General features: G+C 37.1%; 55 protein-coding genes, 6 tRNA genes and 1 rRNA gene (1 of these 62 only partly in view). 6 read left to right on the plus strand and 56 right to left on the minus strand.

The features are described 5' to 3' along the window. The 39 genes from FFM55_RS06385 to FFM55_RS06560 all read right to left on the minus strand — a co-directional run. Positions 1 to 2,757: the 5' portion of a phage tail protein gene (locus FFM55_RS06385; protein WP_240006010.1), read on the minus strand. The gene continues 1,797 nt to the left of window position 1, outside the view; only the first 2,757 of its 4,554 coding nucleotides appear in the window; its start codon is at positions 2,755 to 2,757; the stop codon falls past the left edge of the window. Then, the gene (locus tag FFM55_RS06390; protein ID WP_137600720.1) at positions 2,754 to 3,575 is read right to left on the minus strand and encodes a phage tail domain-containing protein; all 822 of its coding nucleotides are present in this window, start codon (positions 3,573 to 3,575) and stop codon (positions 2,754 to 2,756) included. The genes FFM55_RS06385 and FFM55_RS06390 overlap by 4 nt, the downstream gene beginning before the upstream one ends. Then, a complete protein-coding gene (locus FFM55_RS06395) occupies positions 3,575 to 6,199 on the minus strand; it encodes a phage tail protein (RefSeq protein WP_137600721.1) in 2,625 nt (874 codons plus the stop codon). Before FFM55_RS06395 ends, FFM55_RS06390 begins: the two co-directional genes overlap by 1 nt. Before the next feature lie 3 nt (positions 6,200 to 6,202). Beyond that, positions 6,203 to 6,448, minus strand: coding sequence for a hypothetical protein (locus FFM55_RS06400; protein WP_137600722.1), 246 nt, complete (start codon positions 6,446 to 6,448; stop codon positions 6,203 to 6,205). 74 nt (positions 6,449 to 6,522) lie between these two features. After that, a complete protein-coding gene (locus FFM55_RS06405; protein ID WP_137600723.1) occupies positions 6,523 to 6,975 on the minus strand; it encodes a tail assembly chaperone in 453 nt (150 codons plus the stop codon). Positions 6,976 to 7,069: 94 nt separating this feature from the next. After that, positions 7,070 to 7,648 (minus strand): phage major tail protein, TP901-1 family, encoded by a 579-nt coding sequence (locus FFM55_RS06410; RefSeq protein WP_137600724.1) that lies wholly within the window; start codon positions 7,646 to 7,648, stop codon positions 7,070 to 7,072. Between the two features lie 12 nt (positions 7,649 to 7,660). After that, on the minus strand, positions 7,661 to 8,011 hold the full coding sequence (locus FFM55_RS06415) for a hypothetical protein (protein WP_240006011.1): 351 nt from the start codon (positions 8,009 to 8,011) through the stop codon (positions 7,661 to 7,663). 5 nt (positions 8,012 to 8,016) lie between these two features. Beyond that, a complete protein-coding gene (locus FFM55_RS06420) occupies positions 8,017 to 8,376 on the minus strand; it encodes an HK97-gp10 family putative phage morphogenesis protein (RefSeq protein WP_137600726.1) in 360 nt (119 codons plus the stop codon). A gap of 2 nt (positions 8,377 to 8,378) precedes the next feature. Continuing rightward, complete coding sequence (locus FFM55_RS06425) at positions 8,379 to 8,660, minus strand: hypothetical protein (RefSeq protein ID WP_137600727.1); 282 nt, start codon at positions 8,658 to 8,660, stop codon at positions 8,379 to 8,381. After that, positions 8,660 to 8,995, minus strand: coding sequence for a phage head-tail connector protein (locus FFM55_RS06430; RefSeq protein ID WP_240006012.1), 336 nt, complete (start codon positions 8,993 to 8,995; stop codon positions 8,660 to 8,662). Before FFM55_RS06430 ends, FFM55_RS06425 begins: the two co-directional genes overlap by 1 nt. Positions 8,996 to 9,047: 52 nt before the next feature. Next, positions 9,048 to 9,473 (minus strand): Ig-like domain-containing protein, encoded by a 426-nt coding sequence (locus FFM55_RS06435; RefSeq protein WP_137600729.1) that lies wholly within the window; start codon positions 9,471 to 9,473, stop codon positions 9,048 to 9,050. Positions 9,474 to 9,547: 74 nt separating this feature from the next. Continuing rightward, positions 9,548 to 10,414, minus strand: coding sequence for a hypothetical protein (locus FFM55_RS06440; protein WP_137600730.1), 867 nt, complete (start codon positions 10,412 to 10,414; stop codon positions 9,548 to 9,550). An 18-nt stretch (positions 10,415 to 10,432) separates the two neighbouring features. Further along, the gene (locus tag FFM55_RS06445; RefSeq protein ID WP_137600731.1) at positions 10,433 to 10,948 is read right to left on the minus strand and encodes a DUF4355 domain-containing protein; all 516 of its coding nucleotides are present in this window, start codon (positions 10,946 to 10,948) and stop codon (positions 10,433 to 10,435) included. 164 nt (positions 10,949 to 11,112) lie between these two features. Further along, positions 11,113 to 12,057 (minus strand): minor capsid protein, encoded by a 945-nt coding sequence (locus FFM55_RS06450; RefSeq protein ID WP_170999665.1) that lies wholly within the window; start codon positions 12,055 to 12,057, stop codon positions 11,113 to 11,115. Then, on the minus strand, positions 12,044 to 13,618 hold the full coding sequence (locus tag FFM55_RS06455; protein WP_137600733.1) for a phage portal protein: 1,575 nt from the start codon (positions 13,616 to 13,618) through the stop codon (positions 12,044 to 12,046). Before FFM55_RS06455 ends, FFM55_RS06450 begins: the two co-directional genes overlap by 14 nt. 4 nt (positions 13,619 to 13,622) lie before the next feature. Next, entirely contained in the window at positions 13,623 to 14,906 is a 1,284-nt protein-coding gene (locus tag FFM55_RS06460) for a PBSX family phage terminase large subunit (RefSeq protein WP_137600734.1), read from the minus strand. After that, positions 14,906 to 15,754 carry a terminase small subunit gene (locus tag FFM55_RS06465; protein WP_137600735.1) on the minus strand — a complete coding sequence of 283 codons (849 nt, stop codon included), beginning with the start codon at positions 15,752 to 15,754 and terminating at the stop codon, positions 14,906 to 14,908. The genes FFM55_RS06460 and FFM55_RS06465 overlap by 1 nt, the downstream gene beginning before the upstream one ends. Before the next feature lie 110 nt (positions 15,755 to 15,864). Beyond that, the gene (locus FFM55_RS09815) at positions 15,865 to 16,041 is read right to left on the minus strand and encodes a hypothetical protein (protein ID WP_170999666.1); all 177 of its coding nucleotides are present in this window, start codon (positions 16,039 to 16,041) and stop codon (positions 15,865 to 15,867) included. Positions 16,042 to 16,047: 6 nt separating this feature from the next. Then, positions 16,048 to 16,311 (minus strand): hypothetical protein, encoded by a 264-nt coding sequence (locus FFM55_RS06470; RefSeq protein WP_137600736.1) that lies wholly within the window; start codon positions 16,309 to 16,311, stop codon positions 16,048 to 16,050. A gap of 133 nt (positions 16,312 to 16,444) precedes the next feature. Next, complete coding sequence (locus FFM55_RS06475) at positions 16,445 to 16,873, minus strand: hypothetical protein (protein WP_137600737.1); 429 nt, start codon at positions 16,871 to 16,873, stop codon at positions 16,445 to 16,447. Continuing rightward, a complete protein-coding gene (locus tag FFM55_RS06480) occupies positions 16,854 to 17,861 on the minus strand; it encodes a hypothetical protein (protein ID WP_137600738.1) in 1,008 nt (335 codons plus the stop codon). The genes FFM55_RS06475 and FFM55_RS06480 overlap by 20 nt, the downstream gene beginning before the upstream one ends. A 114-nt stretch (positions 17,862 to 17,975) precedes the next feature. Further along, positions 17,976 to 18,033, minus strand: a tRNA-OTHER gene (locus FFM55_RS09820). A gap of 350 nt (positions 18,034 to 18,383) precedes the next feature. Then, entirely contained in the window at positions 18,384 to 18,827 is a 444-nt protein-coding gene (locus FFM55_RS06485; RefSeq protein WP_137600739.1) for a DUF722 domain-containing protein, read from the minus strand. A gap of 155 nt (positions 18,828 to 18,982) precedes the next feature. After that, positions 18,983 to 20,287, minus strand: coding sequence for a type II restriction enzyme (locus FFM55_RS06490; protein ID WP_137600740.1), 1,305 nt, complete (start codon positions 20,285 to 20,287; stop codon positions 18,983 to 18,985). A gap of 24 nt (positions 20,288 to 20,311) precedes the next feature. After that, positions 20,312 to 21,163 carry a DNA adenine methylase gene (locus FFM55_RS06495; protein WP_137600741.1) on the minus strand — a complete coding sequence of 284 codons (852 nt, stop codon included), beginning with the start codon at positions 21,161 to 21,163 and terminating at the stop codon, positions 20,312 to 20,314. Between the two features lie 245 nt (positions 21,164 to 21,408). Beyond that, on the minus strand, positions 21,409 to 21,795 hold the full coding sequence (locus FFM55_RS06500) for a hypothetical protein (protein WP_137600742.1): 387 nt from the start codon (positions 21,793 to 21,795) through the stop codon (positions 21,409 to 21,411). Next, positions 21,776 to 22,228 carry a RusA family crossover junction endodeoxyribonuclease gene (locus FFM55_RS06505; protein WP_137600743.1) on the minus strand — a complete coding sequence of 151 codons (453 nt, stop codon included), beginning with the start codon at positions 22,226 to 22,228 and terminating at the stop codon, positions 21,776 to 21,778. Before FFM55_RS06505 ends, FFM55_RS06500 begins: the two co-directional genes overlap by 20 nt. Then, entirely contained in the window at positions 22,228 to 22,386 is a 159-nt protein-coding gene (locus FFM55_RS09825) for a hypothetical protein (protein WP_165206823.1), read from the minus strand. The genes FFM55_RS06505 and FFM55_RS09825 overlap by 1 nt, the downstream gene beginning before the upstream one ends. A gap of 2 nt (positions 22,387 to 22,388) precedes the next feature. Continuing rightward, positions 22,389 to 23,129, minus strand: coding sequence for a DnaA ATPase domain-containing protein (locus FFM55_RS06510; RefSeq protein ID WP_137600744.1), 741 nt, complete (start codon positions 23,127 to 23,129; stop codon positions 22,389 to 22,391). Positions 23,130 to 23,135: 6 nt separating this feature from the next. Further along, positions 23,136 to 23,981, minus strand: a complete 846-nt coding sequence (locus FFM55_RS06515; RefSeq protein ID WP_137600745.1) for a phage replisome organizer N-terminal domain-containing protein — start codon at positions 23,979 to 23,981, stop codon at positions 23,136 to 23,138. A gap of 9 nt (positions 23,982 to 23,990) precedes the next feature. Next, positions 23,991 to 24,545, minus strand: coding sequence for a single-stranded DNA-binding protein (ssb, locus tag FFM55_RS06520; RefSeq protein WP_137600746.1), 555 nt, complete (start codon positions 24,543 to 24,545; stop codon positions 23,991 to 23,993). Then, positions 24,508 to 25,218, minus strand: a complete 711-nt coding sequence (locus tag FFM55_RS06525) for a putative HNHc nuclease (protein WP_137600747.1) — start codon at positions 25,216 to 25,218, stop codon at positions 24,508 to 24,510. Before FFM55_RS06525 ends, ssb begins: the two co-directional genes overlap by 38 nt. Beyond that, entirely contained in the window at positions 25,218 to 25,853 is a 636-nt protein-coding gene (locus FFM55_RS06530; RefSeq protein ID WP_137600748.1) for an ERF family protein, read from the minus strand. Before FFM55_RS06530 ends, FFM55_RS06525 begins: the two co-directional genes overlap by 1 nt. A 15-nt stretch (positions 25,854 to 25,868) precedes the next feature. Continuing rightward, positions 25,869 to 26,288 carry a hypothetical protein gene (locus tag FFM55_RS06535; RefSeq protein ID WP_042492687.1) on the minus strand — a complete coding sequence of 140 codons (420 nt, stop codon included), beginning with the start codon at positions 26,286 to 26,288 and terminating at the stop codon, positions 25,869 to 25,871. Further along, positions 26,281 to 26,469: a hypothetical protein gene (locus FFM55_RS06540; protein WP_042492686.1), complete on the minus strand. Its 189-nt coding sequence runs from the start codon at positions 26,467 to 26,469 to the stop codon at positions 26,281 to 26,283. Before FFM55_RS06540 ends, FFM55_RS06535 begins: the two co-directional genes overlap by 8 nt. Positions 26,470 to 26,668: 199 nt before the next feature. After that, positions 26,669 to 26,902, minus strand: a complete 234-nt coding sequence (locus FFM55_RS06545; protein ID WP_137600749.1) for a hypothetical protein — start codon at positions 26,900 to 26,902, stop codon at positions 26,669 to 26,671. A gap of 13 nt (positions 26,903 to 26,915) precedes the next feature. Further along, a complete protein-coding gene (locus FFM55_RS06550) occupies positions 26,916 to 27,116 on the minus strand; it encodes a hypothetical protein (RefSeq protein ID WP_042492683.1) in 201 nt (66 codons plus the stop codon). A gap of 2 nt (positions 27,117 to 27,118) precedes the next feature. After that, positions 27,119 to 27,520, minus strand: a complete 402-nt coding sequence (locus FFM55_RS06555) for a hypothetical protein (protein WP_042492682.1) — start codon at positions 27,518 to 27,520, stop codon at positions 27,119 to 27,121. 2 nt (positions 27,521 to 27,522) lie between these two features. Then, positions 27,523 to 28,284 (minus strand): phage antirepressor, encoded by a 762-nt coding sequence (locus tag FFM55_RS06560; RefSeq protein WP_137600750.1) that lies wholly within the window; start codon positions 28,282 to 28,284, stop codon positions 27,523 to 27,525. Between the two features lie 77 nt (positions 28,285 to 28,361). Between FFM55_RS06560 and FFM55_RS06565 the strand changes: the two genes are divergently transcribed. Then, positions 28,362 to 28,574, plus strand: a complete 213-nt coding sequence (locus FFM55_RS06565) for a hypothetical protein (protein ID WP_042492679.1) — start codon at positions 28,362 to 28,364, stop codon at positions 28,572 to 28,574. A gap of 4 nt (positions 28,575 to 28,578) precedes the next feature. On the opposite strand, the gene FFM55_RS09830 is transcribed toward FFM55_RS06565, so the two are convergent. Both FFM55_RS09830 and FFM55_RS06570 read right to left on the minus strand, forming a co-directional pair. Next, positions 28,579 to 28,722: a hypothetical protein gene (locus FFM55_RS09830; protein ID WP_155982501.1), complete on the minus strand. Its 144-nt coding sequence runs from the start codon at positions 28,720 to 28,722 to the stop codon at positions 28,579 to 28,581. A 12-nt stretch (positions 28,723 to 28,734) separates the two neighbouring features. Next, positions 28,735 to 28,965 (minus strand): XRE family transcriptional regulator, encoded by a 231-nt coding sequence (locus tag FFM55_RS06570; protein WP_137600751.1) that lies wholly within the window; start codon positions 28,963 to 28,965, stop codon positions 28,735 to 28,737. Between the two features lie 258 nt (positions 28,966 to 29,223). On the opposite strand from FFM55_RS06570, the gene FFM55_RS06575 reads away from it, so the two are divergent. The 4 genes from FFM55_RS06575 (at position 29,224) to FFM55_RS06590 (ending at position 32,014) form a co-directional block, all read left to right on the plus strand. Then, on the plus strand, positions 29,224 to 29,571 hold the full coding sequence (locus tag FFM55_RS06575) for a helix-turn-helix domain-containing protein (RefSeq protein WP_137600752.1): 348 nt from the start codon (positions 29,224 to 29,226) through the stop codon (positions 29,569 to 29,571). Positions 29,572 to 29,580: 9 nt separating this feature from the next. Continuing rightward, on the plus strand, positions 29,581 to 30,060 hold the full coding sequence (locus FFM55_RS06580) for a hypothetical protein (RefSeq protein ID WP_137600753.1): 480 nt from the start codon (positions 29,581 to 29,583) through the stop codon (positions 30,058 to 30,060). 53 nt (positions 30,061 to 30,113) lie between these two features. Then, the gene (locus FFM55_RS06585; RefSeq protein WP_137600754.1) at positions 30,114 to 30,767 is read left to right on the plus strand and encodes an Ltp family lipoprotein; all 654 of its coding nucleotides are present in this window, start codon (positions 30,114 to 30,116) and stop codon (positions 30,765 to 30,767) included. A gap of 161 nt (positions 30,768 to 30,928) precedes the next feature. Continuing rightward, the gene (locus FFM55_RS06590) at positions 30,929 to 32,014 is read left to right on the plus strand and encodes a site-specific integrase (protein ID WP_137600755.1); all 1,086 of its coding nucleotides are present in this window, start codon (positions 30,929 to 30,931) and stop codon (positions 32,012 to 32,014) included. Between the two features lie 511 nt (positions 32,015 to 32,525). Here FFM55_RS06590 and FFM55_RS06595 read toward each other — a convergent pair. The 6 genes from FFM55_RS06595 to FFM55_RS06620 all read right to left on the minus strand — a co-directional run bounded on the left by FFM55_RS06595 (position 32,526) and on the right by FFM55_RS06620 (position 37,416). After that, complete coding sequence (locus FFM55_RS06595; RefSeq protein WP_052348390.1) at positions 32,526 to 33,419, minus strand: DNA/RNA non-specific endonuclease; 894 nt, start codon at positions 33,417 to 33,419, stop codon at positions 32,526 to 32,528. 77 nt (positions 33,420 to 33,496) lie between these two features. Beyond that, positions 33,497 to 34,168 (minus strand): histidine phosphatase family protein, encoded by a 672-nt coding sequence (locus tag FFM55_RS06600; protein WP_042492674.1) that lies wholly within the window; start codon positions 34,166 to 34,168, stop codon positions 33,497 to 33,499. Between the two features lie 27 nt (positions 34,169 to 34,195). Next, complete coding sequence (locus FFM55_RS06605; RefSeq protein WP_137600756.1) at positions 34,196 to 34,543, minus strand: DUF956 family protein; 348 nt, start codon at positions 34,541 to 34,543, stop codon at positions 34,196 to 34,198. 88 nt (positions 34,544 to 34,631) lie between these two features. Next, complete coding sequence (locus FFM55_RS06610; protein ID WP_042492672.1) at positions 34,632 to 35,579, minus strand: PTS system mannose/fructose/sorbose family transporter subunit IID; 948 nt, start codon at positions 35,577 to 35,579, stop codon at positions 34,632 to 34,634. 19 nt (positions 35,580 to 35,598) lie between these two features. Further along, positions 35,599 to 36,405, minus strand: a complete 807-nt coding sequence (locus FFM55_RS06615; RefSeq protein ID WP_042492671.1) for a PTS mannose/fructose/sorbose transporter subunit IIC — start codon at positions 36,403 to 36,405, stop codon at positions 35,599 to 35,601. Between the two features lie 36 nt (positions 36,406 to 36,441). Beyond that, positions 36,442 to 37,416 (minus strand): mannose/fructose/sorbose PTS transporter subunit IIB, encoded by a 975-nt coding sequence (locus FFM55_RS06620; protein WP_137600757.1) that lies wholly within the window; start codon positions 37,414 to 37,416, stop codon positions 36,442 to 36,444. 220 nt (positions 37,417 to 37,636) lie between these two features. Between FFM55_RS06620 and FFM55_RS06625 the strand changes: the two genes are divergently transcribed. Then, positions 37,637 to 40,438: a YfhO family protein gene (locus FFM55_RS06625; RefSeq protein WP_137600758.1), complete on the plus strand. Its 2,802-nt coding sequence runs from the start codon at positions 37,637 to 37,639 to the stop codon at positions 40,436 to 40,438. A 301-nt stretch (positions 40,439 to 40,739) separates the two neighbouring features. On the opposite strand, the gene FFM55_RS06630 is transcribed toward FFM55_RS06625, so the two are convergent. The 9 genes from FFM55_RS06630 to rrf all read right to left on the minus strand — a co-directional run bounded on the left by FFM55_RS06630 (position 40,740) and on the right by rrf (position 42,793). Then, complete coding sequence (locus tag FFM55_RS06630) at positions 40,740 to 41,042, minus strand: hypothetical protein (protein ID WP_042492666.1); 303 nt, start codon at positions 41,040 to 41,042, stop codon at positions 40,740 to 40,742. A 57-nt stretch (positions 41,043 to 41,099) separates the two neighbouring features. Beyond that, positions 41,100 to 41,651, minus strand: a complete 552-nt coding sequence (locus FFM55_RS09930) for a YdcF family protein (RefSeq protein ID WP_240006013.1) — start codon at positions 41,649 to 41,651, stop codon at positions 41,100 to 41,102. Positions 41,652 to 41,706: 55 nt separating this feature from the next. Beyond that, complete coding sequence (locus tag FFM55_RS09935) at positions 41,707 to 42,123, minus strand: hypothetical protein (RefSeq protein ID WP_240006014.1); 417 nt, start codon at positions 42,121 to 42,123, stop codon at positions 41,707 to 41,709. Between the two features lie 113 nt (positions 42,124 to 42,236). Next, positions 42,237 to 42,320, minus strand: a tRNA-Leu gene (locus FFM55_RS06640). Between the two features lie 26 nt (positions 42,321 to 42,346). Continuing rightward, a tRNA-His gene (locus FFM55_RS06645) sits at positions 42,347 to 42,419 on the minus strand. A 2-nt stretch (positions 42,420 to 42,421) separates the two neighbouring features. After that, positions 42,422 to 42,495 (minus strand) — tRNA-Trp (locus tag FFM55_RS06650). 27 nt (positions 42,496 to 42,522) lie between these two features. Beyond that, positions 42,523 to 42,596: transfer RNA gene (locus tag FFM55_RS06655), tRNA-Asp, on the minus strand. 2 nt (positions 42,597 to 42,598) lie between these two features. After that, positions 42,599 to 42,671 (minus strand) — tRNA-Val (locus FFM55_RS06660). Positions 42,672 to 42,676: 5 nt separating this feature from the next. After that, positions 42,677 to 42,793 (minus strand): 5S ribosomal RNA (rrf, locus tag FFM55_RS06665). Positions 42,794 to 42,941: the final 148 nt, after the last annotated feature.

The raw sequence follows: 42,941 nt of genomic DNA on the forward strand, positions 1-42,941 counted from the left end.
TAGTCCATGAATACCGTCAACGTCAAGTTCTAATGCAGTTACACGGGCATTGTTGTTGTAGTTACCTGGGACGTAATCTCCAATTGTATTGGCGAATACTAGCATAGGCTTATTGAGGTATGCCCTAGTGCCTTCACGAGCCTGAAAGTATAAATTAACGGTACTTGCATTATCCGGTACAGTAATATTTTCCCATTTAATTTCGTGCCAAGTGCCGTCAAGACTTGTGTCTGCCCAACTGCGATATACATCACTAATATCCGAATTATTTGAATCCCTGAATAATAATCGAACATTATCGTAATTATTATTTTGTAGCGTTCTAACTAACCACTTTAACGAAACTACCCTATCGGTACTACTACCAAGTATTACTGTTTGTATGAGTCGTATCGTAGAACCAGATCTTGCAGCAGTTGAGTTAAAACCTACTGTTATTGAACCAGCCCCGCCTCGTGCATACGAACGGTACGGGACTTTTGAACCATCAGTTGAATCAGTTATCCACCCTTGCAAATCAGGAGTAAACTCCGTATTCATCAACTGATTAACTTGACCTTGCGTATTAGCTTTCGCCTGCAACTCGGTAACGGTCTGCGATATGCTATTAATCGTTTGTTGCTGTACAGAGTATTTACCACTTAAATCGCCAGTCGTTTTATCAAAGTCAGTCTGGTTAACCTTGGAAGTAATCTGATTGTTTAGCGCATTGATACTTGCGGTATTCTCAGAAACTTTCTTATCGTTTGCTGTTTCATACTTAGTAACTTCGGTAGTCACAGCATCAGCTGTTGTTTTAACGTTTCCATACTTTGTTGTTAAATCACCAGTAACCGTATCGAAATTAGTCTGACTGACTTTAGTATCAATTGCTTTACTATTAGCAGTGATTGCCGCAGCCTGTGAACTAAATTTGCCATCAACTGTTGATTGATAATTCTTAATGCTTAGCGCAGCACTATCAGCAGTCAATGTAGCAGAACCAACTGCCTTATCTAATTGACCCGTCTTAGTATCATAAGTTGTTTGGTCAACTTTCGCTTTTAAACCATCAAGTGCTTGTGTTGCTGCTGTTTGTGCTGTCTTAATCTTACCGTCTGCATCAGATTTATTCTGTGAGATTGTGAGGTTAATAGAATCAGCCGTATCAGTAATTTGCTTCTTGACCACACCGTCGGCAGTTTTTGCCGCCTCAATCGCTTCTGACTTAGCCACTGAAATATCATCAGTCAAATCAGACTTAGCTGTTGTTAACGCAGAATTAGCGCTACTCAATGCACTAGCTGCTTGTGCTTTACCATATGCTGCTGCACTGTTAGCCATGCTATCTGCGTGCGTTGCTGCACTTGTTGCCATGCTAGTTGATTGCTTAAACATATCGGCACGTTCAGCAGCTGCACTGCTTAATGCAACATTAGCCTCCGACTGAAATGCTGCAGCTTCACTAGCTTGCTTCTCGTTCAACTCATCAGTGTGCTTATTAGCTGTTGCAATGGCTTCTTCCACACCTGCAGCAATCTGCTCGCCTGTGTCAGGGTCTAAGCGTTTTACCCACTTAAACGAGCCATCGGGCAATTTGGTGTAAATGTACATCGCTTTACCGTCGCCAGTTTGAACGAAAGCTAAATCACCTTCGTTTGCTGTTTTGGGTAAATTTTCTTCGCCGTCAATATTATCGTAGATTGTGTTTTTACTAGTCGAAGAAATAACTGCTTGAATTGCTGCATCTTTGGCAGTTTGTGCATTTTCGTAAGCACTCTGTACTTTTTGCGTTAATGCAGCATTAGCATCTTGATACTTCTTAGTAACGCCAACGTCGCCACAGGTAACAGTGTATGAAATGCGCGTGCCGTCTTCTGCAAATTCATCATCAACGCTAATAATACGTATCTTTTGCTTGAAGTCTAAATGCTCATCAACTGCAAGCAACCAATCACCAACATTAGCCATCTTATAGGGATAACCTGCAGCAGTTAGATCATATAGCGACAATTTAACCGATACAGCAAAACTGCTATCAACCTTATCCTTAACAGCCGATAGCAAGTTATCTTTCACTGTGTAACGTTCATCAACGATTGGTTCAGCATGTAGCTTACCAAAAGCCTTAGCTAACGGACTGGTGTACGTGACGTGCAAACGTGGACCCTTTTGATTCTCTTTATCATCGTAAGCACCAAAGCCTTCGCCATATGTAGCGAAATTGGCATTGTCATTTTCCAACGTCATATCTGACAAGTTAAAACCATGCCGTACAATGGTAGACAAATCACTACCAACGTTTTTGAAGATTGAAATAAGCGTGCCATTAATCTCAAATTCAGCACCCATTGAACTGATTGCATCATTGAATAAGCTTAGCTTATTTTTCATCCCCCAGTTTTCTTTTTCAAATGCTTTGGGGTCAAAATTCAAAGCGTAGGTGTAACCAGTGTCTTTAAAGATTTCATCTAAATAGAACCTAGCAACGTGACTATTTGAGTAACTGTTGTACAGCACACTCTTCGTCATGTCCCAAAAGAATTTGTGAATGGCATCAATCTCAACAGTGTTGTTGTTATCGTTGCGTTCAAAATAAGTCACCACATAAGGCTCGTTATCGAACTCCAACGACCAACCTTTGTCAATCTTGTTAAGTACATCATCCCCTTGTGTAATTGTTGCTGATAGTGACTTCTCGCCATTCAGCGCACTCTTGCGCTTAACAGAACCGACTGCAAGGAACACATCACCATTGATATTTTTAAATTTAATCATAAGTAAAGCTCCTTATAATTGTGTATTTCAATCGTGCCTTTTACTGAACACGTAACGCTGTTACCGTTGAATGGATCTAGCACAAAATATTCAGCGTTTGTATCGTCATTAACATTTAAGCTATTTTTCAAATTATAAACACCTCCTATCTTGAATGTATCTCCAACAGCGACAGGACCACGGTAAGTCCAGGTACGATTGCCGATTTTAAGGGTTAGATTAGTTGCTACTTCATCCGATTTGAATTGCACATAAAAAGGCACTTCAAGCTGAGATGCCTGTACGGTGCCTTGATACGCAATTTTATTAGTAATAGTGGCTGTCTTTGGCTTAGTCTCGCCAAACGGTAGTACAGCTGTAACAAAGTTAATGCTCAACTTGTACAGTTGCTTACCACCGATTAACCCTTGAAATTCTGGTTGGAAAGTATCTTCTAAAATTACATAGAAGCGCTTAGTACTTTCTGAACCACCAGATTGACCTATCTTATCCCCCTTAGTTTGACCAGGTCGCTCAAAGCTGTACATCTCATCATCTGAATAGATAGGTGTAATATAAAACGGATTCGTGCTATTAAACAACTGGTATAACTGATTACGCTTTGTTTCATAATCAGATTGACTAGTTGCCGTTAAGTATCCTGTGTACGTTAGTTTCTTTTCGTCGTAATCACTACCAAAGCTTAACTTGCCGTTACGTCCTTTAAACGATAGCGTGTTTGGTGTCAAACTAGGCATACTCTCATCAATGTCAGTTGTAAGAATATTCTTACTACTTAATTTGATGTTCAGACTGCCGTTATTAACTAATAAGTCCATTACATACCTCCATTCATGAATTGTGTCATTGATTGACGTCTTGCATTTTTGCTGTTAACTGTTGTGGTAATCTTATCGCCTACAATTTCGTTATAAACTTCAAATACAGGTGATTGTGCTGCTTGTTCTTTAACGTCATCATCTAACGTTTCCAAACTGCCGTTAATCCTACCTGCAACTGCTGAACTACTTGCAGTTAGTCGTGCGTTCGCTTCGTACTTTTGATTATCAAATTGATCCGCAATTGCACTGGCATATCCAACGACATCACGTTGTACTGTTGCAAAGTTAGCGTTCAATGACTTGCCAAAGCCACCCATGATAGCTTTACCAGCTGGAATAAGCAAGCGACGGTCGTAACTAATCGGTCCTTTGTGCTTCTTAATCCATGAACCGATACCACCAACGAAACTTTTTACTCTACCCCATGCAGCTTGTAGTCCGCCCATGAAACTGTTCATAATTGCTCGACCGGCTGCGCCTAAGTTGATATTGGCTAGTGAATGGAATGCTGATTTAATACCCGATACAACGCTACTTGCTGCCGACTTCATAGCATTCCATGCGCTAGTTGCTGCTGACCGCATAGCATTAACAGCTGATGAAACAACAGACTTCGCAGCATTGATACCACTTGAAATAACTGATTTAATCGCATTCCAAGTAGAACTTGTTACTGACTTAATAGCGTTCCAAACGCTAGTTACAACTGATTTAACGGCATTAACGACACTTGAGACAACTGATTTAATGCCGTTCCAGACCGAACTGGTTAAACTTTTAATACTATTCCACGTTGAGCTAGTAACGCTCTTAATGGCGTTCCATACTGACGAAACAACAGATTTAACTGATTTAACAACTGATGAAATAGCTGATTTAATACCATTCCAAACTGAACTTGTAACTGATTTAATTGTGTTCCAAACTGAACTTGTTATGCTTTTAATGCCATTCCATACCGAAGTGACGATTGGTTTAACCGCATTGACAGCCGTTGTTATTGCTGTTTTAATGGCATTCCATACAGTAGTCGCGACCGAAACAATACTGTTCCAAATCGTCGATAAAAAAGTAGATATGCCAGTCCAAACAGAAGTAATAACACTTGTAACACCAGTCCAAATGGTGCCGAAAAATGTCACAAGCCCAGTCCAAATTGTTGTAGCAACTGTTTTAATAACATTCCATATGCTTGTTAAGAATGTTTGAATGCCATTCCATGCAGTTGTTGCGCCTGTTACAATACCAGTCCACAAAGTTGAAAAGAACGTGGCAAGCCCAGTCCAAATACTTACTGCAAGTGCTTTAGTAGCTTGCCATGCCGTACTTAAAAATGTGGTGAACGTTTGCCAAACCTGCTGTCCCATTTTGGTTTGCGTAAAGAAATAAACTAATGCAGCAACGACACCAGCAATAGCAGCAATAACCAACACGAATGGGTTAATCGACATTACTGCATTGAACGCCACCTGCACAGCTGTTGCAATTTTCATGATTGCATTGTATGCACCAATCACTCCTACTATTGCCCCTATGCCAACGGCTAGGGCTGAAATAACGCCAGTTTTAGCATTCAATTGACCTAACCATGTAACAGCGTTTCCCAATGCTGAAGCAAATGGCACCAATGCGTTTGCAGCACCTTCTAAAGCTGTTCCAATTCCAGCTATAAAGCCCGAAATGTTGGCAGAACCGAAAGCATCTAACACGTTACCAACACCACGAACGATTGCCGTTTTCATGTTGGTAAATCCTGTACCAATACCCGCAGCACTGTCTTTAGCAATCTTAGATAATGACTTCATACCGCCACCACCTTTGGCATCTAAGTTGATTAACCCTTGTTGGAAATCTTCAACGGATATTGAACCGTCAGACAAGCCACTCTTTAAGTCGCCCATGCTAATGCCCATTTGCTTAGATAACCCCTTTAAAGCTGGACCCATTCCATCATTAATCATGGAGTTCCAAGTTTGTGCATCAATCTTTCCATTCGCAAACGCTTGTGACAATTGAACTGTTGCTTCTTGTGCCTGATTAGCTGTCCCACCAAAACCAAGTACAGCATCATTAACACCTGACCAAACTTTTTGTGCCAACTTAACATCACCAGTTGAAGCAGCAAATAGCTGTACGCCACTAACAGCATCATTCAATGGTGTTGGTAGCCCTTGAATAGACTTTTGCAGTCCCTGCATTGCACTATTAACATCAGCTGTTTTAAAGCCCATGTTGTTAAATGTTCTAGTTGAGTTATTTAATGTATCAACACGACTGACAGCGCTTTTAATAATGTCACCACTGGCTACTAAAGCACCAAACTTAGCTGCCATTCCAACGACAGAACTACCCGTTGCTTTACCACCGTTTTGCATATTCCGATAATCTTTCATTACAGACTGTCCGAACTTGCCACCAGCTGATTGAGCAACTGAATAAGCTCTCGGGAAACGGCTAGCAATAAAGCTAGATACTGCACCAGTAGCATTAGATAACTTTGATGTTGTACCTGCTGCACTACCCATTGCAGATTTAGATGAACTAGCAACTCTACTCATCGCGCTAGTATAACCAGATATGTCAGCGCTAATGCGTGCAATAACTGAACCTACATTTGCCATATATTAACTCCTTTCTCCGAATGCATCAGCGAGCTTGCCATATAGTTCAACACGCTTTTCATTAACGGTTTGTTTGTTTTTGGGGTTATTGTCTGCGTAGGCTTCTTCAAGTAGCCGTTCTTCCTTTGCCCTATCGAATACCTTTTTGAATTTAGGTTTCTTAGCATTTGAGAAGTAAGCGATACTATTCGCTAACACTGCTAAACGTTCTCGTTCGTCAATGTAGCCTGCTTGAATGCCTTTCAACACAGAATCTAATTCCCACTTGTATAAAGAAAGCGCCCAATCAATATCATAGATACCAAAACGAGCGCAGGTTTCAATTAAAGATTTTCGTTCAATGACTTCAACATAGCCTTGATGATTGGTAGGTTGTCGGCTACCGTTTCGTCCGTCTTGGCTTTCTCTTCCATCACTGGTAAGTTGTCCTCGATTTTGTTCTTGTAAGACGTGATTGTTTTCATGAAAAAACCGCTTTGCTTCAACTCATCTTTCAACTCTGTTAAAACTTCATCAATCTTTTCACCACCATCTGTGATTTCATCAACCGCTTCAAACAACTTATCTTCATTGGCAGTTTTACCAAAGTTACCAGCCACCTTGATAATGTCCGGAATAACCGTGACATCATTATCAATCAAACGTAAGAATAACATCACTGCACCATTTCCTTGGTTAACGCCATTCTCAACAGAACTAAATTCACTATTTGCCTTAAATAGCGCCTTAAAATTGAACTTTAATTCACTCATCTTGCCATTAATCGTTACTTGCATTGCTAAACTCCTTTATGTATGCGGGCAAAAGCCCTGTTATTCAACGTTAATTTGCGCCGTGTGGGCGTCTGTTGTTATTGATTTGATACTCGGTTTATTTACTCGCTCCAGGTTCACCAGTAGTTTCACCAGGACGCTCAAACTTAGCTACTTCTTCAAGTGTTGCTAGTTGTTCATCAGTCAATGGGAATGTACCATCTACTAACTTACCCGTAATGTTCAAAGTGTAGTTTGCTTCAACCAAATCATCTCCATCAGACATATCTAACTCATCAACTGTTCCATAACCAAATTCAGCCGGGAAGACTTGATGTGTGTCTTCGCTGTCTTGCTCTTCCGTTGCGTAGCGCTTATCAGCAACCACACGCCAAACCTTAACTGACTTACCGTTGTGCTTAGCGTCCTTGATGATATCTACTGATTTGTCACCTGGGGCAACATAAGTTGTCAATTCGATTGAGTCTTCATTTGTTGATGGCATAACAATACGCCCAAACTTTGTTTGCTCGTCAATTGAGTCACCGCCATAATCGGTCTCTCCTTCTGTTTGCCATGCTGGTAAGATTGCCTTACTACCAACTTGCGCATCAATTGATTGAATGAAGTACCAAATACTCTTTGCTAATGTTGGCTTAGCTGTTACTGTTTCAACACCGTTATCTACATATGCCATATTATTTCTCTCCTATAAATATGCGGACACTAAAAAAATCACATGGAATACATCTCTGCCTACCGAATCGTCGGTAATGGTGTTTGATGTTACTCGTGTGATTTGTTGTGTACTGTTATAAATTAGTCTTTTTATTTCATAGATTGCATCTTCTAGCTCTGCTCGATTGTCGATAGCATAGAATAAATCAATCTGTAATTCTGTTGTTGTGACCTTGCCAATTTTCCCTGACTGGCTATCATCTTCAAAATGTGTGCCAATTACGATAAAAGGCTCAGGTACTGTATCGTCTGGTAATCTCGATTTAATTGGAATACCAGTGATTTTTAAGCTGTCTCTAATTGTTGTAATTAGGCTCATCATTGGGCTCATAGCAACCCTTTCTTTATTAAGTTGTCTAGCTTCTTATAAATGAACGGTTGTTCCTGATTAAGCGCAGGTCTCATATAAGGATGTGCTGCCATTTTCCGTGTACCAAATTCGTTGTAAATTGAATATTCAGCTAACGATGTAACGTCAGCACTTAGCTCACCCGTCTTTTCTGCTGTGATATGTTGTTTCAAATAACCAGTATCAACTGGTGCATTTGCTTTAGCACGTTTTTCAACACGTAATGCTGTATTTTGAATGATATTGCTAGCTTCTGATCTAACGTTTGCAGGTTGTTTTTCGATACGCTTTAACAAATCATCTAAACCGTCAAATTTAATTACAACGCCTTTTCCCATATTCACACCGCCTGAACTATGACAACTGTATTCTTACGTGCCTGTAAAACAGCCTGTGGCTTGCGCTTAACGTCATCAATCAAGACATAATCTACTTGTGACAACTTGGTCTTAAAGTGCACAGCAAGCGCATTAGACGTGTATTTGCCGAACACATTCATATTCATTTGCGTTGACACACCAGTAATGCGACATGCTAGCCAATCAGAAGTTGTGGATGTCGTATCACCCCACTCATCATCTTCAGTTGTTGTAACGATTTTAACGCGATCATTGTATCTCATTAGTAAAACCTCGTTATACCATTGCCACCAATCTTTTTGCGGTGCTTATCCAAATAGATAATGTACTCGGCTAGGTCATCAGTGTCCCACGTTGCCGTTACGTCACTTTCAGTTGATGATTTCTTGCCTTCGTCTCCAATACGATTGTAACGGCGCACAACAAGCTCTCTGACTATCCATGACAAATCATCTGGCACACCCTTTAAGATGCCACCGTCTTGGTTCATATAGCTGATTAAGCGTGCTTCTGTTTCTTCCTTAATCAATTTCAACAACTCATCTTGCTTGTTATCATCAATTAGCAACAACAACTTAATTTTCATTAAATCATCCATATGCATCTCCTAATGGGCTTTTCACCCCATTCGAACAGATCTAAGCTGTCGTCTATGCTGGATCGGTAATTGTAACCGTAACCTTTGCAGTCTTACCACCGTCGTGTGTCTTAACTGTAATATCAACTGTTCCAGCTTTAACTGCGGTAATCTTACCGTTGTTATCAACTGTAGCAATCGCCGTATCAGCTGAACTGAACGTATACGCCTTATCAGTTGCATCAGCTGGAGCAACAGTCGCTTTAATAGTAGCTGTGGCACCAGTTTCAAGTGCTAATGTACTTTTATCTAGTGATACACCAGTAGTAGCCTGTGCCGCTGTTTTAAATGACAATGCTGTCTTATCAGGTCTACCTTCAAAAGCTAACGCATATTTATCGTATTGCGTATTGGGTGTTAAACCAGCAATCTGAATTGGAGATGTAACACCAGTTTGTTCAACCTTACCGTCTTTGTATAAATCAAATGTTTGAGCCATGTTACCTCCTTTCTACTTTAAATTGATAGTTGCCGTAGTGGCAGTCGTGTCAATACTGTCAACCTCTGGCACGACTACCCCTTTAAAGACACTGACACGCCGTCTTTTTGTTGTTCCTTGATAAACAAGTCGTGATACAAACGGTTTTGGTATAGGTAGCCATCACCTTGAGTGTGTTGTCCTGGCGCAAATAAGAAGATTGCATTCTCCTTGACAACAGGAATAACAGCTTGCTTAGCAACTAGGATGAAATTGATATCCGCTGCAGCTTTTGCAGGTACATAGCCATCGGCAAAGTCATATGCTGACTTGAAACGTGTGTCATCCCAAACTTCTACTAGTTGCACACCATCAATGGATGTCACACGAGATTCTAATGCAGTTTGTCCCACATTTTGATTAGTAATTGAACGTGTGAATTCCTTTGAACGCTCCAAAAAGTCCATTACTTCTGATGATACGAAACCAATGATATTTTGTGCACCAAACTTACGTACTGGTAGCAACGCAGCCTTTAATTGCGTGTAAACATTATCAACCGTCAATGTTTCAGTAGTTGAGTGTCCCGCTCCTTTTGCCAATGTTGAGAAACGGTATGCATCAATTTCGGGTTGTACATGATCTTGAATAAACACCTTTGAGATGTTACCAACTGCCAAATCTTGGTTAGTTTCATCAACATCTTGTGTATCTACATAGAACTCAATGTCACGGTCTTGCCCCATGGTGTAGACTTTCTTTTCATTCTCTGCTGATCCAGCATTAAATCCCTTATTACGAGTATGTGGCTTCAATCCTGATGTTGATAGTGTCGTCAATGTAAATGAACGTCCACCATTAACCAATTGCACATCAGGCACTCCCAATGCAGCTGTCAATAGCCCTTGATTAATCTTTTGGTCAAACAGACCATTATCTTTTGTAATGTAATTAATTGTCATAACTTATATGTCTCCTTTTTATAGTCCTAAGGCATCTTTCAATGAGTTTCCTTCTGCAGTCTTTCCTGATTTTGGCGTATTGCCTCTCATTTTTTCAGTTACACTTGCTTCCACTGCTTTGTCGAATTGTGATTTCAAAGCAGCTATATTCTCGCTTACCTTTTCAGCATCATCAGACATCACCATATCAACAAAATCAGTTGGCAATGTATTTTCTTCAAGTTGATGTTGGGCTTCATAGCGCATTTCACGTTGGTTAAGCTCTTGCTCACGCTTATCCATTGCTTCTTGCTTAGCTTTATCTTCGGCTTCCTTGCGTTCTGCTGCGGATAACTTTGCTAACTTTTCAGCCTGATTAACAGCATTTTGCTTTTCTTCTTCCCACTTTTGCTTAGCAGTTTCCAAAGCCTTAGCCGTGCGTTTGTCGATTAAAGAGTCCAGTTCACTTTGAGTGAATGTTTGTTCTTTTTGCTCGGTTTCAGTCGTTGCCTGTTCTTGATCTGTGGTTTGTTCTGTTTCTGTGGTTTCTGCCATAATAATCACTCCTTGTTTAGTCCATACACGCTTATTGCCAATTAACGCCCCATGCACGTTTCCCCACACACGACACGACAACAGCCCATATACGCTTTGTTATTTGAATAGTTTATTGACGTGTTCAGGTCAAAATAAAAGCACCGACAACTTAATGTCAGTGCTTAATCTGCTAAATCATCTACCATATCTGGATCTAAATACTTGTTGTACTTCGTTAAGTCATTAGTTGATGGTACGATCGTGCTTCGACAATTAGGGTGCATTGCTGGTGCGTTCGTTCCTGGTTGGAAGTCTTTAAGTTTAAACGTCTCGCCATTCATTTCACGACAAATAGTAGATGTTCGCCTATCCAACACTGCCATAAACTCATATTCTTCAACACCCATTTCTTCATAGCGTTTAGCTGTTGTTGAATTAGCAACATAGGTGCTTTCAGTTCGAACTAAGCGTTCTGTGTTGGCTCTTGTGCTATCAAATATCTTTCGCAATCGTCTAGCCGTAACAACTGGATTATTGCCATTGATTGCTGCCTTAACTAACTCATCTTTCAATTTATTAGCCAACGCATCATTATTACGCCAAATCCTTGATGAGTAGTTAGCACCGCTCCATTCCATATTAAGAATGTTTTCAATTTCACGATTATTTAGCGTTTTAATAGCGTTACCCGCAACTAATGCCCCATATACATAAGCACTCTCACTCTTCAAATAATCAGTGAATGACCCGACTTGTTCGTTGCTAGCTTGCAACATGCGAAACTCAATCTCTAACTTCAACAATTCCAATCGACTAATTTTTGATGACATATATTGCGCATTCAGCCGTCTAAGCAATTCCGGGTTCTTCTTATTCGCTTTGCGATAAGCATTAGCCCGCTTAACATAATCACTCATATCAACGTCTCTGACACGTTTCATAGCTTCTTGATAACTTAACTTGTTGTCTTTAGCATATGTGTCGTAGAAGTCGTATATCTTCTTATCAATATCTTTGGCCGCTTGCTTATATTCACCTAACACAGCGTTAGTTAATTCAGGGTCATCTTTATCCAATTGCGCCATGATTTTTTGTGTGCGTTTAGTCCAATAATCATTGTTCTTCATCCACATCACCATCGTCAGACTTTAAATCAGGATAAGCATCTTGCTGTTCTGCAAATTCATCTGCTGCTTTCGCCTTTTCATCTGCCAAGCGTTGCATTTCAGTCTCTGCATCAATGCCTGTAAACGTCTCCAACAAATTAAACAACGTCTCATCACTAATAATGCCATACAACTCTTTAAGCTGTGAGATACGCTCTTCGTCGTTCTGGGGAACATTTGGTGTGAATTGCACTTGCACATCGTTAATGCGGTTGTACAAGCCTTCTTGCTTGCCAATCGTGGCAACGCTATTCTTAATACTCCAAACATTACCTAATAAACGCAACCTGCGCATGATACCACGCGTTAACAAGCGTTCCTTAGTCTTACGTAGATTATCGTTACCCATTAGCTTATATTTCATGGACTCACCTGATTGTGTACCAGCGAAGTTTTGGTCATTCGTATCTGGTGTGAATGTGAACCGTAAAATGTCATCAACTAAACGCTTCTTATACGCCTCTGCACCAGTCGTATCATATGACTTAGTCAAATAATAAGCGTCAGGGTTAACACCATCAGGGTCGCTATTATTATCCAATACCAACAAGCGTGCCTTTAACATTTTATTCATGACATCGCTTGATGAATTGTCATTTGTAATTGGGTTATCATATTGATCTAACTTAACTTCGCCATTTTCATCCGTGACATATTCAGGTTCTGCAGTTCCAGTGGCTGGGTTACCTTTAATGACCAAATAAGCATCGTTCATATCCTGTTGGAAATTAGCTAACTCCGATTGTGACAAATCATAGGCATCAATGCCGTCTAATACACTCTCGAAGTCGCCTAAGCGTTCTTCGTTGTTTTTGTATTCATTAATCGGCACGCCATTAAACATATGTTCAGCAACATTAACTAACTTCATGCTGTCATATGAATTGTTTTCAGTTTTGAAGTAGCAAACATTGCTAGTCGTGTAAACTTCAACAAAACTATTTGTTTCTGTATCGCTGTACTTAATTTGGTAAAATCTAACACCAAACAATGAGTTTTCAGCAATCGTGTCATCGTAAACAACAAAGGTTTGTTCTGGTGCTAACTTAGTAATACGTTCCTGTGCATCACTATCTGTATAAACCAGTTCATAAGCTCGGCCATAGATGCTTAAATCGGTTTCAATCAAACCATCGTGATAATCAGCACCGTTTTGTTTTGAAAAATCTTCAATCTTTTCTAGCAGTTTATCGTCACTGTTGTACTGAATGGGATTACCCAACATATAACCTTGCATGAACACTGTGATGTATTTTGCCCAATCACTAGCAATACGATTATCAGCTCTATTTTTATCTCTGCCAGTGTCACGCTGTTTGATGTTGTTATCCGCTAAATAGTAGCGTTTAAGCTCTTGCAAACGTGGCAACTGATTGCGCAGAAACGTATTAATAAAATCATGCAAACGTGCTGTAAAACGTTCTCCGCTTAAATCATTAATACTTTCGAATTCATCAGCTGACATCTTAAATACGTCATTTGCGTATTGGTTAAATCTTGTGCTTTGTAAGAAATCAGTCATTTACTCACCTCCCTAATCCTAATTGTTTAAATGCTTCCATTCTGTCTGTCGTGCTCTTGCGTGACATAATCAATGGTTCAACGGCGTATCTCATTGAGTCCATTAAATGGTTATCCCTATCAACAGGTTTACTTATCCATTCGCCTTGCTTATTTTTGTCATAAACATAAGCGTTCAATTCTTTGATCGTATGTTGGCACTTAGGCAATACATGTATCTTAAAGTCTTGTAAATAAGTAACACCAAATAAGATTTCGTATTTATGTGCTCTTGTCATATGAGGAATACCTTTGTTGCGTAACTCCTGTATCATACGGTCACCACCACTGGCATAATCAGCTCTAATCTCAGCACGTTGATAACCATTGTTTAATAGCCACTTCAATATGTCGTTGGTTAGCATATGTTGCTTGTACATTTCGTTGAATATGTAAACATCTTTAGTCTTAGTATTCACCGCCAATTCAATAAATGCTGTTGGGTCAGGACCAAAGCCCCAGTCCATACCACGCACCACATGAGCACCTTTAATTACTTCTTTAATATCAAATTGTTCAACCACTGTATTTTCATAAATAAGTCCTTCAGCAATACCCCAGTCGCCATAAACAGCTACCCTAGAACGTCTTGGGTTACGCTTAGTCATTTCTAACAAGCTATTAACGTAGTCTTGGTCTAAGAATGGGTTATCTTTGTAAGTCGTTGTTAGCGATAACGAATTAGCTACCTTTGTCTTTTCATCAAAGAAACGCTTCTTAAGCCAATGGTGTTCATTCCATGGATTAAAGGTTAATACTGTTTGATAAAAGCCATTTGGGTCATTTATAATTCCACGCATTGACTCATCAACTGTATTAAAAGCCTCTTCAAGTTCCAACTGATAGCTTTCTTCCACCCACAATCTACATAAGTTACCCGTTTCAACCGAAATAGATGTAATTGATAGTGGTTTATCGGCGCCACGAAACAATATCTTTTGCCCTGTCGGCTTATAAGTTATCTCGGGCAACGATCCATTGAATTGGAATAGATTACCAACACCCATACGATTAGCAACTTTTTGCAACAAAGTAAATGTACTTTGCCGATTAGTATTTGCGTATCGCCTCAACACCAACCAATTAACATAAGGTTTCGTAACAATATCATAAATAACCTTAGTCGCTGTTGCCTCGCTTTTACCACTACCACGACTGCCCTTATAAGCTATATAACGCATCTTACTGTTGAACAATGGGGCATATGCACCACTTACCATTTCAGGAAGTTTCCAATCAATTGTTGTCATTAGATATCCTCCTTAAATGGTTCAATATTGATTGTGACTTCGCCACTGCCACCACTTAACAACTCAGATTTCTTTTCAGCAATATCAGCTTCAGCAGTCAGCTTGCGCACCTGTGCATTTTGCATATCATCAGGTGTTAGTTTATTTAACTCTTCAAGCAGTTTCTTTTGCGCAGCCTGTTTATCGTACAAATCAAGGACAACACCATCACGACCTATTGATACCTTTTTGATTAGGCTCGTATCAACCTTTGATTTGTCTTTGAGTTGCACCCATGATTGATGATGCTTAACGGGATTATCGTCAGCATCCAACTTTACATTCCCTTCGTTATCAGTTGCTAAAACATCATAAGCACCAAAGTCCAAATAATCGCCAATATCTGAAAATGATTGCTTCATTAGTTCAGCTAACACATCTTCTTTATTAGCGCCTAGGTCATGTAAACGTGCTTGCCTCATACCCTGAATAAGTGATTGTACCTTAGCATTTCTTAGCATTCTAGAACCATTAACCATTGCTGTGTCATAGTCCACATCATACACATTTATATACGCTTGCGTTGCGTTGAAAAGTCTCACATACTCGATAACAAAAGCTTTTTGCTTATCAGTTAAGTCGCTATCAGCTAGTTCATCAACGACCTGTTCCACTTTATTTTTTGTATGCGTACTTTTTGATTTTGTACGCGTACCTTTTTGGGATGGTGCATCCTTATTTCTAGACCAGCTATAACGTTGTTTCCAACTCTTAACTGTGCTTAAAGCAACATTGTATTTATTGGCAATATCTTTATACTTCATACCGACATTGTAGTCTTCTTCAGCATTTTCCCACTTCTCGGTCATTACATATCACCACCTCGCTTTTTCTTTTGTGCTTTAACAGCTTTCTTTTTCTTATTATCAATGTTGCTGATGATTTCGTTTTCTATTCTGCGGTACCATTCATTTGCCATTTACTTGCCCCTGCCATGAACCATTTCATAATACGCAATTGCTACAAGTGCTCCGGCAAAATAGCCAATCGTATAATCATCAATTGTTTTAAAATGCATAACTATTTCAGCTATTATACTTATCGATATTGTTGAGAAAAACCAAAGACACACCCACATTAATTTTTTTGTATTCATGTGTTATTACTCGCTTTCATCAAATAATTCAAAATGAAATAACTGGTCAGAATATTTAGCAGTAAAGTTGCCCACTAATTTCATAAGTTCTGTTTCATTCAAATTATTTCTTTCCTTTTTTACACCAATTTGAATAGCTTCAATTAACATGTAATAGATAGATAAATCAACACAGCCAATAACTTCATCACCAACGGTTATATCCACTTTCTTATCGCCATTAGCAATTGCTTGTTCTAATTTAGATTGCAACATTTTCGCAAAATCCATATCAATACCTCTTTCAGTGCAAAATAAAAAGACAGCGATTTAGTAATCGTTGCCTTTGCAATTAATAATATTTCGTCTTAATAGAATTAAAAATATTTTCCCCTAGATTTGTTAATCCTAGTTAGTTTTTATTTTATAAATGAATTGTTTTACTCAATACCATAGATATATATATTGTTTCTACTAATGAACTCACAAATAAACTAAACACAATTCCTAATATAAGTGTTGAAAATAGTGTTTGTGTAGTTTTATCAAATAAAGATACAGATACTAATGCAGAAACAGACAATAAAAAATATAATTCTGTAGTAATTAATATTCTATCTAAAAATTTTTTATCCGTTCTTAATACTTTCAATGGCCCTATTGATAATTTAGGTACGAATACCAACATAGCAACCAAAATAGCAGTCGTCATGCTTGAAAAAGATAATAAATTAGACATAACATCTATAAAATTGTTAATATTATGCGGTGTAACTTCAAATTTAATAGTCAACCCAAATGCTACTATACCAAATAATATTGCATATTTATTTCTATTGATTCTGTCTTTCATAACTATCACCTTCGCAAATTGGAAGATTTTTTGTAATGAAGTCTCCCTTAATTGCATATGCTTTGCCTAGGTAATTAAAGTTATCTAAAATTGTTAACCCTTTAAATTTATCATATTCTATAAATCCGGAGTATGATAATTTATTAGCTAATAAATCATACATAACCTCTACACCATTATCAATTCCCTCGACATTTATTGATTTCACTTTATCAAAGGCTTTATCTTCGCCTAAACTTTTAATTTTAGCCATTACTCCAGCTTTATTAAGTTTAGTAGATTTAATTCGAAATTCATATTCATCTCCATTCAATTTATTTGCTAATTTAATATCTCCAAGTTCTGACCGAGAATCATCAATTTCACTTTCTGCGTCTCCTGTTTTAGCCACTTCAAAACTAAGTGACTGTATTAGTGTCAAATTTTCTAAATTATCTATCGACTTTTCATCCGGAATAAACGCAAATTTTATTCCATGAACATCCTCCCCATCTTCTCCAAAAATTCTTGACAAGAACTTTTTTAGTGCCCACATATTAGTACCACCAATTGTTCGACTAATACACACAATTGAATAAAATGGATCAATTAAAAGCTGAGTGTCAAACAATGGGCCAACTTGAGACATATCGATATCCTCTTCGCTCAAGTCTATGATTTCCTCTCGTTCGTCTATGACCTTGCTAAGGTTCCCATATTTCACTTCCTGTGTAGAATCGACATTCGCAATATTTATTGCATAAGAATACCATTCTTCACTATCTCCTCCCAAATTTATAAAACCTTCTAATGGAATTTTTTTTATGGCCGAAATATAATATGTAACATCTTTAATTTCTAACTCATTCACATTATTATACGTTTTATTTTGAAAATTACGATAAATATTGTCTAATTTTGACCGAAGTGAGAATTGACTACTTTCTCTCTTTCCTTGCTGTAATTGATAAAAACTAACCTTCTTAGATTTCGCCTCTTTTTCTGCCATATCCCAGTATTCTCCATAATTATATTTTTTTTAATTATGTAATAAAAAAAGCAAGCTGTAAACTCGCCTAAAATATAATATAGATTTAGTTGTTTTAATTTTAGAAACAACTAGAGAGAACTGTGGGGTTCGAACCCACGACCAACGGCTCTACCAACTGAACTAGGCTCTCACCAACCATAGTAACGCACCTTGTGATGATAACTATCATTTTATCCACAACTAGTATCGAAATGATAACTAGTATTCTGCCTTGCCTTATAGTGTGCGAGACAGTCATTCAATACTTTCCTTTGTGGCATGCAAGCGGTTAGGATTTGCACCTAACAACGAATAAATCACTGGTATGTGCCTATTCAACACTGGTATTTACTGCGTCTACCTATTCCGCCACGCTTGCTGTGAATCATTGGTTAGTCGTTGTTGCAAGCATATTAAGAAAGCGCCAATTTAGCGACTGAGGATTAATTAACCAACTTTCCACACTACATATTATGCGCCTATTATTAGCTCAAAACGGTATTAAGCTGGAACTAATGTGGGTCGAAATCGGGTCATGGTTCTGACACTGCTCCCTAGCCAAATGCCAATCACCTCTTTAAAATCATCTCGCCACGCCCTAACTGTACGTTCATCAACATGTTCTTTTTGTGAAATCTTTATCCACTTTTCATTGTATTTATACTTGGCAACTAGCACACGCTTACGACAATCTAGTGTTGTGCTTAACATCATCTCAATCATTTCCTTTTGATAACGTAAGTCTTTTAAATATTGGTCATTCTCTTCACGTATCATAGCTGACTCAATCGGATTGTTGTAATCATTTTGTTTACGACCACCACCGATATTCTCGTCCGGCACGCTATCAGCGTTGTATTTTAATTCTAGTTTACGCATATTAATGTTCATATCTAATCGCCCTGTAAAATAATCACTCAATACCTTATCCAACTTGTCAGCCATGTCGCACCTCTCTCATGTTTTATCTATTCCATAATTATAACATTTATTTTATGTATTCTAAAATGGAATACATTGGACAAAATAAAAAGCTACTACATTTCTGTAACGGCTAATCATTTTAATATTTACTTTGAATTATTCAATGCATTTTGCGATTATGCAGATACACTTACGATCCATTTTATCCATGATATAACGGTTCCAGCTCTTCGGGTTGCAGTGGATTCGTTAACTGTTGACACTCTATCTAATAACAGCTTAGCGACCCAATCTTTATCAATATCGCTGTGCATAATAAATTCCTGAAATGCTATATTAATGCACTCATCTTGAAGTAGTTGCCTTATAATTAGCATATTTCTAGAATTACTGTTTGGAAGTCTCTTGATTTGTCTACCAATTTCAGTCAACTCATATTTATAGGTGCCCTCAACTTTTTGTAATAATCCTATATACATCAGTGCACTGATATAATAGTTACTTTGTCGACGGTTAAACTCATATAGTTTAGTCACTTCATTTCCAGTAGTCGTACCATCTACCTTGTTAAGCAAATCTAATACTCGGTTAAAATTATCGGCTTGTGGAAACTGAACATTGTTATCATTCGACTTTACGATCGGAATTTCCTTTGCAAGTTGCATGATAACTTCGATAGATATATCCAAGTAATGATCAACAATAAAATTAATTTGCTGCACTTTATTAATGCTTGAATAGTTATTCAAGTCAGTAAATTCAAAAATATGAAATGCATATATACCATCTGAGTGCGTAAAGTATATTGGCATAACCTTCTTATCAGTATTTAAATTGTCAAAGATTCGATATGGGTAATATAGCTGCCTAACCATAAAATTTTCAGGAATATGGTTCTTAGCTTCAATAATTGCAAGCTTGTCGCCAGTTTCATAACCAGCGTCTATCTCTACTTGACTGTTATTCACAGAAAAATTGTACTTACCGTTATTGTCATCTTTTACATTTATTGAGTAAGAAAACGGACCGCTTTTGAGCCTGCCGGTAATAGTCGCCGCAGCTGGGAACATTTGCACATCATTATTCTGTAAAACCGTATCAATCATACCAGTCATTTGTGCAACATTTAACGCTACAGACTCAGATGTAACATCAAATTCATCAAATGTTCTAATATATTCTGGAATATTAACAGATATTGGCTTTACATCATCTTGATATTCCAATGCACTATATGCCTCGAACTTGCCAATAACATAGGTTCCTCTTGTGTCTGGTAGTATAGATAGACTATTTTCCCTAAATATTTCAGGACGTGCTTTGTCCGAATCAAATTTAGTCATCAACCTGGGTTCTCTATACTTTTTTATATCTGTAGCTTCAATTTTAACTATCTTGTCTTTTTTCAAGTTATCTAAAATTCTATATTCATCAAATATTTTTTCCCAAGCGTCCTCTGTTAAATTCTTTTTCTTAGCCATATTTATATCCCTTAACCAAGTAGATTAGATCTTATAATTCATAATCAAGACCTCATCTACTGCCCCTCGACCACTAGCTTTACTGTTAATGGCTCTTTTTGCTTTTACAATTCTAGTTGTTTCACTGTACTCTTTGTATAGCTCGTGAATGTAAGAAGTCGATGAATTAGACATCATGACATACGCGCCCTTTGCGTCTAATTCTTTAAATACATCTCGCAAACGTTCTTGTTCTTCATCTCCGAATCCGTTTAGTGTATAACCAACAAAGCTTTTCTTATCGTTAGTTACATCAGCATAAGGCGGATCCAAATATACAAAGTCGTTTTTCTTAACGTCTTTCAATGATTCACCATAATCACCATTTAAAATCGTGATGTCACTTTTTTGTAAGTACTTTGAGACAGCTCTAATTACGGCTTCATTTACAATTGCTGGATTTTTATATTTACCATATGGAACATTAACTTGACCATGACTATTAACTCTAAATAAGCCATTGAACCCAGTTTTGTTTAGGTAAATAAATCTTGCTGCACGTTCCACTTCACTTTTAGTCTCTAGAGTACCGTCCCGGTCCCAAGCTCGAACTTGATAATAATAGTCACTAGAATTATTTTCACTATGTGTCTCTAATAATTTTAAGAGTTCTTCACTTGAGTCTTTAACTACTTGATAAGCGTTCGTTAACTCTGAATTAAAATCATTTATCACTACTTTTTTCAATTGTTTGTCTAAGAAAACAGCTCCACCACCAACAAATGGCTCATAATATTTCTTAAAATTCTTTGGTGTGTTCTCGTTAATTTGTGGCAGTAGCTGTCGTTTACCGCCCGCCCATTTTACAAATGGCTTCACCAGTGGGTTTTTATTCATTTTATCCACCTATTCTAAAACAGTTATTTACTACATAATACAATTTACAGGTTAACTAATCAATTAAGTTTAACTAAATTTATATTTTACCATTACTCCAGATCACTCAATGATTTAACTTTCATGATCTAATATGCCTTACCTTGATAAGCGCTTAACAACTCGTATAAATCGTTTCCACTTGCGACCACTTCAGCTGTCATTTTCATACGGGCTTTCAGTCTTTTCACCCTCGGCTGTTTGTTCTAATTTGCGTGAACTACCTTTTGTAACTCGATATAATCGGGATCATCATTGGGTATAGTTGCATCATCAAATCTAATTGTGTAACCACGCCCATACTGGTCCTTTGTGAACTCGCCAATATGATATCGATGTTCCAATTTATGAACCAAATTCATCATTTTGGTTCTATCTATCTTTAAATTATCGACTTTACTCTCACGTAGTTCATACATACCGTTTGCGGTTTCAAGGCGCTTTTGGTAATTTTCACCATCAACAATGTGAACACCAATATGCAGTTCATTAGCTATTTCTTTTTTTGATAGCCCTCTATTCCAAAGTTCAACAAACTTTTTATAACGTGCTTCATAAGCAGTCGGACTTATGTTAACTCTCGAACTCTTCATTTTTATTACTCCAATCTATTTCAACTCGGGGGTTGTCTTTATCAATACCCCTGAAATCGTCATGTAGGCTCGCTACGTACGTCAAATTATCGTTAGGTAAAAACACCTTGCCACGTACAGAAGCCTCTTGAAACCCGTCTAAAATGAATTTATGCGTGAATGTCCAGTTGTCTAAGTCAGTTCTGCGATTGGGGAAATACCAATCAAGTTGAAATTTGGTATTTTTATCAATCGGACCTAATCCGTCAACCATCGCTTGGTCGACAATTGCCACAATCTTTGATTGAATACGCTTCTTATATCCTGCTGCAATGTGTCGTCCCATGCCGTTTTTAACGCCGTGTACATTAATCCATTCATTCAACGTTACTTTTACTAGCTTCCCATGCTTAGGAATCATGAATGCTGTTAAGGGGATGATTAACTTAGCCATTAATTTGCCCTCACTATCGTGATGTCATCAATCGAAATCGGATAAACACTAGCTAAATACTTTTTCATATAGCCAACGCGCTCCCAGGGCATGGCGCCCCAATACCTATCTTCGCCAAATACATGAGCATGCAGCTCGTATAACGTTTCTTCGTCCATTGCTACACCTCCCTGACGTCTCTTAATTTATTCATAGCAATGACATGCTGTGGGTTCTTAGGAATTAACCTAGAAAGTGTTGCATTGTCGTATTTATTAGCTAATGCAACTGCATTATCATTTGAAGTCATAATCGTTGCTTTGCCTTTGCGGGCATCAGCCAATCTAAATAACATGCCTGCTACTTTTTCTTTGGCTTCCTTTTGCGTTTCTTTCCCAAAATCATCAAGAACCAGCACATCAACTTCACGCATGTATTTCTCAATCACTGCTAACTTCTGCTGCAGCTTTTCATCATGAAATGATTGATAGGTCATATCTCGCCATTCGACAAGCGAAACAAACATCTTTGAACGTTCTTCTGATAGCCCGCTGATAATTGCTAACGCTAAGGACGTTTTCCCCGTCCCTGCTTTGCCATAAAGCATGACGTTGAATAATTGTCCATCCAACTCTTTCATGACCTTATACGCTTGATTAGCCACGTTTCTGGCTGTCTGCTCATTTTCGCCTTGCATAGCAGGCTCCCAATCTTGAAATGTGAATGATCGTTCTGCTTCATCACCCCAAAGACTAGCTTTGAAATACTTAGCACGCTCTTGCGCTTGCCAACTTTTAATAATTGCATCGTGTTCCAATCGTTTTTTCTCTGCAATTTCTGCTTGGGTAGGCATAGCTTTTAAAGTACCTTTTGATAGCGCAAATTCATGTAATTTTTCCATAGCTTCTGATAAATTACCCATATCACACTAGTTACCTTTCCAATGCTCTTCCATTTCCCTTGCCCATTCAGCACTTTCTTCATTTTTGGGTACTTGGTTAGCATTTCTACGTTCTTGAAAATCACGTTTACTTGCATCCCATTTAGCAACTGTCGTGATACCTTCTTTTAATTTGTTTTCTAAGATTGCACGAACATAGTTGTAATTACGTTTGCCATTGTTAGATGCTTCTTCCAATGACCTGACAACAACACCAACTTCCATATGGTCATCTTCTACATAAGCTAATAAGTTTTCAGACTGGAAAGGTGTTAGAACTAATGAGAAACCATTCTTTTCAATTGCATCAGACAACTGTTGTCGAACGGTGGCGGTTGGGTGGGATTGTTTCTTCTCTATCTCTCCCTCTGTCTCTATCTCTTTATCTATATCTAACTCTTTCTCTATCTCTACGTGACCCTGTCGTGACTTAGGTGTGACATTGTCACGTTCAATCAGCGTTTGACGTTCTCGTTCTCTTTGTCTGCGTTTACGCTCGGTAGATGAACTTTCAGAACCAACCATACTTTTCATTGAAACTAGCTCTACCTCATCACTACCGCTATCAACTAAAAGTCCCTTGTTGTGCAGGTAATTTACAGTCACTTGAACGTTTTCAATATCTTCATCAATATCCAATGCAATTTCTTCAATAAAGTTATTTGCAACGCCTTCGAAATATAACTTGCCATCGCTTTGCAAGCTTTTTAGCAACATCTTCAAATAAATAACTGTATAAGTGTCGCCACCAGCAATTCTGCGCAATGCTTTAATTTCCTTACGATTAAAAAATTCTTCAGGTAGTTTCAACCAAAAATAACGTTTATTTGTCATACTGACCCCCTAAAACGGTAACTGACTTTCAAAGTTTTCAGGCGTTCCAAACATTTGTTCAGGACTATATGCACCTTGCTGTGGTTGCTGCTTGAAGTTGCCTTGTTGCTGTGGCTGTTGATTGAAACCACCTTGTTGTGATTGAGGCTGTTGTTGTGGTTGTTGTCGTTGCTGTCGTTGCTGATTAAAACCACCTTGTTGTTGATTGAAGTTGCCCTGACCTTGCTTGCGTTGCTCGGTTTGTTCCTTGCTCTCTAGCAAGCTAAAGTTTCGAACATTCACTTCTGTGACATAGACTTTTTGACCTTGGTTGTTATCATAGCTGCGTGTTTGGATACTGCCTTCAAGCCCAATCATTGAACCTTTAGCAGTCATATTAGCCATGTTCTCGGCTGACTTACCCCAAATTACAAAGTTGATAAAATCACTCTCGTGTTCACCGTTTGCGTTGCTATATTGTCGTTGCACAGCTACCGATGAACTAGCCACCGCTTTACCTGAATTTGTATACTTAACTTCCATGTCCTTAGTTAGTCTGCCAGTTAGTACGACGTTGTTTATCATCGATTTCCTCCATTCGCTTGTATGTCATAATTCCTAATCTGTTTAACGTTTGAGCATCTAACTTAATGCCCTTTACGTGATATTTATTTTTAAATGTTGGCCAGCCTAATTGATGTGCCTCTTGATGATGTTCACGACATAAAGCAATTAAATGTTTTTGCCTGTGATCAACGAGATTTCTATCATTTCCCATGCCAACAGTGTCAAGATGATGAACATCTGCATGCTTGCCACAAATCACACATGACCGATATTTCAATGACTGGTACATATAAGCATCTAAGTCATCTTGATAAGTCAGTCCACTGTGTGTCATTGGCACATGATTTTTAAGCGCATATTCCAGTAGAAACGTGATGAATTGCCTGGCTGTCGTCATATCAGTATTTGCAAAACTAAAATGTGATGTGCCCGTTTCAGCTGTAAATAAATACTTCATCCACTCTTTTTGCTCCTCGGGTAGATAGCCTGACCACGATGCAATTTCGCCGATAATGGCATATGCCTTTTTTCGTTGCAAAACACTCAAATGTCGTTCATCTTGCACGTTCACAACAACTTGCGGTTGCTCCTCGGTAGTAAATAGGGACAAACTAGCTAACTCTTCTTGGCTTTCTAGTGAGACCACTATTTGATTACCTTTGACCGCTATTATACGTCCCCATAAATCCATTACTTAATCCCTGCACGCAGCCAATTAATAATTGCTTCCTTTTGTTGATCATTTAGATTGTTAAACGTGTAGAAACTATTAATGTTTGTATTAAATTGTTGGCTAATTGCTTGATACATTGCTTCTTCAGTGAAGCCATTCTTGTCTCTGAACGCTTTTGATACGCCACCAAACATTGAATTCAATTGATTTTTCGGTTGGCTTTGTGTTTTTTGTTGTGCTTTTGGTTGACCTTTAGGCGCTGCATTACCATCATCATCAACATCACTGGCAATGCCAAACACCATTGATAACGAATAACGTCTAGCGTATGTCTCTGCTGAACCTTCTGCTTGTGCGCTGTTAGTACCACGATTGCCTAAATCTCCTGCAATAGGAGCGCCCTGTATTTCTAAGCGTTCACCATAGCCGTCAATTACTGTCCACATAACCCGTTCTCTTGGTTCGTTGTGCCAAAATATCTTAGCTCCCACTTTTCTTTTAGCTGCATTGATTGATGCAATAACTGCATCAAGCGTGACATATGATGATTTAAACATTGGATTACTTGCATCTTTTTTTGGTTGCTCAATAGCATCTTGTAGCGCTGACAAAGCTTCAAACAGCCCACTATATGTTGTATTTTCTTCAGTCATTTTGACACCTCATTATTATTCCCAAGTGGCGTAAGGCTTTGTGCCATGCACAATGTGTGGTTCAACATCACCGTTAATCACATCACCAAACTTTTCTTTCAGCTTGGCAGGACTTTTAACTAGTACGGCATCATAACCATATTTATAAATCATTTGTGCTTTAAAATCGTTGTTATCTGCATCAAATTCATCAGATTTACGATTTTTATGAACGTACCGACTAAATGTATGACCCGCTTCTAAGCGCTTGTCTATCTCTTTCTTAGCTACCTTCTTTGCTTTATCAGCAATCTTGAAAAGGTAATTAACTTCTTCAAGCGTACGATCGTCCATATTCTCAAAATCTTTAACGGTTAATTGTGTAACTGGCACCATTTCGCCATCTGTTGTAACAATTGTTGCAACGTGTGTATCGATTGCTTGTAATTCATCCATGCCTATATTCCTCCGTATCTACTTTTGCATAGTTGCTCACTAAGAAGTCGGCTGCTTTGACGATAGGAACATTAACTCCCTCAACGTCAACTACTTCATCACCTAAATAAATCTCATCGCCCTCGAAGTCATATCCCCAAGGCTCATCATCATTTGGTGGGTCAATTAAATCTTCTGGCATGTGTTGCTCCTTTCGTGCTAGAATAAAAGGGTAATTTCAGTTGATAATTCAATTACCAGAAGTCTAAATACTCCAATATTTAGACTTTTTTTATTGTTCTTCTTTCTCAGGTCAACTGCCTGCAACGACTGGCGTGTATATGAAATCGTGCAAATTTTTTATTCACACCAGCCTTTGACGACAGTTGACCCGATTTAATTTAGAAGCGCTTTTCTGCTGCTTCTTTGCCGTCAATCAAGCGAATGATTAACCAAGCCAACATCAAGAATGCCAAGCTGATTATTCGGCTACTGATACGCAACCAGTACTTGATTGCTTCCCAATACTCAATTACCAACCAAAGTGCCCCACTCACTGCTAACACTGGCAGTACAATGTATTTGATGATTAGCCACATTGCTTGAAACACTAAGCTCATATCACTGAAATTCATATCTATCTCCTTTCTATATTTCTCTGTTGCCCCACTTGCGCAGTAATTTTTGAGAAAACCTACCATCTCTCACTTCAACGCCCGCCATTACAAACGTAGTTTCTTCCCTGATTTCTTGAAATTTTTCTTCTCCATAGCCCAGTAATGCAGCTGCTGTTGGTCCATCTAACCAAATGCGTTGCTCAATGGGAATCTCTGGCTTTGGTCTCGACATAGCTAATCTCCTGTATCACTCAAATAATCTAAGTAGCTATTCATGAACTCTTTTGCCTGTTCATGCTTGGCTTCCTTATCGGTTTCTTCAAGGACATCAAATAGTTGGTCGACTAATCCATATGGATCATTAACCTTATTACGCTCTGTTGAATTTGGTGTTTCGCCCATATCTTTAGCTAAATCTTCCATAGCAAGCGTTAATTGAGCGAATGTATCAGATACGTGCACGCTTAGATTTACATCTTCTGTTGTGTCATCTTTCAGACTGTTGATATCAGCTGAATGCATGGCAACCAGCAATTCGCTTGATAATTGAATGATGTCGTATTTATCAGGTACGAGCGTTGTTGCTGGTACATAGCGTTTAGTTTGTAATGCTGGATGTGATTTGTATTTAGTCATAATTAATTCTCTCTTTCAATTGTTGGTAAAATGTCATCTACTTTTAGCAAGTTGTAAATGAATACACGTCCTTTTTGTGTCCATTTAGTATTCATTTTTACATCGCTACTACCATCTCTCTTAGTGATGTCAACCGTTGTGCTGAACGTATATCCCTTGTCTTGATACTTTGAATAAAGTACCCATTGACCGCCAATTTTGTATTGCACAGCTAAGCTGTGTAACTTGTTGTTCATCTGCTTAGCTGACCAACCATAATCTTTTGCAATTTGTGTAATAGTTACTAATGACTTTGATTGCATGATTTTGTCATAATAATCAGCCTTAGGTCGTGACTCTGAAACCTGCTGTGTGAGCAACACATTCTTTTCTCGCTCATTTTTTAATTCAGTCGCCACCTTGATTAATGTATCGGGATTTAATAAAATTTCTTCAATCTTGTCGTTAGTTAGATACGCTCCGTGTTTGCGAATGCTTGGCAAGACTTCATGGTTTACCCAGCGCATAAATTGCTTAGCTTCTTTTTTACGGCTGCCACCAATAAACCGATATAGACCTGCTTCACTAATGACATTCGTTTCACCCTGACGCCCTAGATTGAATCTACCCCGTTCGTCATCGTCCAATCTCTTCAAGGCATCTGAAACATTTTTTATTTCTAATGCTTTTGCTACATCTACTGCTACGAACCAAACTTCATCATCAATTTCTACCGTTCGAACATTCATTTGTTCAAAGTTAAATACCTGCACTTCATTACTCATGGTTACACCTACTTTCTTTGTTGTTATAATTGTTTTACTAGCTCATTTGCTTAGTTCCTGATGAAAGGAGACATACAATGAATAAGGAGTTCCTTTACCACCGTCGTCTAAACAAAGACACTCAATTTAAATATGAAACTCCATCTTCCGAAGGTAGAAAAATTGAAACGATTGGCAGCCCTAATGCTTCTCGGTTTACTTTTGCCAACGGTGATGAATTGTTTCAAATAGTCTCAAAAGATTACGTTGATTTATTCAGCACTTTTGAGTTGAAAATTGAGACTTACTAACCTCTTAGGCATTCTTGATATCTTCAAGGATGCCTTTTTCTTTTCTAAACGCTTTATTTCCGTAAAATAACAAGTCTCCATTGTTCATGTTGCCAACTACATATTTTGGTTTAAAACCATACCAGTTAGTTGTTTTTGTTTCTTCCATGTTTAAGCCTCCTTATAGTTCTAACCAGTTTTCGCCATCATATTTTGTATAAGTAAATAACTTGTTTAGGCATACATATGCTTGTCGATTATTTGCTTGTCCGTTCATCAATTGATAAACGTAAGACTGTGTCCTACCAATGTGATTAGCAAGTTCTTCAACGTTTATTTGCTTATACTCGATGAAGTCTTTAAATCCTTTACGTGCATCAAATAATGTTTTGTTTGCTTCCTTAATGCTCATAGGTTTAACCTCCCGTTTAATTTTCAAGTAAAATTCATTGACTTTTTTATAACTAAAGTTTAAACTTTAAGCATAGTTAAAAACCGCAATAAATCACTACATTTATCATGTCTACCTCGCCAAAAGTACATTTGATAATTGCTTGTTTTTTTGTTGCTTATTACTTGAATGACTTAAGTTTATAACTATAGTTTAATTACGTCAAGCGTTTTTACAACAAAAGTTTAAATTTATTTCGTTTAATTTGGAGAATTTACAATGACAACATTTGAACGAATTAAACAAACCGCAAAAGAACGTGGCTTAACTCTCAACCAATTGAATGATGCAGCGAAACTAAAAAATAATATTATCTACTCTTGGAAAAATAAAATGCCATCAGCTGAAAATCTTTCAAAAGTTGCTGACGTTCTAGGTGTATCGGTAGACTACCTATTAGGTAATACTGACGATATGCATGCAAATAAAAAGAATCCTGAAAAAATGGATTCCATCGAACTTTCTGAAGCATTACGTAAAGAAGGTGCTTCGCTTCAATTCGAGGGAAAAGAGATTTCAGATGAATATAAAAAAATACTTTTAGGTATTTTACAGAACTTAAAATAAGGAACACATATGAATGATTTCTATTTTGAAAAATTAAAAGAACGTCAACTTAAAGAGCTTGAAGATATTATTGATAATAAAATAACCAACGCTGGAATTGAAGTGGTATATGTGCATGCTCCAACTGATGATCCTGACTTAATTATTCCGTCTAGAAATTTAATGGTGATTAACCTAGATTCAAATGTTAGCCAACCAATTGTCTATAGAAAAGGGCATGAATTTATACATTTTTTAACGGTAGATATTGATAGCATTAAGTCTTATTCATATTCTCTTTATTGTAAGAAGTACGAGGAACGAACAGCAAACCAAGGAGCAATTAACTTATTTGCTAAAATAATGTATGCAGATTTACCAAATGAAGCCCGTGACTGGACAAAAATGATGGATCTATTTAATTTACCAAGCTGGTATGATCAAATGGTAATTGATGCTGTTTATGACGATCCAAAACAATTATTAATGAACTATGAAAATGAATATTAACACATACGTGCAACGACTGATTCACGTTAAAAGCTGTTTAAGGAGTGAGCAAAATGGCTCGGGAAAAGAAACAAAAGAAACCATTTTTCAAAAGAATTTGGGTATGGGTAGTTATTGTATTGGTTGCGCTAATTGCAATTGGTTCAATTAATGGTAGTGACGAAACTACTACTAGTAATGACAGCTCTAATGATGCTTCAAAAGCTGCTAACAGTTCTAGCAGCGCAGAAGAAGCTGATACTAAAGGAGCAAGTAAAAATCAATTAAGCGCCCTACTAAAGGCTAAGACATACTCATCAATGATGCACATGTCAAAGCAAGCAATATTTGCTCAATTAACTGCATCTACTGGCGATAAGTTTTCACAAGAAGATGCACAATACGCAGTAGATCATTTGAAAGCTGATTATAATAAAAACGCTTTGAAAAAGGCTGAAGATTACTCAAAGCAACAAAACATGTCAAAAGAAGGCATTCGCCGACAGTTAACAGCAAGCACAGGAGAGAAATTTACAGAAGAAGAAGCTCAATATGCTGTTGATAATCTCAAAGCTGATTACAACAAGAATGCTTTGAATAAAGCTAAAGATTATCGTAATCAACAAAATTTAAGTCCTGAACAAATTAGAGAACAATTAACCTCTCAAACTGGAGAATTATTTACGCCTGAAGAGGCTGATTATGCAATTCAACATTTAGGAGACTAAACAAAAAAACACGTACACCCCTATCGCCAAACAGTAGTGTACGTGCTCCATATATTAACAAGCGTTTTGTGCGCTTAAATTACATATCTAAGTATACCAGACCTGGATATGTCTTTAAACTATCTATATTTTTTACATGAAAGGTTAGGTTTAAACTAATTATGGCTGATATCGAAAAACGTGGCTCTAAGTACTTAGCCCGTGTATCATATAAAGAAAAAGGTAAATATAGAAGAAAAAGCAAAGGTGGTTTTACAACCAAAAGTGCCGCTAAAGCATGGATAAGACAACAAGAATCCGATAAAACCACTAGTCAATTCACAGTTGATAGTAAGCAGACCTTCCCCGATTATTTCCAATCATGGTGTGAATTATATAGATCGGACGTGAGTGATGCACAAAAGCGTTGGCATAAATTTGCTTACAACGTTTATTCAAAACGATTGAACAATGTTTCGTTAGCTAAATTAACGCGTCCGATATTGCAACGCTTCTTAAATGGCTTAGCAAAAGATTACGCTTTTAGTACTGTCAAAAAACTTAAGACATATCTAGTGCAGTCTATCAAAGGCGCTTTATATGATGGTTTGATTTCCACTGACCCGACAATTGGTTTAACTTATACGGGAAAAGATGGAAAAAATAAAGACTTAAAATTTTTAGAAGAACCACAAATGAAAGCGTTGATTGAATTTTTAACTAGCATTCCAATATTTGAACGCAGTGTTAGCGACATGATGATCATAATGGCGTTAAATACTGGCGCAAGATATGAAGAAGTCGCCGCCTTAACTTGGAGCGATTTAACTAGTAATTCTATTTCTATCAACAAAGCATGGGATCAAGTATCACACAAAATTAAAGAAACAAAAAATAAATCATCTAATCGTGTGGTAAGTGTTCCTAACAATTTAATTATTGATTTAAAAGCATGGTCTCCTGTTCATAACAATAATGACTTCATATTTTGTAATGAAGAAACTGGTTTGCCACAAACAAGTAATGCTGCTAATAAAAAATTGCAGAAAGTGTTAATTGAAATTAAATCACCTAAAAGGATTACCTTTCATGGTCTTAGACATACTCACGCAAGTTGGTTACTTTCAAATAATGTTGATGTTAAATACGTCTCTGAAAGACTAGGTCATTCAACAATTACCATGACATTAGATATATATACTCATCTATTACAAAAGACCAGAACCCATGAAGAGCAAAAATCAATTTCATTGTTATCACAACTATAATTTTAGTGGCAAATCTAGTGGCAAATTTTTTGGAAAACCACGGGAAGCCACGGGAAAATATAGTAATTGAGATATTTATTTATTAACGCAAAACGTTGATATAACAGCATTTTAAGTATGCATACAGTATTTATAACTAGCAATCCTAATTCCCCCCAGGTCCATTTTATAGATGCTATAAACGTTGATATAAAGGTATTCACATTGTACCTAGTGCCGAATTGGTGTCCAATTTATTTGACTGACTAAATCATTAAAGATTTAGTCAGTTTTTTTAATTTTATTTTATTAGCAGCAACCCATTAAATTAAAAACATCACTAAACTACAAAAGAACGATCAACACCACCTTTATATCATACTCTAAATTAGTCAATTATTTTGTATAGCCTAATTATAGGGGATAAATTACCATTTTTAATCCTTTAATTGTTGTATTTAAAAAGCATCGACCTATTAATATCGATGCTTGATAATCGTTTCATAATTTCATGAATTATTTAGTCAACAGCTTATTTAACCAGCGTACTAGCGCCTGTTGCATAATCAATTTTTACACCCTGCTGAACATTTGGCACAAAGACATTAAACTCTAGCTGTCCATCACTTGACTTAGCTTCCATATGATTACCAGACGGTACTAAGTCATTATTATGATAAATTGGTGTTACGCGATAACGAACCCTTTTATTACCATCTAGTGCCCGACGAACCTGCGTTTCATAGTAATTTTGACCAGTATTTTCTGCGTTACCATTCGATGCTTGATTAGCCCAGGCAGTTTGTGTTGCTATATTTTGTGGATTTGCCTCAGATGGATCAAATGATTTAATATTACCGGCCAAAGCATATCCAATTAAATGTCCCCGGTTATACAAAGTATTATATGTCCCTCCGATTGTTGCTTGATGCCAACCAACCGGATTAATCGTTTTTGAATTCCCTGTTTCATCTCGTGAACGATATTGTCGACTACTTTTGTTTAAATAGGCATTAGCTACTCTTGGTCTTCCTAGACCATCTTGGGATGATAATTGCACATATGGTGCTACATTAACGTTTGCATTTAAATCTGTTTTATCATCGTTAACGATATATGAACCGGTATTATTAAAGGTTACTTTATTCGCTTTTAATTGCGCAACAACATCATTTGTTAGAACCGTCTTGCTTAACGATTCACTTGGATATTTATCAAAAACAGTACCATAATTGATGCCATCTTTAAGATTAACTGTTGGTTGACTAATCTTATTACTTGATACACTACTTTTAGTGTCGGCAGGCTGTAGCTTGTTATCAATATCAGAAATAACACCTGTCTGTTGTAAAATAGCGACGCCAATAACTACCACAACAGTGCTAATGGATACTGTCTTTGTCCGTTGTTTTTTCTTGTGAACCATATGAATCTCCTTTTTATAACCTGAATAAGTATATCACGTCATAAAAAGTTATTACGTTTTTCATATTTTTAATTCACTTAATTCTGAACAGGCTGATTGTTATACGTTAAAATCGTCAACCCATCAGCACTCAGTTCCATACGTGCAATCGAGCCATTTAATGGACGCTCATGAACTTGAATTTTACCTTCTCCAAAGCGATCAGCTAAAGAAATCAAAGTATTACCATGACTAATTAACAAAACACTATCACCATCATCCAATATTGGATTATTTAAAATACGTTGAAATCCCTGATTTACGCGTTGCCAATATTCTTCACTATTCTCCGCATCATGCCACGGATCAGCCGCCTTTAATAAATCTTTGGTTTTATCCACACCATATGCATCAACAATTTCTTTATACGTTTTCAGACCAACTGAAGCGCCTGCGCTTGTCCAAGCAACATCCATATTAGAGCCCTCAAAACTACCATAAAATTCTTCACGAAAGTTTGAGGCTGTAATTAATTGTAAGTGCTGTTTATTTTTATTTCCATCAATAATTATTTTTGCCGTATCCATCGCTCTAGTTGTATCCGAGCTATACGCTGCTTTTAAATCTACATTAGATAAAGTTTGTGCAGCGATTTGAGCATCTTTAATACCCTCTGCCATTAATGGCGAATTACCCCATCCTTGTAATTTATTATAACGATTAAAGTATGTCTTGCCATGACGAACAACATATAAGTGCAACGTCTTCATAATGTTTCCCCCTATACTTTACAATAATTACTTGCGTTTACGCTCCATAATTCCTTTACGTCTTAATATTTGGTTAGCTTGTAAATGATCTCTGAAAATTGTAATGGCTTGTTTAGCTTTGCCACCAACAAATTCAAAAGTTTTACCATCCGTTGTTTTTACAAAAAAGCCACGATAATAGAAATTTAAAATAATTTCCATGCTGACAGATTCTACATTACGCCATGGAATTTGAATGTATCCACCACCAGTGTTAGCGCGAAACTCAATGCCACGATCGCCATAAAATATTCGACCTTGTTGAATATTAACTGGTGACATCATCGCATTAGCATTACCTGTTAACAAAATATTTGAATTTAATCCTTGCACCATTTCATTTCTCCCATTGAATAAAAAAAGATGGGACAGTTTATCATCCACTGTCTCATCTTTTATTTTAACAAATTTATTTAAAATTAGTTTATGCCATGATACCAAAGGCATATGCCAAAATACCAACAAAGAACAAACCAAAGATAATCGTAATAGCAGATACACGCTTACGTAGCAACCACAATACAATGAACATCAACAATAATGGTGCCAAGCCTGGCAATAATTGATCTAATGTATCTTGCAAAGTTGTTACTTTATAAGCTGTCAACGATTGACCACCCTGGATTTGACCAACAACATCGGCAATCTTTGAGGCTGAAACATCACCACCATTAATTGCTTTTGCCAAACCTGGAATGTCTGCTGCAGCACCATCTTGTACCTTAACCTTTGACATTACCATTGGGAAGTTCATCGTTGTCCAACGAGGAACTAGCACTCCCATGATAAACATACCTAGAATTGAGGCACCAGTGGTAATTTTTTGCATGGCACCACCAGCCAAGTCTTGCGTAATATTCGTCCCTTCACGGTATCCCAATTGTTGTGAATACCATAGGAACAACATACGAATAAGATTCCAAACAACGAAGAAAATGATTGGACCCATAACTGAGCCACTTTGAGCCATACCAGCAGCAAACGCTCCTAGAACAGGGCGCATAGTTCCCCAAAAAATTGGATCACCAACACCAGCCAAAGGTCCCATCATTCCGACCTTCACACCGTTGATTGCTTCATCGTTAATTTCTGCACCATTAGCACGTTGTTCTTCCATTGCTAATTGAACACCCAAAATTGGTGATGCAACATAAGGGTGTGTATTAAAGAATTCCAAGTGACGCTTTAAAGCGCTAGCTCGATCTTCTTTTGTTTTATACAAACGGCGGATACCGGGAATCATTGAAAATGCCCATCCAACGTTTTGCATACGTTCATAATTCCATGCAGCTTGCAAGAAAGTTGAACGCCACCAAGTATTAACAAGATCACCTTTAGTCAAGTGAACTTCATTCTTTGTTTCTTCACTCATGATGTACTTTCCTCCAAGCTTAGTAATTATTTAAAATCGTATCAATTGGGTCGCCGTTACCTGAGCCACCTTTTCCAGAACCGCTATTTCCTGAACCACCGTTAAAACGTGGTGATAGTTGTAGGTAAATCAAAGCCAATACAAGACCAATCATACCCATAGCAATCAAGTTTAGTTCTGAAACTGCTGATAATGCAAATCCCAAGAAGAAGAATGGCCATAGTTCTGCAGTAGCCATCATGTTAATAACCATTGCATATCCAACGACAACAATAAATCCACCGGCTACCGCCAATCCCTTAGTAATTACATCAGGAATTGCATTCAATGCATCATTAACAGGACCAGCACCAACGGCCATGACGATAATAACAGGAATTGCAATACGCAATCCTTGTAGACTCAAAGCTGTCCAGTGAACTGTTTCAACACCACGCAAACTTCCCTTTTCAGCTTGCTTGTCAGCAATGTGAGCCAAAGCAACAGTCAATGTACGAACACCAATTGTCAAAACTTGACCAGCTACAGCCAAAGGAATAGCAATTGCCATACCAGTGTCAACACTAACCTGTGCTGGACCAGTAACTAAGTAGGCTGAAACAGCTGATGCTAAGGCAGCATCGGGTGCGACAGCAGCTCCAATGTTCATCCAACCTAGCGCCAACATTTGTAATGTTCCACCAAGAATAATTCCTTCAGTCAAATGACCATTAGCTAGCCCAATTAATGTGGCGGCTACTAATGGTTGGTGAAACTGAAATTGATCTAAAATCCCATCCATTCCTGCTAGGAATGCAAATAGAACTACGAAAAACGCTGAAATCATGCGTTATCCTCCCGAATAATTTTCTATAAAAAGTAATTATAACTTTTTCAATAAATCAAAGACGTCCTTGCCTTGATCAGCAGGAACTTTACGAACATCAAACGTAATACCATTATCACGTAGGTACTCTAAAGTTTTAATATCTTCTTCATCAACGGCAACTGCATTGGTTAGCATCCGCTTACCTTCAGAATGAGACATTGAACCAATATTCACTTTGTCTAATTTAACGCCACTTTCAACTGCTTTAGCAACATCTTGTGGTGTTTCAAACAAAAGCAAAGCTTTAACAGTAGCAAAACGAGGGTCATCCCAAACATCAGCCAATTTTTGAATTGGCACAACGTTAACCTTAACCCCTACTGGTGCAGCTTGTGTTAACAAAGTTTTACGTAATTCATCCTTTGAAACACTATCTGACACAACAATAATTCTATTTGGCGATACTGACTTAGTCCATGCTGTTGCAACTTGTCCGTGCAACAAACGTGAGTCAATTCGTGCTAAGCGAATATCCATTGTTGCTGAACCCGTATGAATGACTTCATCCACATCGCCTGCCTCAACAATTGGTTCATCATCAGCACTATCTGAAACTTCTACTGCTGAATCCTTGGTTTCAGGTAGAGTTTTAACACCATCTCGTGCAACTGGCATCAAGTAACTTGCAATTTCAGCAGCTGTTTCCATTGTGAAACGAGCCCCATAAGCTTCTACTAACATTGGCAAGTTTAGCCCTGTAATAATGGCCATTCGGTCCTCATGTAAGGCTTGAATACGAGATGCAGCATTAAATGGTGAACCTCCCCATAAATCAACGAGGAACAAAACTTGTCCCTCTGGTTCAAATGTTGCTAAAGCATCTTCGAACTTCTTCATCAAATCTTCTGGACCTTCATTCGGCATAAATGTTACAACTTGAACATTTTCCTGTTCTCCAAAGATCATTTGACCAGATTGTCGGATACCCGCAGCAAATTCACCATGACTAGCAATAATGAAATTTACCATAATTGCCACGCTCCTTAATATATATATATTTAATTCAACATACAAAACTTTTGTACGCTCTTTATTATAAACTATATTGTATGTGCTTGTAAACGGTTGCAGTGATGCCTTTTATTGTACTTTAGAAATAGTGACAGTTAATTTTTTTAGTCCTATTTTTTTGGTTAGAAAATACCTGAAAATGATATAATACTTTGATAGTCTTTTGGAGGTATCAAACATGCCCTGGCAACTTAAACAGTCATCTAAACTTGTTATGACTTACACATTTTTATTCTTTATTTTAGCGCTATGTTTATTTGCGCCCTATTATTTCACCAATACATCATTAATTTGGCAATCAGATGGTATTGCACAACATTACCCAGCCTTAGTAGAATGGCAATCTGATCTTAAAAACATTATTTTTAATCATGCTTTCCCAACTAATTGGTCTTGGAAATTAGGCCTTGGTAGTGATTACTATCAAACATTTTCTTACTATACCTTAGGTGACATATTCACATATGGTATTGCTTTTATTTCAGAAAAGTACTTATTAACTTACTATAATGTAATGATCATTATTAGATTATATTTAGCAGGTTTAGCTTGCTTGATGTTTATCCAACATTGGTTTAAATCATCCCCAACTTGGCAGTATCAAATTGTGGCATTCACATACGTTTTTTCTGGATACACTGCTTTTTCTGCTTTTGAGCATCCTTTTTTTATTAATCCCTTAATTATTTTTCCGCTACTTATTTGGTCAATGCATTATGCATTGACTCAAAATAAATATGTTCCTCTTATTTTGATGGTATTTTGGACGATTTGGAATAATTTTTATTTTGCTTTTATGTTAATAATTGGCCTTATTGTATTCTGGATAGGATATCATTACCAACACAAGTCTTGGCTAGCCTGGCAATCACATCTCAAAATTCTTTTTGCAGGAATACTTTCCCTTATGCTAGCGGCACCACTATTTTTACCTAGTGTTGATGCCGTATTAAATTCAGCTCGTACCAACAATGGGCTAGCTAATGGGTTAACTATCTACCCACTTTATTATTATTTAGCATTACCTGGTAACTTAATTGCCAACCTAACTACTCCCTCATTTTGGTTGACTGGTGGGTTTAGTGCTATTAGTGTTATGGCCATTGTTTTTTCACTACGACGTTGGCACCGTTATCAATTATTCAATATTTTATGGGTTATTACCTTTTTAGGTTGCTGTACCCCTATATTTGCAGCAATTTTAAACGGCGGTTCATCTCCATCTAATCGTTGGCTATTTATGTTATCCTTACCAATTAGTGTCATGCTTTTCCAAATGCTTAGACACTTATCAGAATTAACATTTCATGATTATCTTTCATTTTTCATAGTTGGTATTATTGCAACAATCTCGTTACTTATCATCAGTAACTTCAACTTGAACATGCGATACGGTATGATTATTGCTATTTATTTTGTCACATTAATTATGCTATGGTTTAGCCAATCATCATCTGGGTTTAGACCAATATGGTTAGTTATTTTAGTATTAGTGAATATCTTTTTCATAACGTCTAGAAATCATACGAATAATACCAATCCTGCTAAAACAGATTTATTATCAAATGATACTGTAAAACAACTGTTAACACAGCAAAAAGAATATCCTAAAAGCAAGCAAGGCTCATTCACAAGGTCCTATGTTGATAACCAACTAAACAATATGACCGGCATTGCCCCTGCAACCAATTTACCCATTAATGGTCCACTAAATAATATTGAAAGTTATTGGTCATTACAGAATGGTGCTGTTGGCCAAGGGCTCGCTCCTTTGAATATTAGTACGGCCAATCCAAATGACATTACTGGTAATTTAGATTCTAGAAACGTGCTTAGTAATTTATTAGGTGTAGCTGATCGCTTTGAAAATCCAGGTACACTAACACCTCATTCTTATATTGCTGACAACAATAAAATTATTAATGGTCAGACACTAGCCCACTCTGACAATGCGTATCCATTATTATATTTAACAAATAATAATGTTAATCGAAATTTTTACAATAGATTATCTGCAACACAAAAAGAAGCTGTTTTAGCTGATAGTATTGTTACACGTACGGGTAAACAACACGCTTCAGCCTTTGCGAATTCTGTCGTTACTGGTAAAGTTCGTACTGATTTAACAAAAGCTGCTACCCAAAAAATGCACATGACTTATACGACTCATCCTGAATTATTACCAGAGGGGTTTTATTTAAGACCATCTAAAGCGTTAAAAGGCACTGAATTGCATTTAGAAATTTCTAATCTCCAATTCAAACCATTTACTTTTAAGCAACAACAAAAGGCCGCTTTAGCTAATTATCAATACATGCATAAACAAAACAAACAAAACCCACAAACATTAATTGATCGGCAATATAATAAACAAGCTTATACATGGAACTGGTATAAAAAAAATATTAGCACGATTGGCAATGGCATTAGTGGTTATACATTGACTGCAACCTATAATGATTTTACAAATTCATTTAAACAAACTGGTCAAGCTAATTTATCATTTTATAATCCATTAAAACAAGTTACCCTCAATCTTGGACAAGCTACGAAAACGAATCAAGAAACATTCATACCGCTTACTTTTAGTAAAGCTGGTCATTATAGTTTTGATGTCCAAATTAAAGGGATTCCAACAGACAAAAGATTTGATAAAGTTGCTAGTACTATAATTAATCGGGCCCCAACTTATCAGTTAACCGATAATCAGATTAAAACACGTATTCGCGTCAATAAGTCGCAAATATTGGCAACAACTATTCCCTATAGTCATGGTTGGATAGTCAATGGTCATAACAAGCTAATAAAATTAGATAGTGGTTTCATTGGCATACCCCTTAAGGTTGGCCAAAACAATATTAAACTAACTTATCATACGCCCGGTATGAACTTTGCAAAATATATGTGCCTGTTTGGTTTCATTATTTTATTAATTTTGTTATTATGTCAGCTACGAAAACATCCAAAATCAATAAATTAACAATTAATTCAACAAAATTTTGATTAACATTAACCCCCGCAAGTTAGAAAATGACCTAACTTACGGGGGTTAATGTTTACAAAAAATTTTAAATATCAATCATGTGTCATACACAATCTGGTTACTAACCGCTATCATAATTCAAAAGTAACGATATATTATTATATTTTTTATATAAAGAAATTAAATAAAAACTGGTTGTGAAAATTCCAGTGCATACAGAAATTTTTACGACCAGTTAATTGCTTAAGCTTCCCCAAACTTTTAATTTAAGTTCCAGGAAGTTATACATATTCTTTTATTAAAATTTATCAAGTTTAAACCATTCTTCTACTGTTAACCATTGGTCATTTTGCTTGTTTTTGATTTTATAATCTGTAATATCATAAAGTGTTTTGCGATCACCATCTAAAGGTGACCAATAAGTTTCATCAGCACGATGAATAACCTCCCAATGAAAATATGTTTTAGCCTTATTATTTTCATCACGCACTAAAACACCATCTACTAAGGTTATATTTTTTTCACCAATTTGTGGTGCATCAATACCAAAATCTAACATTAATTGTTGATGATTATCACTTGTAATCGGCTCTTTTGTCATACATCATACCTCCAGTAATATTTTAGCAATCCAATAAATCTTATTTTATCATGACATCTAAAATGGCCAAGATACAATTATCACGAAACTGATAATAAGAAGCATAATTAAAATTATTTTTATCTTATTTTGTACTAAAACTGCCGCATATTCACGTAATAAAGCGGATGGTAAAAAGTAGTATGATGTTGGTGCCCCTGCACCGTGCGCCTTCAACTTCGCCATATCAGCATATGTCATACTACGTAAAACATGATAATTATTTGTTGTAAACAATACATTGGGTTTACGCTTTTCATCAGACCAGTCATCATCAATTTTAATTTTAGAATACTTCATATTTTCATAGGTTGTGGTTGACTGATCTTCTATAATAATTTGATTATCTGGAATATTTTGTGATCGTAAATACTTTGCCATCGCAAATGCTTCACTGACTGGCTCATCTGGACCTTTTCCACCGCTAACAACGAATTTCACCTGTGGATTATCCTTAAGATACATTAGCCCTTTATCTAATCGACTCTTTAATAAAGGTGTGACCTCTTCTGAACGAATACCTGCACCTAATACAATGATATAATCAACATGCTTTTTATATGGTAACATTTGATTTATGACTGAATATATCAAGTAACATATAAATAATGATACAAAAAATACATCAATTAATAAAAAACGATTCAACGATTATTGCTAAATATATATTTTTAGAAAATAAATCAAACTGTAGCATAAACAATAGCACACCAAGTATAACGAAAATATTAAGTCCAAACCCAGCTGATAATTTTGCTACTAAACTACGTCCCTCTTTTAGATACATAATTCTAGTATTACGTACTAAAAAGATACTACCTATAATAACCAAAAGTGGTATTAAAACATAAAATCCAAGCAATATCGCCATTGAAAAAAAGTCATTTTCAATGTTAATCTGATTTATAAAATTTAATGACTCAATTAATGTCATAAACAGAAAAACATCAGCAAAAAGTAAACTCCAAAAAACTTTCTTTTGCCAGTGTAAAATTAGCATCATTATAAAAATAACAATTAGTGATATGACATAAATGTCCATTACAACTCTCCCATATTTTGTTTTATATATAGTGTATATTATACACAATATATATATGTTTTATTATACAAAAAAACGAGAAAACTATATATAAGTTTTCTCGTTTTTAATTATGCCGTCGATGGGGGTCGAACCCATACTCCCTTGCGAGAACTGGATTTTGAGTCCAGCGCGTCTGCCAATTCCGCCACAACGGCAACATATTAAGTATTACATTAAATAGGGCGGTAGATGGGGATCGAACCCACGCGTGCCGGTACCACAAACCGGTGTGTTAACCACTTCACCACTACCGCCATGGCAGGGGTAGAGGGAATCGAACCCCCGCCGACGGTTTTGGAGACCGTTGTTCTACCGCTAAACTATACCCCTATGACAATAATGTAATACTTAATTATACGGTCACAACGGGATTCGAACCCGTGATCTTTCGCGTGACAGGCGAACGTCCTAACCAACTAGACCATGCGACCAATGGACGTTACAGGGATCGAACCTGTGACCCCCTGCTTGTAAGGCAGGTGCTCTCCCAGCTGAGCTAAACGTCCATATTGCATCGCGACGTCCTATCCTCGCAGGAGGCGATCCTCCAACTACTTTTGGCACTACTGAGCTTAACTTCTGTGTTCGGTATGGGAACAGGTGTGACCTCAGTGTCATCATCACGACACGTTTATGATTGAGTGAACGTAGTTCCCTCAAAACTGAATCATAATTGCTATTTTTGCCTTACACCACTTGCTACTTGGTTAAGTCCTCGAACCATTAGTACTAGTCCGCTCCATACGTCACCGTACTGCCACTTCTAGCCTATCTAC

The organism is Weissella sagaensis (genome assembly GCF_005405285.1).
GTDB classification, from domain to species: domain Bacteria; phylum Bacillota; class Bacilli; order Lactobacillales; family Lactobacillaceae; genus Weissella; species Weissella sagaensis.

Excerpts from the sequence above, each read along its gene's own strand:
- FFM55_RS06390 (WP_137600720.1), bottom strand. The coding sequence starts at position 3,575 with ATGGACTTATTAGTTAATAACGGCAGTCTGAACATCAAATTAAGTAGT.
- FFM55_RS06395 (WP_137600721.1), bottom strand. The coding sequence starts at position 6,199 with ATGGCAAATGTAGGTTCAGTTATTGCACGCATTAGCGCTGACATATCT.
- FFM55_RS06405 (WP_137600723.1), bottom strand. The coding sequence starts at position 6,975 with ATGCAAGTAACGATTAATGGCAAGATGAGTGAATTAAAGTTCAATTTT.
- FFM55_RS06410 (WP_137600724.1), bottom strand. The coding sequence starts at position 7,648 with ATGGCATATGTAGATAACGGTGTTGAAACAGTAACAGCTAAGCCAACA.
- FFM55_RS06415 (WP_240006011.1), bottom strand. The coding sequence starts at position 8,011 with ATGATGAGCCTAATTACAACAATTAGAGACAGCTTAAAAATCACTGGT.
- FFM55_RS06420 (WP_137600726.1), bottom strand. The coding sequence starts at position 8,376 with ATGGGAAAAGGCGTTGTAATTAAATTTGACGGTTTAGATGATTTGTTA.
- FFM55_RS06425 (WP_137600727.1), bottom strand. The coding sequence starts at position 8,660 with ATGAGATACAATGATCGCGTTAAAATCGTTACAACAACTGAAGATGAT.
- FFM55_RS06430 (WP_240006012.1), bottom strand. The coding sequence starts at position 8,995 with ATGGATGATTTAATGAAAATTAAGTTGTTGTTGCTAATTGATGATAAC.
- FFM55_RS06435 (WP_137600729.1), bottom strand. The coding sequence starts at position 9,473 with ATGGCTCAAACATTTGATTTATACAAAGACGGTAAGGTTGAACAAACT.
- FFM55_RS06440 (WP_137600730.1), bottom strand. The coding sequence starts at position 10,414 with ATGACAATTAATTACATTACAAAAGATAATGGTCTGTTTGACCAAAAG.
- FFM55_RS06445 (WP_137600731.1), bottom strand. The coding sequence starts at position 10,948 with ATGGCAGAAACCACAGAAACAGAACAAACCACAGATCAAGAACAGGCA.
- FFM55_RS06450 (WP_170999665.1), bottom strand. The coding sequence starts at position 12,057 with ATGAAGAACAATGATTATTGGACTAAACGCACACAAAAAATCATGGCG.
- FFM55_RS06455 (WP_137600733.1), bottom strand. The coding sequence starts at position 13,618 with ATGACTGATTTCTTACAAAGCACAAGATTTAACCAATACGCAAATGAC.
- FFM55_RS06460 (WP_137600734.1), bottom strand. The coding sequence starts at position 14,906 with ATGACAACAATTGATTGGAAACTTCCTGAAATGGTAAGTGGTGCATAT.
- FFM55_RS06465 (WP_137600735.1), bottom strand. The coding sequence starts at position 15,754 with ATGACCGAGAAGTGGGAAAATGCTGAAGAAGACTACAATGTCGGTATG.
- FFM55_RS09815 (WP_170999666.1), bottom strand. The coding sequence starts at position 16,041 with ATGAATACAAAAAAATTAATGTGGGTGTGTCTTTGGTTTTTCTCAACA.
- FFM55_RS06470 (WP_137600736.1), bottom strand. The coding sequence starts at position 16,311 with ATGGATTTTGCGAAAATGTTGCAATCTAAATTAGAACAAGCAATTGCT.
- FFM55_RS06475 (WP_137600737.1), bottom strand. The coding sequence starts at position 16,873 with ATGAAAGACAGAATCAATAGAAATAAATATGCAATATTATTTGGTATA.
- FFM55_RS06480 (WP_137600738.1), bottom strand. The coding sequence starts at position 17,861 with ATGGCAGAAAAAGAGGCGAAATCTAAGAAGGTTAGTTTTTATCAATTA.
- FFM55_RS06485 (WP_137600739.1), bottom strand. The coding sequence starts at position 18,827 with ATGGCTGACAAGTTGGATAAGGTATTGAGTGATTATTTTACAGGGCGA.
- FFM55_RS06490 (WP_137600740.1), bottom strand. The coding sequence starts at position 20,287 with ATGGCTAAGAAAAAGAATTTAACAGAGGACGCTTGGGAAAAAATATTT.
- FFM55_RS06495 (WP_137600741.1), bottom strand. The coding sequence starts at position 21,163 with ATGAATAAAAACCCACTGGTGAAGCCATTTGTAAAATGGGCGGGCGGT.
- FFM55_RS06500 (WP_137600742.1), bottom strand. The coding sequence starts at position 21,795 with ATGAAGAGTTCGAGAGTTAACATAAGTCCGACTGCTTATGAAGCACGT.
- FFM55_RS06505 (WP_137600743.1), bottom strand. The coding sequence starts at position 22,228 with ATGGCTAAGTTAATCATCCCCTTAACAGCATTCATGATTCCTAAGCAT.
- FFM55_RS09825 (WP_165206823.1), bottom strand. The coding sequence starts at position 22,386 with ATGGACGAAGAAACGTTATACGAGCTGCATGCTCATGTATTTGGCGAA.
- FFM55_RS06510 (WP_137600744.1), bottom strand. The coding sequence starts at position 23,129 with ATGGGTAATTTATCAGAAGCTATGGAAAAATTACATGAATTTGCGCTA.
- FFM55_RS06515 (WP_137600745.1), bottom strand. The coding sequence starts at position 23,981 with ATGACAAATAAACGTTATTTTTGGTTGAAACTACCTGAAGAATTTTTT.
- ssb (WP_137600746.1), bottom strand. The coding sequence starts at position 24,545 with ATGATAAACAACGTCGTACTAACTGGCAGACTAACTAAGGACATGGAA.
- FFM55_RS06525 (WP_137600747.1), bottom strand. The coding sequence starts at position 25,218 with ATGGATTTATGGGGACGTATAATAGCGGTCAAAGGTAATCAAATAGTG.
- FFM55_RS06530 (WP_137600748.1), bottom strand. The coding sequence starts at position 25,853 with ATGACTGAAGAAAATACAACATATAGTGGGCTGTTTGAAGCTTTGTCA.
- FFM55_RS06535 (WP_042492687.1), bottom strand. The coding sequence starts at position 26,288 with ATGGATGAATTACAAGCAATCGATACACACGTTGCAACAATTGTTACA.
- FFM55_RS06540 (WP_042492686.1), bottom strand. The coding sequence starts at position 26,469 with ATGCCAGAAGATTTAATTGACCCACCAAATGATGATGAGCCTTGGGGA.
- FFM55_RS06545 (WP_137600749.1), bottom strand. The coding sequence starts at position 26,902 with ATGAATTTCAGTGATATGAGCTTAGTGTTTCAAGCAATGTGGCTAATC.
- FFM55_RS06550 (WP_042492683.1), bottom strand. The coding sequence starts at position 27,116 with ATGTCGAGACCAAAGCCAGAGATTCCCATTGAGCAACGCATTTGGTTA.
- FFM55_RS06555 (WP_042492682.1), bottom strand. The coding sequence starts at position 27,520 with ATGACTAAATACAAATCACATCCAGCATTACAAACTAAACGCTATGTA.
- FFM55_RS06560 (WP_137600750.1), bottom strand. The coding sequence starts at position 28,284 with ATGAGTAATGAAGTGCAGGTATTTAACTTTGAACAAATGAATGTTCGA.
- FFM55_RS06565 (WP_042492679.1), top strand. The coding sequence starts at position 28,362 with ATGAATAAGGAGTTCCTTTACCACCGTCGTCTAAACAAAGACACTCAA.
- FFM55_RS09830 (WP_155982501.1), bottom strand. The coding sequence starts at position 28,722 with ATGGAAGAAACAAAAACAACTAACTGGTATGGTTTTAAACCAAAATAT.
- FFM55_RS06570 (WP_137600751.1), bottom strand. The coding sequence starts at position 28,965 with ATGAGCATTAAGGAAGCAAACAAAACATTATTTGATGCACGTAAAGGA.
- FFM55_RS06575 (WP_137600752.1), top strand. The coding sequence starts at position 29,224 with ATGACAACATTTGAACGAATTAAACAAACCGCAAAAGAACGTGGCTTA.
- FFM55_RS06580 (WP_137600753.1), top strand. The coding sequence starts at position 29,581 with ATGAATGATTTCTATTTTGAAAAATTAAAAGAACGTCAACTTAAAGAG.
- FFM55_RS06585 (WP_137600754.1), top strand. The coding sequence starts at position 30,114 with ATGGCTCGGGAAAAGAAACAAAAGAAACCATTTTTCAAAAGAATTTGG.
- FFM55_RS06590 (WP_137600755.1), top strand. The coding sequence starts at position 30,929 with ATGGCTGATATCGAAAAACGTGGCTCTAAGTACTTAGCCCGTGTATCA.
- FFM55_RS06595 (WP_052348390.1), bottom strand. The coding sequence starts at position 33,419 with ATGGTTCACAAGAAAAAACAACGGACAAAGACAGTATCCATTAGCACT.
- FFM55_RS06600 (WP_042492674.1), bottom strand. The coding sequence starts at position 34,168 with ATGAAGACGTTGCACTTATATGTTGTTCGTCATGGCAAGACATACTTT.
- FFM55_RS06605 (WP_137600756.1), bottom strand. The coding sequence starts at position 34,543 with ATGGTGCAAGGATTAAATTCAAATATTTTGTTAACAGGTAATGCTAAT.
- FFM55_RS06610 (WP_042492672.1), bottom strand. The coding sequence starts at position 35,579 with ATGAGTGAAGAAACAAAGAATGAAGTTCACTTGACTAAAGGTGATCTT.
- FFM55_RS06615 (WP_042492671.1), bottom strand. The coding sequence starts at position 36,405 with ATGATTTCAGCGTTTTTCGTAGTTCTATTTGCATTCCTAGCAGGAATG.
- FFM55_RS06620 (WP_137600757.1), bottom strand. The coding sequence starts at position 37,416 with ATGGTAAATTTCATTATTGCTAGTCATGGTGAATTTGCTGCGGGTATC.
- FFM55_RS06625 (WP_137600758.1), top strand. The coding sequence starts at position 37,637 with ATGCCCTGGCAACTTAAACAGTCATCTAAACTTGTTATGACTTACACA.
- FFM55_RS06630 (WP_042492666.1), bottom strand. The coding sequence starts at position 41,042 with ATGACAAAAGAGCCGATTACAAGTGATAATCATCAACAATTAATGTTA.
- FFM55_RS09930 (WP_240006013.1), bottom strand. The coding sequence starts at position 41,651 with ATGTTACCATATAAAAAGCATGTTGATTATATCATTGTATTAGGTGCA.
- FFM55_RS09935 (WP_240006014.1), bottom strand. The coding sequence starts at position 42,123 with ATGGACATTTATGTCATATCACTAATTGTTATTTTTATAATGATGCTA.